The following is a 54,192-nucleotide window of genomic DNA, read 5'->3' as shown; positions in this document are numbered from 1 at the left end:
AGCACCACATGCCACCCCGGGGGAGAGACCACCGACGCCGGCAGCTGCGCCGCCTCCGCCCGCACCTCCTGGAGGCACACCACATCGGCCGCCGAAGCCGACAACCAGTCCACGAACCCCGGCTCCTTCTTCGCCGCGGCCCGCAACCCGTTCACGTTCACCGTCGAGATCACCATCGTCTGCTGCACACCCCCAGCCTAACCAGCGCCACCCCCCGCCTCACCGCGATCACCCCCGGCCACCAACCGCCGCACCACCCCGTACGTCCGGTTCGAGGACGCCGCATCCCGCGTCGCCCGCGCCGTCACCTCGATGTACGCCTGCGACGACGCCACCGACGCATGCCCCAGCAGGTGCATGATCTCGGTGACCGAAGCCCCGTCCTCGGCCAACCGCGTCGCGAACGTATGCCGCAGCGCGTGCACCAGAGACCCCCGCGCCACCCGGTCGTGCACCCCCGCATGCCGGTAGCACTGCCGCACCAGATACTGCAGCCCGCCCCGGCGCAACCCCTCGCCCCGGTTGTCCACCAGCAGCGGATCCGACCCCGCCACCGCCCCGAACCGAGCCCGCCGCGTCGCCAGGTACGCCTCCAGCAACACCTCCAACGGCCGCTCGATCGGCAGCACCCGCTCACCACCCCCCTTGCCGACCACCCGCACCCGCATCTCACCCGACCGGCCCGACACCGAATCCACCCGCAACGCCAGCATCTCCGCCGACCGCATCCCCGTCAGCAGCGCCAGCGCCAGCACCGCCAGGTCCCGCTCCGGCCACGGGTCCCGCGCCCTGCGCGCCCCCCGCGCCAACGCCTCCAGCAGCCGCTCCGGGGTGTCCTCGCCCCGCAGCGGCTTGGGCCCCGAGGGCCGCACCCGCGGCCGCGGCACCGCCGACATCGGATTCCCCGGCACCACCCGCTCGGACACCCAGAACCCGAAGAACCCGTTCCACGTCGACCACGCCCGCAGCACGCTCGACGCCGCCCGCGACGCCGCGAACTCAGCGAAGGCCCCCCGCAGCGTCGGCACGTCCAGATCCGCCCACCGCAGCTCCGAGGCCTCCACCCCCCGCTCCCGGGCCGCACACCCCAGCACACCCAGCAGATCCCGCCGATAGGCCGCCACCGTGTGCTCCGACGGCTTGGCCGCCCGCCGCGCCACCAGATACTCCTCCACCGCATCCACCAGACGCTCGCTCATGCCCACAGCATCCCCGATCCCGGCCCCCGCCGCCCACACAGCACGGCCCACGGGCGGAACACGTGTTCCCCGGACGCGGAGAAGGGCCCCCGCGGCACCGCCGCGAAAGCCCTCCGCCCGCCCCCGCGGGCGGGCCCTCACCCCCCGTCACTCCGTCTCCAGGCCGGCCAGGCGACGGCGCGCCGGCGCCTGGCCTCATAACGCTCCCTGCGGGCGGCGGCCCGCACCATCGCCTGCCGCTCCGCCCTGCACACCCGGTCGTTGCACCCCGAGCAGCAGGTACGGACCAGCAGCATCACACCCGGGTCCTCCCACCGGCACCGCGTCCCCGGGTCCTCCGGAGAAGGCCGCTCAGGCAGGTCGCACGGGCCGAACCGGTGATCGTGGACCGCCCCGGGCCGGTGCTCGGCACGGCGCACCCACAGGGGCTTGGTGCCGTCCGTACGGGACATCTCGTTCCTTCCGGAACCCGCCGCCCGCAGCCCGGACCCTCCGGCCGGGCGGCCGGATCCTGCACCTCACACCCACCACCTCCCGCGTACACGCATGGATCCCGGACGGTACCCCCGCCTCCCGCCGCGGACAAGGCCGGATCCGGCACAGGGAGCCCGCACACCACGGCGGGCCCGGAGCCCCCGCAGTCGAATGCGACAAAAAACCCATGACTCACACACCGGGCACTGCCAGACTCCTGCCATGGCAAAGATCCACGACTCCATCGACGACCGCATGGCCCGCTTCCTCCTCGGCCAGCCCGTCTTCTTCGTCGGCACCGCACCCCTGGCCCACGACGGCCACGTCAACGTCTCACCCAAAGGCATGGACGGCACCCTCGCCGTCCTGGACCCCCACCGCGTCGCCTACCTCGACTACACCGGCTCCGGCATCGAGACCATCTCCCACCTGCGCGAGAACGGCCGCATCGTCCTGATGTTCTGCGCCTTCACCGGACCGCCCAACATCGTCCGCCTCCACGGCACCGGACACGCCGTCACCCCCGCCGACCCCGACTTCCCCACCCTGCGCGCCCACTTCCCCAAAGAACGCACCCTCGGCCAACGCGCCGTCATCGTCGTCGACGTCCACCGCATCTCCGACTCCTGCGGCTTCTCCGTCCCCCTCATGGACCTGCGCGCCGACCGCGACATCCTCGACCGCGACCACCTGCGCCGCGACCCCGACTACTTCACCGACTACCACCGCGACCGCAACGCCACCGGCATCGACGGCCTCCCCGGCCTGACCACCTGACCCCCGCACACCACAACGGGCGCGAACCCCCCGGTCCGCGCCCGCCACACCGGGGGAGGGGGTCTACACCCCCACCACCCCCCGCGCACCCCGCGCGATCTGCACATCCTCACGCGTGGGCACCACCAGCGTCCGCACCGACGCCCCAGCACCCGAGACCTCCGCCTCCCCGGACACCCCCTCATTGGCAGCCCGGTCCACCACCACCCCCAGAAAACCCAGCCCCTCCGCCACCGCCCACCGCACCGGCGCCGACCGCTCACCCACACCCGCCGTGAACACCAGCACGTCCAACCCGCCCAACGCCGCCGCCATCGCCGCCACCGACGCCCGCAACCGGTGCACGTACACCCCGAACGCCAACACCGACGACGCCTCGCCCCGACCGACCCCCGCCACCACCTCCCGCATGTCCGCGGTCCCCGCCAGACCCCTCAGACCCCCGCCCCGCTCCAGCCCCTCCGCCACCTCATCCGCACCCAGACCGCACTCACGCTGCAACCACAGCACCAACCCCGGATCCACATCGCCCGAACGCGTCGCCATCACCAGCCCCTCCAGCGGCGTGAACCCCATCGTCGTGTCCACACACCGCCCGTCCAGCACCGCCGCCAGCGACGCACCCGCACCCAGATGCGCCGTCACGACCCGACGCCCGCCCGTCCGCTCGGCCGCCACCCCCGACACGTACTCGTGCGACAGCCCGTGGAACCCGTACCGCCGCACCCCGAACCGCTCCCGCCACTCCGACGGCACCGCGTACGTGAACGCCTCCGGACCCAGCGACGCATGGAACGACGTGTCGAAACACGCCACCTGCTCCACCTCCGGCAGAACCTCCGAGATCGCCTCGATCCCCGCCAGCGCCTTGGGCTGGTGCAGCGGCGCCAGCGGTGTCAGCGCCCCCAGACGATCCACCACCCCCGCGTCCAACCGCACCGGCGCCGCGAACTCCCGCCCCCCGTGCACCACCCGGTGCCCCACGACACCGGGGGAGGGGAGCCCCTCCAGGAAACGCCGCACCGCCACCGGATCCCACCCGCCGGCCACCAGCTCGATCGTCTCCGACCCCAGCACCGAATCATCGGAGTCCAGCAGGCTCAGCTTCAGCGTCGAGGACCCCGCGTTGACCACCAGCACACGCATCAGTACGGCCACACCCAATCCCTGATGTCCGCCGGGTCCTCGCCGTGCTCACGCGTGTAGAGCCGGTGCCGCAACCGCTCGTCCACCATCCGCTGCCGGATGTGCGCCGCCCGCTCGCCCAGCCCCGGAACCCGGTCGATCACATCGATCACCAGGTGGAACCGGTCCAGGTCGTTGAGCATCACCATGTCGAACGGCGTCGTCGTCGTACCCTCCTCCTTGTACCCCCGCACGTGCAGGTTCGGATGGTTGCGACGCCGGTACGCCAACCGGTGCACCAGCCACGGATACCCGTGGAACGCGAAGATCACCGGCTTGTCCGACGTGAACAGCGCCTCGTACTCCGCGTCCGGCATCCCGTGCGGATGCTCACTCGCCGGCTGCAACCGCATCAGATCCACCACGTTCACCACCCGCACCCGCAGCTCCGGGAACAGCCGCCTCAGCAGATCCGCCGCCGCCAGCGTCTCCAGCGTCGGCACATCACCCGCGCACGCCAGCACCACGTCCGGATCACCGCCCCCGTCCGTGCTCGCCCACTCCCAGATCCCGATCCCGCGCGTGCAGTGCAGGACGGCCTCCTCCACCGACAGGTAGTTCAGCGCGGCCTGCTTGCCCGCCACCACCACGTTCACGTAGTCCCTGGAGCGCAGGCAGTGGTCGGCCACCGACAGCAGCGTGTTCGCGTCCGGCGGCAGGTACACCCGCACCACCGACGACGGCTTGTTCAGCACCACGTCCAGGAACCCCGGATCCTGGTGCGTGAACCCGTTGTGGTCCTGACGCCACACGTGCGACGTCAACAGGTAGTTCAACGACGAGATCGGCCGCCGCCACGCCAGCTCCTGCGTCACCTTCAGCCACTTCGCGTGCTGGTTGAACATCGCGTCCACGATGTGCACGAACGCCTCATAACAGCTGAACAGCCCGTGCCGCCCCGTCAGCAGGTAACCCTCCAGCCACCCCTGGCACAGGTGCTCGCTCAGCACCTCCATCACCCGCCCCTGCCGGGCCAGGTGCTCGTCCACGGGGAGGAGCTGAGCCCCCCACACCTTGTCGGTGGTCTCGTACACCGCCGACAACCGGTTCGACGCCGTCTCATCGGGGCCCACCAACCGGAAGTTGTCCGGATTGCGGCGGATCACGTCGCGCAGGAAGTGCCCCAGCACCCGGGTCGCCTCACCGATATGGGTGCCGTGCCCCTCGAACACCACCCCGTACTCCCGGAAGTCCGGCAACCGCAGATCCTTCAGCAGCAGACCCCCGTTGGCGTGCGGATTGGCGCTCATCCGCCGCGCCCCCTCCGGCGGCAGCTCCAGCAGCTCCGCCACCGGGGCGCCGTCCTCGTCGAACAGCTCCCCGGGCCGGTACGACAGCATCCACTCCTGGAGCATCCGCCGGTGCTCTGCGTTGGAGCGCACCTGCGCCAGCGGCACCTGGTGGGACCGCCAGGTGTTCTCCACCGGAAGCCCGTCCACCTCCCTGGGCCCCGTCCACCCCTTGGGGGAGCGCAGGATGATCATCGGCCACACCGGGCTCCGCTCCAGCCCCGACGTCCGCGCCACCCGCTGGATGTCGGCGATCATGTCCAGCGCCTCGTCCAGGGCCTCGGCCATCCGCCCGTGCATGTACTCCGGGTCGTCGCCGCTCACCATGATCGGGCGGTAGCCGTGCCCCTCGAACCGCTTGACCAGCTCGTCCTCGGGGATGCGCGCCATCACCGTCGGGCTCGCGATCTTGTAGCCGTTCAGGTGCAGGATCGGCAGCACGGCGCCGTCGTGCACGGGGTCCAGGAACTTGTTGGAGTCCCAGCTGCCCGCCAGCGGCCCGGTCTCCGCCTCGCCGTCGCCGACGATGCACGAGACCACCAGGTCCGGGTTGTCGAACGCCGCTCCGAAGGCGTGCGCGAGCGCGTAGCCCAGCTCGCCGCCCTCGTGGATCGACCCGGGGGTCTCCGGGGCCACGTGGCTGGGGACGCCGCCGGGGAAGGAGAACCGGCGGAACAGCCGCTTCATGCCCGGCCCGTCCCGGCTGACGTCCCGGTAGACCTCGCTGTAGCCGCCCTCCAGCCAGGCGTTGGCGACGGCGGCGGGGCCGCCGTGGCCGGGGCCCATGATGTAGATCATGTCGAGGTCGCGGGCCTTGATGACCCGGTTCAGGTGTGCGTAGCAGAAGTTGAGGCCGGGGGTGGTGCCCCAGTGCCCCAGGAGGCGGGGCTTGATGTGCTCGGGGCGCAGCTCCTCGCGGAGGAGGGGGTTGTCGAGGAGGTAGATCTGGCCCACAGAGAGGTAGTTGGCGGCGCGCCAGTAGGCGTCGATGCGTTGGATTTCGTCCTGGCCGAGTCCCATGCGTCTTCTCCCTGGATGGTGTGGTCGGGGGAGTGCGGGATCGGCGGCCTCCGCGGTCGGGGGGAGGGGCACGTCGATCAGGGCCACGGTAACCGCCGGGGATCGCCGAACTCCAGACGCCGAGCCGGGCCGGTGTCCTTCGGGGGAGGGCGGGAGAGGAGGACCTGAAACGGTCAGACTTCTCATTAACGGCTATACGGCGACCTGGCCCCCAAAGACACGCAAATGATGCATAAAGCATGTTATGCATCAAAACTTCAGGGATCCGGGAGGTGGTCCGCCCGGGGCGGGGAGGGGGCTCGGTCCGGGCACCGGGTGCCCGGACCGCGGGCGCGGCGTCCTCGTCGGAATGGGCGGGGGTGGGCGGCGGTGGACGGGATGCCGCGGCGGCCGGGCGGGCGGGACGCCGTTCCGGTGTCCGTTTCTGTGCACGTGACCCCGCGGAGCCGGTGGTCACCCGCGGTCACCGCCTGGATTTCGGCGGACGTCCGGGCGGCGGCGGGCCGCCGGACGCTCTGCCGCGGCCCGTCGGCGCTCTGCCGCCCGCGGGCCTCCGGGACGACTGAAGTCCCAGGAAGCCCGGGTCCCAGGAGGTCCGGACGCGCGCGGGAACGCCTGGGGCACGGGCGTTCCCGCCCCTCTCGGGCTGTTGCCACGCACCGCCGATAATGCACATTATGTCAAGTAAACCGTGGGAGCCCCTTCCCTGAGGGCGATTTCGTTCCCGGGGCAAGTGGAGGACGGTTTCCGACCTCCACTCTTCCTAGAGTGAGGGCCACGGACACGGCACCACCTCCGAGGAGCACCATGGGCACCCCCACCACCTGGCAGGACATGGCCGCGCGACGCCTGTGGCGGCACGGCCTCGCCGCCCCCGACGACAGCGCGGCCGACGTCGTCTCGGCCATGTGCGGCGCGCACGCCCAGGTGATGTCGGCGGCGGAGCTCTCCGTGGGCCTGCGCCTGAAGGACGCGGACCGCACGCACGTGCGGTCCGCCCTGTGGGAGACGCACGAGCTCGTCAAGACCTTCGGGCCGCGCGGGACCGTGCACCTGCTGCCCGCCCGCGAACTCCCCCTGTGGACCGCCGCGCTGACCGCCGCGGAGGGTGCGGGGAACCCCCGGGGCGGGAACCGGTTCCTGCTCACACCGGAACAGACCGAGGAGCTGGTGCGCGCCGTCACCGAGGTCCTCGCCGACCGGGAGCTGACCGTCGACGAGCTCACCGAGGCGCTGGCCGCCCACGCGGGGCCCTGGGCGGCCGACCGGGTGATGGACGCCTTCCAGGACAGGTGGCCGCGCTGGCGGGCCGCGACGCAGACCCTGGCCAACCGGGGCGCCCTGTGCTTCGGGCCCGTGCGCGGGCGCAGGGTGACCTACACGAGTCCGCGCCGCCTGCTGCCGGGCTTCGCCCCCGCCGACACCGACGCGGCCCTGGAGCACGTGGTGCTCTCCTACCTGCGTGCCTACGGTCCGGCGACCCCGCAGCACTTCGCGCAGTGGATGGCGGCTCCCAGGCGGTGGGCGACGGCGTTGTTCGCGTCGCTGGAGGGGCGGATCGAGCGGGTGGAGGTGGAGGGGGTGAGCGCCCACCAGGTGGCCGGGGACGCCGGGGAGGCGCCCGGGCCGGTGCCGGAGGTGCTGCTCCTCCCCTATTTCGACGCCTACACGGTGGGATCGCACCCGCGTGAGGCGGTCTTTCCCGGTGAGGCCCGCCGGCGGGCGCTGGCGGCCGGGCAGGCGGGCAACCACCCGGTGCTGTACGTGGACGGGCTGGCCGCGGGTGTGTGGCACCAGCGGCGTTCGGGGCGCCGGCTGGAGGTGACGGTGGAGGCGCTGGTGCCGCTCTCGGCGGCCCGGCGCGAGGCCGTGGCGGAGCAGGTGGAGCGGATCGGGGGGATCCTGGAGGCGGTGCCGCGCCTGACGTTCGGGCCGGTCACGGTGGGCCCGCACGCCTGAGCGGCGGGCCGCCTCTCCCCCGGTGCCCTCCGCGGGGTCCGCGGTCCCCGTGTCCGGGGCGGGTGCCGCCGTGCTTCAGGGGAACCGTTTCGCGATCGCCGCCGTGATGGCGTCCGGCGCGTGTTCCTGGACGAAGTGCCGCGCGCCGGGCAGCTCGACCACGTCGAGGTCGGTGAAGGCGGCGCGTATCCGCGGGATGGAGGTGCGCGGACGGAACACCATGTCCTTCATTCCCCACACCGCCAGGGCCGGCTTGTCCCCGAGCAGGGCGGGCACGTCCCGGGAGAGCCGCTCCAGCAGCGGGCGCGCGGCCCGGATCTCCCGGGGCGTCCTGGCGAGTCCGCGCCGGGCCTCCGCGGTGGGCTGCACCGCGCGGTAGTGGTCGGCCTCGGCCTCGGTGAGCCTGTCCCCCAGTTCCGGGAGCAGGACGCGCTCGATGAGGAGATTCCGCTCGAGGATCAGCCGCTGCACGGGTCGGCTGTCCATGACCACGCTGAAGGCCCGGTTCGCCATCGCTTCGACCGGCCAGAAGACGGTGTTGCCCAGCACGACCCCCCTCACCCGGTCAGGACGAAGCCGTCGAGGCGCAGGTGGTCGATCAGCTCGCCGAGAACCGCGGTGTGCTCGGCGATGGTGTAGCCGAAACCCTCGGGGCGTTCGGACGGTCCGAAGCCCAGCTGGTCGACGGCGACGCACCGGTACCGGTCGCGCAGGTCCTTCACGATGTGGCGGTAGAGGAAGCTCCACGCCGGAGCGCCGTGGCAGAACAGGATCGCCGGCCCGGTCCCCTCGTCGATGTAGTGGACCCTGCCGGCGGACGAGTCGAACCAGCGCGACTCGAAGGGGTACAGGTGCTCGTCGGGAACGAAGTCGATCAGCATCGGGGGCCTCCTCGGGATGCCGGGCCGTACGGTGTCCCGGTCTCGGGGCGCGGCGACGACCGGGGGCGTGTCCGTTCCCGGTCCGGTCGGTTCCGCCACCCGAGCGGTCTCAGGGCCGGGTACCGCGTCGCGGTACGCGCGTCCCGCCCGCACCGCGGATTCCCTCCGTCGGATCGCGCGACCACCCTACAGAGCGGCCGCGCGGCGGACCGTTGCGCATCCGCGGTAGAGGGCCGCCCCCTCCCCCGGCGCACGGCCGACGGCCCGGGGCGCCGCTCCCCTGCTCCGCTGTCCGGTGTTGTACACGCGTTCGGTGATGTGGATCACTCTGGAGGCGGCGTTTGCCCGGGGGCGTTCGGGTAGTGGGGTGATGCACTCGCAGCCCCGTCCCGCTGGGTTTCCACTAGTCCCGGGACGCAGAGAGCGCGAGTGCGGGCCGCGCGCCGATCGGGGGGTGAAGCGCGTGGCCGCGCCGAAGCCTCGGCCGGGGGACCGGGGTGGCGCAACCGCGAGAGCCCCCGCGCGACCGAGCGTCGCGCGGGGGCCTCGTCAGGTTCGGTGGCCGTCCGCCATTCTTCGACGTGCGGCGAAGTGTCCGCTGCCTAGGGTCACGTGTCATGACTTCCGACGAGCACACGTATCCATCGGCGAACCCCGGCGAGCATCTTCGGATCGAACCGCGCATCCTGTACTTCGGCACGCCGGTGGCCCTGATCTCGACCCTCAACGGCGACGGGACGCCGAACCTGGCCCCCGTCTCCTCGGTGTGGGCCCTGGGCATGACGGTCGTGCTGGGCCTGGGCGCCACCGGCCAGACGGCCCGCAACCTGGGGGAACGTCCCGAGCTGGTGGTGCACCTGCCCTCGTGCGACCTGTGGGAGCGGGTCGAGCGGCTGGCGCCGCTGACCGGCAGGGACCCGGTGCCGGAGGGGAAGCCGCCGGGCTGCCGGTTCGAGGCGGACGAGTTCGGTGCGGCGGGCCTGACCGCCCGGGGGGCCGACCTGGTGGGTCCGCCGCGCGTTGCCGAGTGTCCCCTGCAGCTGGAGGCGGTGGTCCGCGATGTGCGACCGGACGCCTCCGGCGCCCATGTGGTGGTCGAGACCGGGGTGGTGCGCGTCCACGCGCAGGAGGGTGTGGTGGTGCCCGGGACCGACCACGTCGATCCCGGGCGCTGGCGGCCGCTGGTCTACAGTTTCCGGCACTATTTCGGCCTCGGGCCGGAGCTGGGGCACTCCCACCGTTCGGAGACGGGGCGCTCGCCGGTGTCCCGGTGACCTGTGGCATCCCGTGCGGGTCTTGGTCTCCGGGGCCGGGTATCCGGCCGGCGAGCGCGGCGCGGGAGCCGAGGGCGGCGCGGCCGGCCCTCCCCCGCCGGCGCGTTCCCGGCCCGGCGGTCGACGGTTCCGGGGGCGGCCGTCGAGGCGTGCAGGTGCGGTCCGTGCCGATGGGTGCCGGGGCGGTGCGGCCCGGGCCGTTCCCCGTGGTGCGGAGTGAGTCGGTGTCGGGACCGGAAAGCGGTGCGGGGGTCCCGCCGGACGGTTCGGAGGCGCGGGGTGCGGGACGGTGCTGAGCGCGTCGGTGGAGCGGGTGGCGCTGCCCGACCACGCGCACCGGAAGTGGGGTAACGGTGTGCTGACGCCGGTGTCGATGGCACCGGGCACCTGTGGGGTGGACCCGTGGCGGCCCCGGGGTGAGGCGGGTGAGGCGGAGGCGGCGGCGCCGGGAGATACGCGCGGGTCGGCGCTGGTCCCGGAGCGGTGCGCGGGGTACCGCTGCGGTTCGGACGGGTCCGGGGGTGCGGACCGTGTACGACCGGGTGCGGGCCCGCTGGGACGTGTTCGGGGCCCGGGGCCGTTCCGCGCCGGCGGGGTCGACGGGATCGGTCGGTTTCGAAGAAGCGCCGGCGGGGCGGGGGTCTCTACCGTGGTGGTGTCGGGCGGCGGCCGCGGGCCGGCGCGGGTCGGGTGAAGGGCACAGGCGATGGGTGCGGTGGCGGACGGGCACGATCTGATCCGGGTCCACGGGGCGCGGGAGAACAACCTGCGGGGTGTGGACGTGGAGTTGCCCAAGCGGCGGCTGACGGTGTTCACGGGTGTGTCGGGGTCGGGGAAGAGTTCTCTGGTGTTCGGGACGGTCGCGGCGGAGTCGCAGCGGCTGATCAATGAGACCTACAGCGCGTTCGTGCAGGGGTTCATGCCGTCGTTGTCGCGTCCCGAGGTGGATGTGCTGGAGGGGTTGACGACGGCGATCATCGTGGACCAGCAGCGGTTGGGGGCGGATCCGCGGTCGACGGTGGGCACGGTGACGGATGCGAACGCGATGCTGCGGATCCTGTTCAGCCGGTCGGGTGTGCCCCGCATCGGGGGCCCGGGGGCGTTCGCGTTCAACGTGCCCTCGGTGCGGGCCAGCGGTGCGATCACGGTGGAGCGGGGCGCCGGGAAGGCGGTGAAGGCGACGTTCGACCGGTTGGGCGGGATGTGTCCGCGGTGTGAGGGGCGCGGTTCGGTGTCGGACATCGACCTGTCGCAGCTGTACGACGACACGAAGTCGATCTCGGAGGGTGCGTTCACGATTCCGGGGTGGAAGTCGGACAGCTGGTGGACGGTGCGGTTGTACGCGGAGTCGGGGTTCCTGGACCCGGACAAGCCGATCCGTGAGTTCTCGAAGCGGGAGATGCAGGATTTCCTGCACAAGGAGCCGACGAAGGTCAGGGTGGAGGGCGTCAACCTCACCTATGAGGGGTTGATCCCCAAGATCCGGAAGTCGTTCCTGGCCAAGGACCGGGAGGCGATGCAGCCGCACATCCGGGCTTTCGTGGACCGGGCGGTGACGTTCACGACCTGCCCGGAGTGCGGGGGCAGCCGGTTGGGCGAGCGGGCGCGGTCGTCGAAGATCGCGGGGCTGAGCATCGCGGACGTGTGCGCGATGCAGATCACCGACCTGGCGGAGTGGGTGCGCGGGTTGGACGAGCCGTCGGTGGGGCCGCTCCTGGAGTCGCTGTCGCGGACGCTGGACTCGTTCGTGGAGATCGGGCTGGGCTACCTGTCGCTGGACCGCCCCTCCGGGACGCTGTCGGGCGGTGAGGCCCAGCGGGTGAAGATGATCCGGCACCTGGGGTCGTCGCTGACCGACGTGACGTATGTGTTCGACGAGCCCACGGCGGGGCTGCACCCGCACGATGTGCGGCGGATGAACGACCTGCTGCTGCGGTTGCGGGACAAGGGCAACACGGTGCTGGTGGTGGAGCACAAGCCGGAGGTGATCGAGATCGCCGACCATGTGGTGGACCTGGGCCCGGGGGCGGGGCCGGCGGGCGGCACGGTGTGCTTCGAGGGCACGGTGGCGGGGCTGCGCGCCGGCGGGACGGTGACCGGGCGCCACCTGGACGACCGGGCGGCGTTGAAGGACGGGGTGCGCACGCCTTCGGGGGTGCTGGAGGTGCGGGGCGCCTCGACGCACAACCTGAAGGACGTGGACGTGGACATCCCGCTGGGGGTGCTCACGGTGGTGACCGGGGTGGCGGGCTCGGGCAAGAGTTCGCTCGTCCACGGGTCGGTGGCGGGCCGCGAGGGTGTGGTGGTGGTCGACCAGGCGCCGATCAAGGGGTCCCGGCGGTCCAACCCTGCGACGTACACGGGGCTGCTGGAGCCGGTCCGCAAGGCGTTCGCGAAGGCCAACGGGGTCAGGCCGGCGCTGTTCAGCGCCAACTCCGAGGGGGCGTGCCCGGAGTGCAGGGGTGCCGGGGTGGTGTACCTGGACCTGGGGATGATGGCCGGGGTGTCCTCGGTGTGCGAGGAGTGCGAGGGCCGCCGGTTCCAGGCGCCGGTGCTGGAGTACAGGCTGGGCGGGCGCGACATCGGCGAGGTGCTGGCGATGTCGGTGTCGGAGGCGGAGGGGTTCTTCTCCGCGGGTGAGGCGCGCATCCCCGCGGCTCACCGGATCCTGACTCGGCTGCGGGAGGTGGGTCTGGGCTACCTGACGCTGGGGCAGCCGCTGACGACGCTGTCGGGGGGTGAGCGCCAGCGGTTGAAGCTGGCGGTGCACATGGGGTCCGAGGGCGGGGTGTTCGTGCTGGACGAGCCGACCAGCGGTCTGCACCTGGCCGATGTGGAGCGGTTGCTGGGGCTGCTGGACCGGTTGGTGGACTCGGGGACGTCGGTGGTCGTGATCGAGCACCACCAGGCGGTGATGGCGCACGCCGACCACATCATCGACCTGGGTCCGGGCGCGGGGCACGAGGGCGGCCGGGTGGTGTTCGAGGGCACGCCGAGGGAGTTGGTGGCGGCGCGGTCGACGCTGACGGGTGAGCACCTGGCCGAGTACGTCGGGGGGTGAGGGGCGCCAGTGGCCGGGGCCGTCCCGGGCCCTGTGACCGGTCGGCCCCGGACGAGGGGCTCCGCCCCTGCGCCGCTCCGGCCGGGTGCCCCGGGCCGGGGCCGGGCGGCGGGGTGCGCCGCCCGGCCCCGCTCCGCTCAGCCGCGGAAGGCCGCGGGGCGCTCGGGGGAGGCGGCGGCCAGGGCGGCCTCGACCTGCTCCACTCCCCCGCGCAGGCCGTAGACGGGCGTGTCGGGCTGCTGTCGCCAGGAGTCGTCGATGCCCCCGGCGTCGACGGTGTCGAAGCCCAGGGCGTCGACGAGGTCGCGCACGGTCTTCTTGGCCGCCTCGTCGTCGGCGGCGACCGGCACGGCCATGCGCTCGGGGTCCCCGGCCGGACGCGGACGCTCCAGCAGGTCCGAGGCGTAGGTGCCGTTGAAGACCTTGACGACCGGGTGCCCCAGCTGCTCCTGGACCCAGCGGCTCTCGGTGATCCCGCCGTCCTCGATGGCGCTGATGCGGCCGTCGCGCTCGCGCGGGTAGTAGTTGTTGGTGTCGATGACGACGAGGCCCTCGGCCGCCTGTGCCAGCAGCCCGTCGGGCAGGTCGGGGATGTTCTTGAGCGGGATGGTGACCACGACGACCTCGGCCCCGCGGGCCGCCTCGTCGGCGGTGACCGGGGTGGCGCCGGTCTCGGCGGCCAGGTCGGCCAGGGTTTCGGGGCCGCGTGAGTTGGCGACCCGGACCTCGTGGCCCAGGGCGGTGAGTCCGCGGGTGAGGTTGCCGCCGATGTTGCCCGCTCCGATGATGCCGATCCGCATGGGACCGTCCCCTTTTCTCCTCGAGTGGTGTTGCGCCTTCGACGCTAGGGCCGCGGCGGCCCGGTGACCAATGAGGATTTTCCGTGTCCGGTATCAACGATCCGATGGTTCCGGCGGGAATAGCCGGGCCTCAGGACATGGCCCGCACGGCTCCGCGGAAGGTGCGCCGGTAGGCGGCCGGGGAGACGCCCAGGGTGGCGCGCAGGTGCTGGCGCAGTGAGGCGCCGGTCGCGAACCCGACCCTGGAGGCCACCTCGTCCACGGCCAGGTCGGTGGACTCCAGCAGGTGGCGGGCGCGTTCGACGCGCTGGGCGGTGAGCCAGCGGCCCGGGCTGGTGCCGACCTCCTCGGTGAAGCGGCGCACGAAGGTGCGCCGGCTCGTTCCGGCGTGTGCGGCCAGGTCCGCCAGGGTCAGGGGTTCGGCCAGGCGCTCCAGGGCCCACTGGCGGGTGGCGGCGGTGCCGGCGCGGTCGGGGTCGGGTACCGGGTGCTCGATGTACTGGGCCTGCCCGCCGTCGCGCCAGGGCGGGACGACGCACATCCGGGCGACGTGGTTGGCGACCTCGCTGCCGTGGTCGCGGCGTACCAGGTGCAGGCACACGTCCACCCCCGAGGCGGCGCCGGCCGAGGTCAGGAGGTCGCCGTCGTCGACGAACAGCACGTCCGGGTCCAGGTCCACGCGGGGGTACCAGGCGCGGAAGGCGTCGGTGAGGGCCCAGTGGGTGGTGGCCCGGCGCCCGTCGAGCAGGCCTGCGGCGGCCAGGACGAACGCGGCGGTGCAGATGGACACCAGGCGGGTGCCCGGGCGCAGGCCGGTCAGGGCGTCCAGCAGCGCGGGTGAGGGGTCGCGGGCGATGCGGACGGTGTCGAAGGGCGGGATGACGATGGTGTCGGCCCAGGCCAGGATCTCGGGTCCGTGGTCGACGGTGACGGAGAAGTCGGCGTTGGTGCGCACCGCGGGGCCGTCCAGGGCACAGGTGCGCACCAGGTAGCGGCCGTCGGCGGAGCCGAACACCCGGGAGGGGATGCCCAGCTCGAAGGGGTAGACGCCGTCCAGTGCCAGGACGGCGACGCGGTGCGGATCCGTGCTCATGGCACGATCCTATCGAAAGATGGCGATCATGCCATTGTGCGGCGGTCCGGTCCCGGGCAGGCTGGTCCCCATGAGTCACACGAGCGATGGACCGACGATGCGGGCGATCTCCCAGGAGGAGTACGGCGGCCCGGAGGTGTTGAAGGAGGTGCGCCTGCCCCGGCCGGCGCCCGGACCGAGCCAGATCCTGGTGCGGGTGCGCGCGGCCGGGGTCAACCCCACCGACTGGAAGCACCGGTCGTTCTCGGGGTTCGTGAACCGCCTGCCGGTGGTGCTGGGCTGGGACGTGGCCGGTGTCGTGGAGGCGGTCGGATACGGGGTCACCCTGTTCGAGCCGGGCGACGAGGTCTTCGGGATGCTGCCCTACCCGTACGGGGTCGGCTCGCACGCCGAGTACGCGGTGGGGCCGACCCGGGCGTTCGTCCGCATCCCGGACGGTGTGGACCACATCCAGGCCGGGGCGCTGCCGCTGGTGTCCCTGACCGCCTGGCAGGCCCTGGTGGACACCGCCGACGTGCGGCCCGGGCAGCGGGTGCTGGTGCACGCCGCCGCGGGCGGGGTGGGGCACGTGGCGGTGCAGATCGCCAAGGCCCGCGGGGCGCACGTGGTCGGTACCGCCAGCTCCGCCAAGCACGGCCTGCTCAAGGAGCTGGGGGCCGACGAGGTGGTGGACTACCGGGAGGTGGACTTCGCCGAGGTGGTCCGGGACGTGGACGTGGTGCTGGACCCGTTCGCCGGCGAGGTGCTGAGCCGGTCGCTGGAGGTGCTGCGCCCGGGCGGGATCGCGGTGTCGATCCTGGCGGTGACCCCCGAGCACCGGGCCCGGGCCGAGGAGCTGGGGGTGCGGGTGGCGGGTGTGCTGGTGGAGGCGGACCAGGCCGGTATGGCGGCGGTCGCCGACCTGGTGGAACGCGGTCTGCTGCGGGCGCACGTGCAGGAGGTGTTCCCGCTCGCGGAGGCGGCCCGGGCGCACGCGCTGGGCGAGACCGGCCACGTGACCGGCAAGCTGGTGCTGGAGGTCTGACCGCACGGCGGGGCCGCCCCCGGGGGGCGGCCCCTTTCGGCGTCCGTCAGGCCGTGAGGGGCCGGGGGAAGGGGATCTCGGCGGGGCGGCGGTGCGCCCAGGGCCGGGCCTGCTCCAGTTGGGCGGCCAGGCGCAGCAGCAGGCCCTCCCCCGCGGCGGGGGCGATGAACTGCACGCCCAGCGGCAGCCCGGCGTCGGTCCAGTGCAGGGGCACGGACGCGGCGGGGGTGCCGGTGAGGTTGGCCAGCAGGGTGAAGGGGGTCGCGGTCAGGTTGTTCATGATCTCCGTGGTGACCAGGTCGGTGCGGGTCACCAGCCATTCGGTACGGGTGCGCACCAGCAGGCGTTCGGCGGTGCGCAGCCAGGCGGGCGGGTCCAGGCGCCCGACGGTCACCGGCGGCCCGGCGATGGTGGGGGTCAGCAGCAGGTCGTACCGGGAGTGGAAGTCGGCCAGCGCCAGGACGTGGGCGTTCCAGCGGTCGTGGCCGCGCACGTAGTCGGCGCAGGTGCGGGCGCGTCCCATGGCGGCCAGGATGAGGGTGTCGGGTTCGAAGTCGTCGTCGGTGCAGCCGGTGTCGGCCTTGACGCCGTCGACCAGGGCGGCCATGGATCCGTACCAGAGGGTGAGGAAGTCCTCGGTGAGGGCGCGGCCGTCGATGGCGGGCTCGGCCTCCTCCAGGTCGTGGCCCAGGGTCTCCAGCAGTGCGGCGGCGTCGCGGACGGCGCGTACCGCCTCGGGGTGGACGCGGGTGCCCAGGGGCGAGCGGTCGGTGAAGCCGATGCGCAGCCGCCCCGGGTCGCGGCCCGCCTCCTCGGCGTAGGGGCGTTCGGGCGGGGCGATGGGGTAGGGCGAGGTGGGCTCGGGTCCGGCCATGACGTCCAGGAGCAGGGCGCTGTCGCGGACGGTGCGGGTCAGGACGCCGTTGACGGAGGCGCCGTGCATGGGTTCGCCCCGGGCGGGGCCGAAGGGGACCCGGCCGCGGCCGGGCTTGAGGCCGAACAGGCCGCAGCAGGCGGCGGGGATGCGGATCGAGCCGCCGCCGTCGTTGCCGCCGGCGGCCGGCACGACCCCGGCGGCGACGGCCGCGGCCGAGCCCCCCGAGGAGCCGCCGGGGGTGTGGGCGGTGTTCCAGGGGTTGCGGGCGGGGCCGAACTCGCGGGACTCGGTGATGCCCTTGGCCCCGAACTCGGGCACGTTGGTCTTGGCGAAGGGCACCAGTCCGGCGTTCAGCCAGCGCTCGACGATCTCGGCGTGCCGCGGGACGGGCACGTGGCGCAGGGCGCGGTTCCCGGCAGAGGTGGGGTATCCGGCGTAGTCCTGGGAGAGGTCCTTGAGCAGGAAGGGGACCCCGCCCAGGGGGCCCCGCGGGGGGATGGCGGCCCGGCGCCGGGCCTCGTCGTACATCTTCAGGACGAGGGCGTTGAGGCGGGGTTGGACCTGCTCGGCGCGGGTGATGGCGGCCTCCAGCACCTCGGGGGCGCTCGCCTCTCCGGCGGCGATGAGGCCGGCCAGGCCCACGGCATCGTGTTGCAGGTATTCGTCGACTCGCATGCACGGAAACTAACACCGTCATGGAACGCGTTCTAGTTCCGTGGGGGTCACACCTGGAGCGCCTCGCCCTCCCGGGCGTGGGCGACCGGGCGGCCCAGGACGGCCGCGGCCCGCCGGGCGGCCGAGTCGGGGGTCAGGGACGGGCCGGTGTGGGTCAGGACGAGGCGGGCGGCTCCGGCCTCGGCGGCCGCGGCGGCGGCCTCCTCCGGGGTCAGGTGCGCCCGCTCCTGACCCGGTGGGGGCGTGTCGTGGTCGGCCTCGCACAGCAGCAGGTCGGCGCCGCGGGCGGTCGCCACCAGCCCCGGGCAGGGGGCGCTGTCGCCGCTGTAGGCCAGGGTTCGGCCCCGGTGGGAGGCGCGCAGCGCGTAGGCCTCCACGTCGTGCACCACCGACCGCGACTCCAGCACCAGGTCGTCCAGGCGCACCCGGTGGCCGTCGTGCAGGTCGTGGAAGGTGAAGGTGTCCTGGAGGAACACGGTGTCGGGGCGGCCGAAGAACCCGGCCAGCCGCGCGGCCAGGCCCGCGGGTGCGTACACCGGGATCGGCCCGGCCGGGGCCGGGCCGCCGTAGCGCAGGGCGTAGAACGCCGCGACCAGGTCGGCGCAGTGGTCGGCGTGCAGGTGGGAGATCCACACCGCGTCCAGGGTGGCGGGGTCGGCGTGGACGCGCAGCGCCGCCAGGGTCCCGAAGCCGGCGTCCACCCACACCGACCGCTCCCCCGCCCGCAGCAGGTACCCCGAGCAGGGGCGGCCGGGCAGCGGGGCGGGTGAGGCCGTGCCCAGCACGGTCACCGTCATCGTCATGCCGCGCCTCCGCTCGCCGGGCGCAGCCGGTCCAGCAGTCCGGGCACCTCGGGGTAGGGGCGCTCCGGGGGCAGGAGCGCGGCGGCCTCCTCCGTCTCTCCCCGGAGCACCAGCTCGTGGACGCGGTGGGCGGTGGGGGTGACGTCGTCGATGGAGACGATCCACTCGTCGGCGTAGCGGGCCGAGGCCTCCCCTGCCAGCCCCAGCTGGAGGGAGCGGTGGTCCAGGGGGTTCAGGTGCAGGTCGCGCTCGGGGTCCCACTGCACCCGGGCGGGCGCCTGCTCCAGTTCCCGCTTCCAGGCGTCGCGGTCGGCGTGCACGTCGGCCCTGTAGTGGGACAGGCAGGCGCGGCGCAGCGCCCACTCGAAGCCCCCGCGGGTGATCTCCACCGCCAGCACCGTCTCCTGGTCCTCCTTGCGCGCCCACCCGCAGCGGTACATCATCCACAGGAACGAGGGCTTGACCCAGGTCATGCGCCCGCGCTTCCAGTCGGCGGGAAAGCGCCCGTCGCGGGCGGCGGGCAGGCCCAGCCGGGGGGCGTAGGCCTGGTACACGGTCACCGTGGTGTCGGTGTACCGGGCGCGGATCTGGTGGCGGGGGACGTCGTTGCTCACGGCGTTCACCCTGGCCGCACCGGTGCCGTCCCCGCAACCGGATTTCCGTGCCGGTCAGCGCCCGCGCAGGGGGACGGAGGCCTTGAGGAGCATCTCCTGGTACTCGCCCTCGGGGTCCGAGTCCAGGACGACGGCGCCGCCCGCACCGACGGTCAGCTCACGTCCCCGGCGCACGGCGGTGCGGATGACGATGCTCAGGTCGGCGGCGCCGGTGTGGGACAGGTAGCCCAGGGCGCCGGAGTAGACGCCGCGGGCCGAACCCTCCAGGGCGTCGATGATCTCCATGGTGCGCCGTTTGGGGGCGCCGGTCATCGACCCGCCGGGGAAGCAGGCGCGGACCGCGCCCACCGCCGACACCTGCGGGCGCAGCCGCCCGCGGACGGTGGACACCAGCTGGTGGACGGTGGCGTAGGACTCGGTGTACATGAACGCGGGCACCCCGACGGTGCCGATCTCGCACACCCGGCCCAGGTCGTTGCGGAGCAGGTCGACGATCATGAGGTTCTCGGCGCGGGTCTTGGCCCCGGTGCGCAGTTCCTCGGCGGCGCGGGCGTCCTGGGCGGGGTCGGGGTGGCGGGGGGCGGTGCCCTTGATGGGGCGGCTCTCGGCGCCGCCGTCCCCGTCCACCCGCAGGAAGCGCTCGGGGGAGGCGCTGAGCACGCTGGTGCCCCCCAGGCGCAGCAGGGCGGCGTAGGGGGCCGGGGAGGCGGCCCGCAGGCGACGGTAGAAGTCCAGGTCGGTGCCGGTGAAGGTGGTGTGCAGGCGGTCGGTGAGGCAGATCTCGTAGCTCTCCCCCGCCGCCAGCAGGCCCAGGCACTCCTTGACGTCGTCGATGTAGCCCTCGCGGGGGCGCTCCAGCAGGCCGGCCGGGTCCTGGGGGGCGGCGGCCGGGGCGGGGGCGGGCAGCGGTTCGAGGGCGGACAGCGCGGCCGCGGTGTCCGCCAGCCAGGTGTCGCCGCCGGGGTCGTCGTCGGCGCAGACCAGGTGGGTGCGGCCGGTGTGGTGGTCCACGGCGACGAACCGGTCGCAGCGCAGCCACACCGCGTCGGGGGTGGCCGCGGTGTGGGCCCTGTCCCCGCCGCAGTCGGCCTTGAGCTCGTAGCCGAAGTAGCCCACGTACCCGCCGGTGAAGTCGAAGGGCAGCGGGCTGGGGGTGCGCGGGCCCTGGCGGCGCTCCAGGGCGTCGAACACGGTGCCGGGCTCGGTGGCGGTGGTGCCGTCGGGGCGCCGTACGCGGACGGGTCCGCCCACCCGGTAGGTGAGGACCTCGCCGGTGGCCGCGCCCAGGAACGAGAACCGGGCCGGGCCCTGGGGGCGTGAGCTGTCCAGCCAGAACGCGTACTCGGCGTCGCCGTACAGGCGGGCGAAGGCGGCCTCGGTGTCGACGGCGGTGTCCAGGACGCGGGTGCGCGGGGCCGGGGACGCGGGAACGGGGGCGGGCGCGGTGCGGGCCGGCGGGGCCTGGCGGACACGGCGGGGGCGGACCAGGTCCAGGAAGTTGCCCAGGAGGGCGGCGCCGTGCTCCCCCGCGATCGACTCGGGGTGGAACTGCACCCCCCAGCGGGGCAGGTCGCGGTGTTCCAGGGCCATGACCACGCCGTCCTCGGCCCAGGCGGTGGCGGTCAGGGCGGCGGGCAGGGGTTCGGGGACGGCCAGCGAGTGGTAGCGCACGGCGGTGAAGTCCTGGGGCAGGCCCGCGAACAGGCCGGTACCGGTGTGGCGGACCCGGGTGAGGTGGCCGTGGCGGGGCTGGGGGGCCGAGACCACGTCGGCTCCGGCCAGGTGGGCGATGGCCTGGTGGCCCAGGCACACGCCCAGCACCGGCAGGCGGGCGGCGGCCAGCAGCTCGGGGACGCGGCCCAGGTCGCGGGCGTGCTGGGGGCGGCCCGGACCGGGTGAGACGACGACGGCGTCCGCCCCCGAGGGGTCGAACCGGTCCCAGGCGGGGTCGTCGTTGGTGAGCACGGCGGGCTCGGTCCCGGCGACCTCGGCGATCAGCTGGAACAGGTTGTAGGTGTAGGAGTCGTGGTTGTCCACGAGCAGAACGCGCATCCCGCCCCTTTTCCTGTGGATGGCGACATTTCAGGATACGAGTGCCGGATGCGGGCACGGTCGTCCACAGGTCGGGCGGCGGCCCTGGTGCGGGCGGGGCGGTCCGGGTAGACAGGAAGGGTGGGGGCCTCCCCCTCGCGGAAGGGAGTTCGCGGTGACCGCTTTCTTCTTCACGGTCGTGATCCTGGTCATGGTGGCGCTGGGCGTCTACCTCGTGGTCACGGTCTCGGCCGTGGTGGACGCCAGGAGGATCGCCCCCGAGCGGGACCGTCCGCAGGTCGACCGGGCCCAGGAGGAGCTGCGCCTGAGATACGCGCGCGGGGAGATCGGCCGGGAGGAGTACCTCCAGCGCAGGATCGACCTGGAGTGACCCCCGCGCCGGACGCGCCGGGCCGGGAGCGCGGATCGATGGTTGGCAGGACGTGGCCGGGCGTGTACAGTGTCGCCCGTCCTGTTGTCTACGAATGAGGTGGACGTTGCGCATCTGAGGTTCGCGATCATCACGCGGCACGGCCCCCGTCGGCCGCCCGCCCCGGCCCCGGGCCGTCGGTGGAACCGCGTGGATGGAACCTCGGTGCACGAGCCGTCCCCCAACGGGACCCTCTCACCTCTCCTGTCGGCCCCGGCCGCGTGGTGCTCGCATACGAAGCCCCTGTCACTTCGCTTCCGTATTGCGAGAGAACCATGTCTCAACCCACTGTCGCCGGCGCCTCCGTGACGGTTTCCGCCCTGGACTTCTCCTGGGCCGACGGCACACCCGTCTTCGAGGACCTGTCCCTGACCGTGGGCCGGGGCCGTACCGGCCTGGTCGGCACCAACGGCGCGGGCAAGTCCACTCTGCTGCGGCTGCTGGCCGGGTCGCTGCGGCCCGCCTCGGGCTCGGTCGCCGTCCAGGGGCACCTGGCCTACCTGCCGCAGAACATCACCCTGGACACCGGCCTGCGCGTCGACCAGGCCCTGGGCATCGCCGACACCCGCGCCGCCCTGGCGGCGATCGAGGCGGGCGAGGTGTCCGAGGAGCACTTCGAGACGGTCGGCGACGACTGGGACGTCGAGGAGCGCGCCCTGGCCACCCTGGGTGTGCTCGGCCTGGACGGCATCGACCTGGACCGCACCGTCGGGGAGATCTCCGGCGGCGAGGCGGTGCTGCTGCGCCTGGCCGCCCTGCTGCTGGAGCGGCCCGACGTCCTGCTGCTGGACGAGCCCACCAACAACCTCGACCTGTTCGCCCGCAAACGGCTCTACGACGCCGTGGACTCCTGGCGCACCGGCACCCTGATCGTGGTCAGCCACGACCTGGACCTGCTGGAGCGCGTGGACCGTATCGCCGAGCTGCGCTCGGGGTCGGTCACCTGGTACGGGGGCGGCTGGTCGGACTACCAGGAGGCGCTGGCGGTGCAGCAGGAGGCCGCCGAGCGCGCCCTGCGCGCCGCCGACGCCGACATGAGGCGCCAGAAGCGCGAACTGGAGGAGACACAGGTCAAACTGGCCCGCCGTCTGAAGCAGAACCGCAGGGTGCAGGCCCAGGGCGGCATCCCCAAGATCGCCGCGGGCAACCTCAAGCGGTGGTCCCAGGAGTCCTCGGCCAAGCTCAAGGGGGTCCACGAGGACCGGATGCAGGAGGCGCGCGAGCGCCGCGAGGAGGCCGCCGAGGCCGTCCGCAGCGACGCCGAGATCAGGGTGGAGCTGCCCGAGACGGCGGTGCCCTCGGGGCGCGAGGTGCTCAGGGCCGAGGGGCTGACCCCGGTGCACGGGGCGCTGTCGGGTGCGGACCTGGTGGTGCGCGGCCCCGAGCGGATCGCCCTGGTGGGCCGCAACGGGGCGGGCAAGACCACCCTGCTGCGCACCCTGCTCGGGGAGCTGGAGCCGAGGGAGGGGTCGGCGCGGGTGTTCGTCCCGGCCCGGTTCCTCCCCCAGCGGCTGGACGTGCTGGACGAGGCCCTGACGGTGGCCGAGAACGTGGAGCGCCTGGCTCCGGGGGTGGAGGACCAGCGCATCCGCGCCCAGCTGGCCCGGTTCCTGTTCCGGGGCGCGCGCTCGGCCCAGGTCGCCGGGACCCTGTCGGGCGGTGAGCGGTTCCGGGCGGCGCTGGCCGCCCTGATGCTGGCCTCCCCGGCGCCGCAGCTGCTGATGCTGGACGAGCCGACCAACAACCTGGACGTGTCCAGCGTCCGGCAGCTGACGGGGGCGCTGGAGGCCTACGAGGGTGCGCTGGTCGTGGCCAGCCACGACCTGGCGTTCCTGGACTCGATCGGGATCACCCGGTGGCTGTTCGTGGGCGAGGAGCTGGTGGAGACCACCGCCGAGGGGGTGCGCGCCCTGCTGGCGGGTGAGAACGCGGAGTGACGCCGTGCGCCCCGCCGCACCCGCGGCGGGGCGCGCCCGGTCATGCGCCGGGGTAGTCGCCGAAGGACCACAGGTTGCCCTCGGGGTCGCGGACGGTGAACTCGCGGGCCCCGTAGTCGGTGGTCTCCAGCGGCCGGACGATGTCGGCGCCGTGGCCGGCGGCCCGCCGGTACAGGGCGTCGGGGTCGGCGGTGACGACGTAGGTGCCCGCGGTGCCGGGCTCGCGCGACCACGCCCGGCCCGGGGTGTGGTCGCCGAGCATGATCCCGCCGGCCCCCTCGGGCCACAGGAGTTCGGCGTGGGCCACCCGCCCGTCGGCGTCCTCGTGGCGGGCGGTGGTGGTGAATCCGAAGGCCCCGGTGTAGAAGTCGATGAGCGCCGCGGCGTCACGCGCCTGCAGGGTCGCCCATACGCGCGGCCGCAGGGCCGCGGTGGCCGGGGTGGTGGTGTCGTGTGTGCTCATGGCCCCAGGCTCCCCCGGGGTCGGGGGCGGCGTCTTGTACGTTCCGGAACTCCCGGGCGGCCCAGGCGGCCGGGGGCAGCCCGGCGAAGCGGCCGAACTCCCGGCTCAGGTGGGCCTGGTCGGTGTACCCGGCCGCGGCGGCGGCGCCGGCCAGGTCGGCGTGCCCGTTGCGGCGGATCCCTGCGGCGATGCGGCGGCGGGCGTGGTCGAAGCGCATGAGGCGGGCCACGGTCTTGGGCGGGCGGCCGACCTCGCGGTGGAACAGGGTGCCCAGGTGGCGGGGGGTCAGGCCCACCTGCCGGGCGATGTCCTCCACGCGGGCCCGGCCGCCGGATTCCTCCAGCAGCCGCCAGGCGCGGACGAGTTCGGGGCGGGGACGCCGGTCGCGGTAGCGGTCGCGCAGGTGGTCCGCGATGAGCGCGAACCCGTCCTGCCAGGTGGAGGTGGCGGTGAGGCGCTCGTGCAGTTCCCGGCCGCGCGGGCCGGTCAGGGCGAGCCCGTCGTAGTCCTCCACGCCCAGTTCGGTGCAGGGGACCCCGAACAGGGAGCGCACGGCCAGGGGGTGCAGGGCCAGCTGCACCCCGGCCTGGCCGGGCTGCTGGCGCACGTGGGAGGCGCTCAGGTGGAGTCCGCCCAGGAGGACGGGGGCGGGTCGGGCCGTGGCCAGGGAGCGGGCGTCGGGTGCGGCGCGCACGCCCTCGTCGAGGCAGACGATGAAGGTGACGGTCGCCGAGGGCAGGCCCAGGTGGATCGCCTCGGGGACCGCCAGGGCCCGGTAGCCGACCATCGACACGACCCCGGGGGCGGCTCCGGCGGGGGCGGTGGCGAACTCCCAGGCCCGCTCCGGCTCGTCCATGCCTTCGACGCTAACAGAGCGGGCCCGCGCGGGTCGGCGGTCCGGCGGGTCAGCCGGTCATCTCCTCCAGGGTCTTGCCCTTGGTCTCCTTGACGAACCTCCACACGAACAGCAGCGAGAGCACCGCGAACCCGGCGTAGATCAGGTAGGAGCCGCCCAGGCTCCAGTCGCGCATGCTGGGGAAGGTGACGGTGACGGCCCAGTTGGCGATCCACTGGGTGGCGGTGGCCACGCCCATGGCGGCGGCGCGGATCCGCAAGGGGAACATCTCGCCCAGCAGCACCCACACCACGGCGCCCCAGGACAGGGCGAAGAACAGTACGAAAGCGCTGGCGGCGGTCAGGGCCACCACGCCCCAGCCGAAGCTCAGGGTCACCTCCTCGCCGACGGCGGTGGCGTGGCCGAACGCGTAGGCGGCCACCGCCAGCGCCAGCGCCATGCCGGTCGAGCCCACCATCAGCAGGGGGCGGCGGCCCACCCGGTCGACCAGGGTGATGGCCGCCAGGGTGCCGACGATGTTGATGACGGAGGTGAACAGGCTCAGCAGCAGCGAGTCGCCCTCGGGCACGCCCACCGACTGCCACAGCGAGGACGAGTAGTAGAAGATGACGTTGATGCCGACCAGCTGCTGGAAGGCCGACAGGGCCATGCCGATCCACACGATGGGCAGTAGCCCGAACCGGCCGCGCAGGTCGCCCAGCCGGGGCCGGGTCTCCGAGCCCAGCGCCGCCCGGATCTCGGCGATGCGGCGTTCCAGGCGGGCGGGGCCGCCGCCCTCGACCGCGGCCAGGATCCTCGCGGCCTCCTCGGTCCGGCCCACCCGCACCAGGTAGCGGGGCGATTCGGGGATGAGGAGGGTGAGCAGCAGGTAGACGAGGGCGGGGACCACCTCGGCGCCCAGCATCCACTGCCAGGCCTGGAGCGGGCCGAGCATGTTCTGGGCACTGCCGCCGGCGGCCAGGGCGATGAGGTAGTCGGCGAGCTGGGAGACGGCGATGCCCAGCACGATGGCGAGCTGCTGGAGGGATCCCAGGCGGCCGCGGTAGGCGGCCGGGGCGATCTCGGCGATGTAGGTGGGGGCGATGACCGAGGCCATGCCGATGGCGATGCCGCTGAGCACCCGCCACAGGATGAGGTCCCAGATCGCGAACGGCAGCGCCATGCCCACGGCGCTGACCGCGAACAGCACACCGGCGATGCGCATGGTGCGGATGCGCCCGTAGCGGTCGGCGAGGGAGCCGGTGAGGGCGGCGCCCACGGCGGAGCCGATCAGGGCGGAGGCGACGGTGAACCCCAGGGTCGCCGAGTCCACCCGGAATCTGGCCTGGATGGCGTCGACGGCGCCGTTGATGACGGCGCTGTCGTAGCCGAACAGGAACCCGCCCATCGCCGCCGCCGCGGCGATCATGGTCACCTTCGCGAGGTCGCCGCCGCCTTCGGCCGGGTTCACGGTCGCCCCAGCGCTGCCTTTCCCGGTCACTCCCGCCCCCTTCTGCGGCGAACATGCGTCGCCGGTCCCCGCCAGGGTCGGTGCCGGCTCCCCGGTGCCCGGACGCACGACACCCCGGGTCGGTCGAACCCGGGGTGAATCATGTCCGGGCTTTGGCCCGGAGCGCCGCGGGGCGGGGTCAGCCGGTCATCTCCTCCAGGGTCTTGCCCTTGGTCTCCTTGACGAACCTCCACACGAACAGCAGGGACAGCAGGGCGAACCCGGCGTAGATCAGGTAGGCGCCGCTCAGGTTCCAGTCGCGCAGGCTCGGGAAGCTGACGGTGATGAGCCAGTTGGTGAGCCACTGGGTGGCGGTGGCCACGCCCATGGCGGCGGCGCGGATCCGCAGGGGGAACATCTCGCCCAGCAGCACCCACACGACCACACCCCAGGACAGGGCGAAGAACAGCACGAAAGCGCTGGCCGCCGTCAGGGCCACGGCCGCCCACAGGAACGGCAGGCTCACCTCGTCGCCGTCGACCACGGCGTGGCCGAACGCGTAGGAGGCGGTGGCCAGGGCGATGGTCATGCCCACCGAGCCCACCAGCAGCAGGGGTTTGCGGCCGATCCGGTCCACCAACATGATCGCGATGACGGTGCCGAGGATGTTGACGATGGAGGTGAACAGGCTCAGCAGCAGCGAGTCGGACTCGGCGATGCCCACGGACTGCCACAGCGACGAGGAGTAGTAGAAGATGACGTTGATGCCGACCAGCTGCTGGAAGGCCGACAGGGCCATGCCGATCCACACGATGGGCAGCAGCAGGTAGGGGCCGCGCAGGTCGCTCAGCCGGGGGCGCACCTCCGAGCCCAGCGCCGCCCGGATCTCGGCGATGCGGCGCTCGACCCGCTCGGGGCCGCCGCCCTCCACCTCGGCCAGGATGGTGCGGGCCTTGTCGGGGCGTCCCACCCGGACCAGGTAGCGGGGGGACTCGGGGATGAGCAGGCTCAGCAGCAGGTAGAGCAGGGCGGGCAGGACCTCCACGCCCAGCATCCACTGCCAGGCCTGGAGGGGGCCGATCATGTTCTGGGCGCTGCCGTCCGCGGTCTGGGCGATGGCGTAGTTGACCAGCTGCGAGCACGCGATGCCCAGCACGATGGCGAGCTGCTGGAGGGATCCCAGGCGGCCGCGGTAGGCGGCGGGTGAGACTTCGGCGATGTAGGTGGGGGCGATGACCGAGGCCATGCCGATGGCGACGCCGCCCAGGACGCGCCAGGCGGTCAGGTCCCACACGCCGAAGGGCAGCGCCGACCCGATCGCGCTGATCCCGAAGAGCACGCCCGCGAGCTGCATGACGCGGATGCGCCCGAGCCGGTCGGCCAGGGCCCCGGCGGTGGCCGCGCCCAGCACGCAGCCCAGCAGGGCGGCGGCGATGGTGAACCCCAGCACCGCCGAGTTGACCTCGAACCTGGCCTGGATGGCGTCGACGGCGCCGTTGATGACGGCGCTGTCGTAGCCGAACAGGAACCCGCCCATCGCCGCCGCCGCGGCGATCATGGTGACGTGGACGATGTTGGCGTCCTCGCCCGCTCCCCCGCTGACACTGCTCACGCGTTCTCCCTCTGACGGTCGTTCCTCCCAGGGTTAACCCGTAGGCAACGGTGAGTCACGTACAAGACACGACGAGTCGGAACAAGGCCGGAGAAAATTTCTCCGAAAGACATGACAGGAACCCGAACAGGGACGAAAGCAACTTTCTGTAATCACAGCATCACCGGCGGAGATGAAGGCGTGTGGTCAGAGCGGCCGGGGGCCGCCCGCGGAAGGGGGGACCCGTGCGCACCCTCCGAGGCCCGCCCGCGCCGTTCCGGACGCCGGGCCGGGCGCACCGCGGACCGGCGGGGTCACGCTCGGTACCGTATGGGAGCGCGCCCGGGCAGGGCCGGTCCCCGACAAGACTCCCCCGGTGTTCTTTGGCGGGTCCGGGGGGTGCGTCGCCCGGGCGGGGGCCCCAGGATCGTGTCCGTGACGACCTTTCAGAACCTTGCCGACAGGGCCCTGCGCCGTGAGCTCCCCTCCCGCGACGAGCTGCGGGCCGTCCTGGGCTCCTCCGACGACGACCTGATGGACCTGGTGGCCGCCGCCTTCCGGGTGCGCCTGCGCCACTTCGGCCGCCGCGTCAAGCTCAACTACCTCGTCAACATGAAGAGCGGCCTGTGCCCGGAGGACTGCTCCTACTGCTCCCAGCGGCTCGGCTCGCAGGCCGAGATCGTCAAGTACACCTGGCTCAGGCCCGAGCAGACCCGCGAGGTCGTCGAACAGGGCGTGCGGGCCGGTGCCACCCGGGTGTGCCTGGTGGCCTCGGGCCGCGGCCCCACCGACCGCGACGTGGACCGGCTGGCCCCCACCATCGAGGGCATCAAGCAGGAGCACCCGGGGGTGGAGGTGTGCGCCTGCCTGGGGCTGCTGTCGGAGGGGCAGGCCGAGCGGCTGCGCGAGGCGGGCGTGGACGCCTACAACCACAACCTCAACACCTCCCGGGAGCGGTACGCCGACATCTGCACCACCCACGGGTTCGCCGACCGGGTCGAGACGGTGGAGAAGGCCAGGCACGCCGGGCTCTCCCCCTGCTCGGGGCTGATCGCGGGGATGCGCGAGAGCGACGAGGACCTCGTCGACACCCTGTACGCGCTGCACGGGCTGGAACCGGACTCGGTGCCCGTCAACTTCCTCATGCCCTTCGAGGGCACCCCGCTGGAGGGTACCTGGGAGCTGACCCCGCAGCGGTGCCTGCGCATCCTGGCGGCGGCCCGGTTCGTGTTCCCCGACGTGGAGGTGCGGGTGGCGGGCGGCCGGGAGCTGCACCTGCGCACCCTGCAGCCGCTGGCCCTGCACATCGCCGACTCCCTCTTCCTGGGCGACTACCTCACCAGCGAGGGACAGGCGGGCCGGGCCGACCTGGAGATGATCGCCGACGCCGGGTTCGAGGTGCTGGGCGGGGTCCGGGGCGCCGGCGGAGAGGAGCGCCCCGAGCTGCTGCGGCCGCGGCGCCGGGGCGCCGGCACCGTCCTGCCGCCCAACACCTGACCCGCGGCGCGTTCGTCGGGGCGGACCCGACGAACGCGCTTCAGCGCTGCTGGGGGACCTGCTCGGCGCCGTTCCACTGCTGGTACTGCTGGGCGGCCTCGGCGGCGGCCTGGTCCTCCTGGCGGTCGCGCACGCACTTGGCGAGCGTGAAGGTCGAGGTGATCGCGTACAGCAGGCCCATGCCGAGGAAGGCGCGGATCCACAGGTCGACGGGGAGGAAGACGATCCCCGTGCCCAGGCCGACGGAGGCGGCGGCGAAGGAGATCATGGACTGGAGGTAGAACTGGGGGGTGGACCTGGGGGCGGGGGCGAAGGGGTTCATGGCCCCATGGTCCCCGGGGCCGGCCCGGGGCGCCTGAGTACGCCTACTCAACCACCGGCCGGCGCCCCCGCCGGTTCAGGCCCAGAGCGCGGGCCGGTCCGGGCGCAGCGCCGTCAGGTCCTGCTCCGGTTCGCCGCCCATCGCCAGGCGGGCCGCGACCGCCCCCTGGTAGGCGCCCAGGGACAGGCCGTCCCCGCCCAGGCCGGTGGCCACGACCACCCCGGGCAGCCGCTCCAGGGTCCCCAGCAGCGGGAGCCCGTCGCGGGTACCCGGACGGAAGCCCACCAGCGTCCGGACCACTGTGGCCTCGGCCAGGCCGGGCATCAGCTCCAGCGCGGTCGAGAGGTTCTCGGCCAGGCTCCTGGCGGTGACGCGGCCGTCGAACCCGGCCTCGGGCTCGCGGGTGCCGCCGGTGACGACCCGGTCGGGGCCGAAGGCCAGGGCGTGGCTCCCGCGCTCGCCGAAGCGCACCACCGGCCAGGGGCGGGTGTCGGTGCCGGGCAGGGCGAAGTGGGTGATCTGGCCGCGGACGGGGAACACCGGCAGTTCCACCCCGGCCACCGACAGCAGGCTCCCGGACCAGGCCCCGGCCGCCACGATGACCGTCGCGGCCGACAGGTCCTCGCCGCCCACCCGCACCCCGGTGACCCGGTGGCCGTTCCACAGCAGGTGCGCGTCGCCCTTGCGGTAGCGCAGGCCGCGCTCCTCGGCGGCGTTGAACAGGGCGTCGCGCAGCACGCGGCCGTGCACGCGGGCCATGCCCTGGACGTACACGCCCCGGTAGGCGGCGGGCAGCAGGGGGAAGTGCTCGCGGGGCTCCCCCGGGGCCAGGCGCTCCACCCGGCCCATGCCCTCGTAGCCGGGCATGGCGGCCAGGGTGGAGACCAGGTCGTACCCGGCGTCGTCGCCCTCCAGGTCCACCGACATGCCCCCGACGCGCTCGTAGCCGGTGGCCTGGCCGTCCTCGGCGAGTTCGGCGACGAGGGCGGGCAGGTGGGCGGCGGCGCCCAGTTTGAAGGCCTGCAGCCCCGGGTCCTCCCAGGGGAAGGGCCAGGGGAAGACGATGCCCTGTCCGGCGGCGGTGGCCTGACCGGTGTGGGAGGCGTCCACCAGCACGGTGGACACGCCCCTGCCCGCCAGGTGGAACGCCGCACTGGCGCCGACGACGCCGCCGCCGACCACGATCACGTCCATCGCATCCTCCAGGGGGTCCGCCGGGGTGGAGGCGGGTCGGGGGCGCCCGCGCGGTCGACCACCCTATGCCGCCGGGGAGGGGCCCTCCAAGCACCCGGACACGTGTCGGGGCGGGCGGTCCCGCCGCGCCACGGGCCTGTGAACAGGCCGAAAGACCCGCGTGCCGCCTCCGGGGCCGGGGCAGGGAGCAGCGATAGGTTGTGCGGTCAACGAAGAGCACCCTTTCCCCGGAGGTAATGGCACGTGAGCACGTACTCCCCCGGCGTCGCACTGATGCGGCGTCCCGGGCCGGACCTGGCGCAGGGCATCGTCACCCACATCGACCGGGTGGAGGTCGACCCGGTGCTGGCGGCCCGCCAGTACACCATCTACCAGGAGGTGCTGGCCTCGGCGGGGTGGCGGGTGTACGAGGTGGACCCGGCGCCGGGGCACCCCGACTCGGTGTTCGTGGAGGACCCGGTGGTGGTCTGCGGCGACCTGGCGGTGCTCACCCGCTCGGGGGCGCCGGAGCGGCGCGGGGAGGTCGAGGGGGTGGAGGCCGCGGTGCGGCGGCTGGGTCTGCGGGTGGCGCGGATCGAGGCCCCGGGGACGATGGACGGCGGCGACGTCCTGCAGGTGGGCGCCACCGTGTACGTGGGGGTGGGCGGGCGCACCGACGAGGCGGGCGCCGACCAGCTGGAGCGGTTGCTCAAACCGATGGGCAGGGAGGTGCGGCGGGTGGCTCTGGGCCGGGCGCTGCACCTGAAGTCGGCGGTGACGGCGCTGGAGGACGGGACCGTCATCGGCCTGGAGGAGCTGGTGGACGCCTCGGTGCTGCCGCCGATCCGCCGCCCGGCCGAGGAGCCCGGGGCGCACGTGCTGCCCTTGGGCGGCAGGGACGTGCTCATCAGCGCGGCGGCGCGCGGCACCGTGCACGAGCTGGCCGGGCAGGGGTGGCGGGTGCTGCCGGTGGACATCTCCGAGTTCGAGAAGCTGGAGGCGTGCGTGACCTGCCTGAGCGTGCTGGTCCCCGACCTGTGACCGGCCCCACCGCCTCGTGTTTTGCCGTTGCGGCAAAGATTTTTGTGGTTTTTGCGGGGTGGGGCGCATGCTGGTCGCGGAGGTGATCGAGGTGACGGAACAGAACGGCGCCCACGACTACGACGTGGTGGTGATCGGCGGCGGAGCGGCCGGGCTGAGCGGGGCGGTGTCCCTGGCCCGGTCGCGCCGCTCGGTGGCGGTGGTGGACTCGGGCGAGCCCCGCAACTCCCCCGCCGAGGGTGTGCACGTCCTGCTCGGCCGGGAGGGCGTCGACCCGCTCGACCTGCTGGCCAAGGGCCGCGAGGAACTGCTCGGCTACGGCGGCGAGGTGATCCCCGGCCTGGTCGTGGGGGCGGCCCGCCAGGAGGGCGGATTCTCCGTGACCCTGTCCGGGGGCTGGGTGCTGCGCTCGCGGCGCCTGCTGGTGACCACCGGGCTGACCGATGAGCTGCCCGATGTGGCGGGACTGCGGGAGCGGTGGGGGCGCGATGTGATCCACTGCCCCTACTGCCACGGCTGGGAGGTGCGCGGACAGCGCATCGGCGTGCTCTCCAGCGGGCCGATGTCGGTGCACCAGGCGCTGCTGATGCGCCAGCTGAGCGAGGACGTGGTGTTCTTCGCCCACACCGCGCAGCCCCTGGGCGGGGAGGACCGCGAACGGCTGGCCGCGCGCGGCATCGCGGTGGTCGAGGGCGGGGTCGCCGCGGTGGAGACCGACGGCGACCGCCTGAGCGGGCTGCGGCTGGCCGACGGGCGGGTGGTGGAACGCGATGCCGTCGCGGTCGCCACCCGCATGGTGGCGCGGGCCTCCTTCCTGGCCGACCTGGGCCTGGCCGTGGAGGAGCACCCCATGGGGGTGGGCGAGCACGTGCCGGTGGAGGCCGGCGGCCGCACGCGGGTGCCGGGGGTGTGGGCCGCGGGCAACGTCACCGACCTGGCCGCCCAGGTCGGCGCGGCCGCCGCCGCGGGCACCCTGGCGGGCGCCCAGATCAACGGCGACCTGGTCACGGAGGAGACGGACCGCGCGGTCGAGCGGATGCGAACCGGGGAGCCGTTCTCGGCCGCCTCGGAGGTGCGGGTGCACGAGGCGGTGGCCGGACCGGGCCGCCACGGGCTGTGACGGACGAGGGGGGACCCATGGGGCGGGAGTTCGACCGGGACTACTGGGAGGAGCGCTACCGGGGCCACGGCCACGGTCACGACGCGCCGCCCAACCCGCAGCTGGTGGCGGAGGTCTCCGGACTGGCCCCGGGCCGGGCGCTGGACGCCGGGGCGGGCACCGGCGCCGAGGCCCGGTGGCTGGCCGGACAGGGGTGGGAGGTGACGGCGGCCGACATCTCCCAGGCCGCCCTGGACGCCGCCCGCGAACGCGCCGGAGCCCTGGACCCGCAGGTGGCCGGGCGCATCGCGTGGGTGCGGGCGGACCTGACCGAGCAGATCCCCGGCGGGGGCGCCTTCGACCTGGTGTGCAGCCACTACGCGCACCCCACCGGCGGCTACCGGGCGTTCTTCGACCGGCTGGCGGCGGCGGTGGCCCCGGGCGGCACGCTGCTCGTCGTCGGCCACGACCACGCGGACGACCACCACGGGGCCCACGGCCACGGGTCGCTGGAGCACTCCAGGGTGGGCGCCGAGGAGGTCGCGGCCGGGCTCGACCCGAAGGAGTGGGAGGTGCTGGTGAGCGAGTCGCGCGACCGCGAGGTCGACCGGGGCGGGCACCGGGCCGTCCTGCACGATTCGGTGCTGCGGGCCCGCCGCCGCACCTGAGCCGGGGCCTGGGCGGGGAAGTCGGAGTTCCCCGCCCCGGCCGGTCAGAGCCAGTCGTGCTGGTGGGCGTAGCGGGCGGCCTCGTGCCGGGTGCGCGTCTGGGTCTTCTGCATCGCGTTGGACAGGTAGTTGCGCACGGTGCCCTCGGCCAGGTGCAGGCGCCCGGCGATCTCGGCGACCGAGTACCCCTCGCGGGTCTCGCGCAGTACGTCGACCTCCCGGTCGGTGAGCGGGGAGTCGTCGATGACGGCCAGCGCGGACACGTCCGGGTCGATCCACCGCTTGCCCCCGTGCAGGGCCGCGATGACCTCGGCGATGTGCGCGGGGTCGGCCGCCTTGCTCACGAAGCCCTGGACGCCGAGTTTGAGCGCCCGGCGCAGCACCCCGGGGCGGGCGTGCCGGGTCAGCATGAGGATCACCTGGTCGGGCCGCTCCCGGCGCAGCCGGGTGACGGCCTCCAGCCCGTCGGTGCCGGGCATCTCCAGGTCGATGACGAGCACGTCGGGCCCGTGCAGCAGGACCGCCTCCACGGCCGCCGATCCCTCGGCGGCCTCGGCGAGCACGGAGATGTCCCCTTCCAGGGGCAGCAGCGCCGCCAGCGCCGACCGCAGCAGGGCCTCGTCGTCGGCGAGCACCACGGTGGTCGTCATCGGGTCTCTCTTTCGTGGATCGTCAGCGGTCGGTGACGGCGGCGGGGAAGGACACGGCGGTCAGGAACCGCCCGTCCTCCCGCCGCGCCGTCAGGGTGCCCCCGGCACCGGCCACCCGCTCCCCCAGGGCGGCCAGTCCGCGCAGGGCGGGGGCCGGGCCCTGCCCCGCGCCGTCGTTGGTGATGATGATGCCCGTCTCCACCAGGGTGATCCGCACCCGTCCGGCCTGGGCGTGGCGCAGGATGTTGGTGGTGGTCTCCCGCAGCACCTGGCCGACCAGTTCCGCCGCCCGCTCGTGCACCTCGCCCTCGCGCTCCACCTCCACGCCGATGCCCGCGGCCTCGAACAGGTTCTTGGCGTTCTCCAGCTCCGCCGACAGGTTGAGCCTGCGCTGGGCGTAGACCAGGTCCCGGGTCCGGGCGATGGTGTCCCCGACCAGCTCGTAGACCTCGCCCAGCTCCCGTTCGGCCCGGTCGGTGTCGGCGCCCAGGAGCTTGCGGGCGAGTGCGACCTTCAGCTTGACCACGTGCAGGGTGTGGCCCTGGATGTCGTGCAGGTCGCCGGCGAAGCGCACGCGCTCGCGCATGACCGCCATCTCCGCCTCGCGCTCGCGGGCCCGCTCCAGCTCTCCGAGGATGTCGCGGACCGCGAAGACGAGCGAGACGAGGACGGCCCCGGTCGCGGCGACGGCCGCGGTGGCCACGCCGTACCGGAGCGCGGTTTCCAGAGGGCCTTCGGGTGCCAGCGCCGTTTTGACCGCCACCAGGGCGGCGCCGGAGGCGATGAACGCAGCGGCGGCCGCCCGCCGGTGGCGCGCCAGCGTGGAGACGGTGATGGTGGCCACGACGGCGACGCTGTAGACCGCGGTGGCGGCGTCGGCCGCCAGGACCACGGTGATCCACACGGCGGTGACGAAGGCCAGTGCGGTGAACAGGAGCGCGGGGTGGGGGCCGCGGCCCGCGGCCCACCGGTTGACGACCGCCATGGCCGCGGCCAGGGCCGAGCCCATGGCGATGCCCTCGGGGAAGGTCTGGGCGTCGGTCGCGATCAGCAGTGCCCCGACGGCGGCGATCGCCGCGGACACGATGTCCATGTTGAGTCTGCGCAGCCGTCCCTGCGTCTCCTCGGTCTGCTCCGACGCCATGCGCATCCCCCGTTCCCGGCCCCGCCCGCGGACCCCAGTGCGGCGCGCCCCCAGTCTGTCGGGGCCGGGGCGCGCCGACCAGTGACACGGCGTCACGGTCGGACCCGTGTGAATGTCATGGTCCGTCGGTGACGTGGGCGCACTGCCGGGAGAGGGGGCCTTCGGGCGATGGTGGGGTCCTGATCGATCCGCCGACGACGAAGGGCTTCTCCGATGATCGAGTTCCTCCAGGACTTCACCTCCCAGCTCCCCGTGGCCCTGCAATGGGTCGTGGTGATCGCGCTGGGGATGATCCCGTTCGTGGAGTCCTACAGCGGGTCCGCGCTGGGGGTGGTGGCCGGCCTCCCGGTCTGGGTCGCGGTCCCGGCGGCGGTCGCCGGGAACCTGGCGTCCATGCTGTTCTCGGTGGCCATGTCCGTGCGGGTGCGCGACAAGGTGCTCGCGGGCCGCGGGGACCGGCCCGAGAAGGAGGCCTCCCCTCGCCGCGCCAAGCTGCGCAGGCAGTTCGACCGGTACGGCGTGGCCGGTGTGGCCCTGCTGGGCCCGCTGGCGCTACCCAGCCAGATCACCGCGGCGGCGACCGTCTCCTTCGGCGCACCCCGCGGCGCGGTGGTGTTCTGGCAGGCGGTGGCCATCGTCCTGTGGGGTGTCGGGTTCGGCGCGCTGGCCGCGCTGGGCGTGGCGGTCCTGGCCTGACACGGCGGTGCCCCGGCCCCGGGGGCGGGGCACCGCCGGTCGGTCCCGCGGGTCAGCGCAGGTCGGCGAAGAAGGCGCGCACGTCGTCCAGGAGCAGTTCGGGCTCCTCCAGGGCGGCGAAGTGCCCGCCGCGGTCCTGGACGTCGGTCCAGCGGACGATGGTGTTCTCGGCCTCGGAGTAGCGGCGGATGCCGACGTCGTGGGCGAACACGATGACGCCGGTGGGCACCCCGGAGTCCTCGTCGACCTCGCCCCAGCCCATCTCGTTGGCGTAGCCGACGTAGGCGGCGGAGGTCGCGGTGCCGGTCAGCCAGTAGAGCATGACGTTGGTGAGCAGCCGGTCGCGGTCGATGACCTCCTCGGGCAGGGCGGTGCGGGGGTGGGTCCACTCGCGGAACTTCTCCATGATCCAGGCGAGTTGGCCGACGGGCGAGTCGTTGAGACCGTAGCCCAGGGTCTGGGGCCGGGTGCCCTGGATGGAGATGTAGCCGAACTGCTCGGTCATGAACTCGCCGATGCGGGCGATGCGGTCTCGTTCCAGGTCGGTGAGGGAGGCCAGTTCCTCTTCGGACATCTCCTCGGGGGGCATGCCCAGGCCGCCGTTGACGTGCACGCCCACCACCCGTTCGGGGACGCATCGGGCGACGTCGGGCGAGACGGCCGCGCCCAGGTCGCCGCCCTGGACGCCGAAGCGCTCGTAGCCCAGGCGGTCCATCAGCTCGGCCCAGGCGCGGGCGATGCGCTTGGAGTTCCAGCCGGTGTCGGAGACCGGGCCGGAGAAGCCGAACCCGGGAAGCGAGGGGATGACCGCGTGGAAGGCGTGGGCGGGGTCGCCGCCGTGGGAGCGGGGGTCGGTGAGGGGGCCGATGAGATCGAGGAACTCCACCACCGAGCCGGGCCAGCCGTGGGTGAGCAGCAGGGGCAGCGCGTCGGGCTCGGGCGAGCGGACGTGCAGGAAGTGGATGTTCTGGCCGTCGATCTCGGTGGTGAACTGCGGAAAGGCGTTGAGCTCCGCCTCGGCCTCGCGCCAGTCGTAGCCGTGGCGCCAGTGGTCGGCGAGCTCGCGCAGCCAGGCGGTGGGGGCACCGGTGCTCCACTCCCGGCCGGGGAGCTGCGCGGGCCAGCGGGTGGCGTCGAGCCGGGCGTGCAGGTCCTCGATCAGGTCCCGGGGGATGTCGATGCGGAAGGGGCGGATGGCCGCGCTGTTCTTCATGTGTCCCACAGTAGAAAGAGTGGAGGACGGTTTCTGTCCTCCACTCTGGCCGGAGCGGGTTCTTCTCAGGCCGCCTCGTCGAGGAGCTCGCGGGTGCGGCGCAGGACCGTGTCGTGGGTGAGGCCGTGCTCGGCCAGCACCGAGGCCGCGGGCTCGGGCGGACCCTGGCGGAGCAGGGCCAGCAGGAGGTGGGCGGAGTCGATGGCGGGGTGACCGGCGGCGATGGTCTCGCGCAGGGACAGCTCCAGCACCTTCCTGGCCCTGGCGTCGAAGGGGCTGCCCAGGCGTCCGCGCCGCCGGGGCGGGGCGGGCTCGGCGGGCGGGGTCAGGGCCTGGGGACCGAAGGCCTCCTCCAGGCGGCGGAACAGGGCGTCGGTGTCGATGCCGACGGCGCGCAGTGCGTCGAGTTCGCGGGTGTTGAGCCCGGCGGGGCCGGTGGGCGGGTCGGCGAGCATGTCCGGGGTGATCCCGGCCTCGGCGAGGATGCGGGCGCCGGTGCCCTCGGAGCGGGCCAGGGTGAGCAGCAGGTGGGCGGGGCCGACCTTGGCGTCTCCGTGCTCGGCGGCGGTGGCGACGGCGTCGGTGACGATGGCGCGGGCGGTGCGGCTGAAGCGTTCGAACACGGTGTCACTCCTGGTGGGCGTGCTTTTGGTGGACGGCCTGGCGGGTCACGCCCAGGTGGTCGGCGATCTCCTGCCAGGACAGGCCCTGCTCGCGGGCGGCGCGCACGTGCAGGGCCTCCAGGTGGTCGGCGAGTTTGCGCAGGGCGGCGACGGCGGTCAGGCCGGTGGCGGCGTCGAGCGGCGTTCCCTCTTCCATGATGTCAAGTTACCTTGACATGATCTGAGCGTCAAGAAATGTTGACGGCTCTGCTGGCGGCAGAAGCCCGAACCGCACCCGCCCCGGCGGCATCGGACCCCGGAGGAGAACCCGCCGACAGATCAGGAGAACCATGACCGCCGTCCGCCTCGTCCGCAGCGCCACCCTCACCGACACCGTCGACTACGCCTACGCCGCCACGGCCGCCGGGCCCCTGCGGGCCGTGTGGACGGCCGGAGCCTGCCCCCTGGACGAGCAGGGGGCCACCGTCGCGGTGGGCGACGTCGTGGGGCAGGCCGAACAGGTGATGCGCAACCTGCGCACCGCCCTGGCCGATGCCGGGGCCTCGCTCGCCGACGTCGTCAAGACCACCGTCTACGTCGCCTCCTCCCGCCAGGAGGACCTCGTCGCCGCCTGGGAGGTGGTGCGCGCCCACATGGGCGAGCACGACGCGCCCTCCACCCTGCTCGGCGTGGCCGCCCTGGGCTACGACGACCAGCTCGTGGAGGTGGAGGCCGTCGCCGTGGCCGCCGCGCGCTGAGCGGCCGGGCCGCAGCCCGCTCCGGGGGCGGCCCACGGTCCGGGACAGGAGATCCGATAATCCGATGACAGGTCGAAAGGGGGGCGGTAGACCTGTTCCCATGCAGATCGACCGCCTTCCCGCCCACCCCGGCGCCGCCGCCCGGGTGGCGGCCTCCCTGACCGACCCCGCCCCCCTGCGCGGCCCCGGCGGCGAACCCGCGCCCGGGGGCGTGTGGCTGAACGCCCCCGGCGCCTCCCGCGAGCGCGGCGCGGTGCTGTACGTGTACGGCGGCGGGTTCGTGCACCGCGACCCGGGGCTGATCGCGGCGGCCGCCCGCCGCCTGTCGGCGGCCACCGGGCGCCCCGCCCTGGCGGTGCACCACCGGCTGGCACCCGACCACCCCTTCCCCGCGCCCCTGGACGACGTGGTCGCCGCCTACCGGCACCTGCTCGCCGAGGGGTTCGCGCCCGAGCACATCGCGGTGGTCGGCGAATCCTCCGGCGGGGCGCTGACCCTGTCGGCGCTGCTCGTGCTCAGGGAGGCGGGCGATCCGCTGCCCGCCGCCGTCGTGACACAGTCCGCCGTCACCGACATGACCCTGTCCGGCCCCTCCCTGGTCTCCGGCTCCCCGGGGGACCCGGGGGTGGACCGCGCGCTCATCGCCGACCTCACCGGCCGCTACCTGGGCGGGGCCGCGCGCGACGCGGCCCCGCAGTCGCCGCTGCACGGCGACCTGTCGGGGCTGCCACCGCTGCTCATGGTGGTCGGCGGGGCCGAGGCGCTGCTGGACGACACCCTGCGCTGTGCCGCGGCCGCGCACGCGGCGGGCACCCCGGTGCGGGTGGACGTGCTGGAGGGGCTGCCGCACGGGTTCTCCCTGCTCGCCCTCCTCGACGGCGACCCCACCGGAGAACTCCTCATGGAGCGCGTCGCCGCCTGGGTCGACCGGAGCGGCTGAACTCAGGCGCGGGCGCGGTGCGCCCGCACCCGCGAGCGGGTGGCGCACCGCCTGGAGCAGAACCGGCGGGGGCTGCCGCTTCCGGTGTCGATGAACACCCGCCCGCAGCCGCCGTCGCCGCACACCCCGCCCGGCGGGCGCTGGCGGTCGGTGAGCAGCAGCGCCAGCACCAGCCCCGCCGAGGCGGCGAACCACTCGTCCAGCGGTGCGTCGTCTCGGGAGTCGGTGTGGACGTGCCAGTGCGTGGTGCCGCCGTGGTCGGTGAGCCGGGGCCGGTGCGCGGCGGCCAGCAGGGCGTTGGCCTCGGCGGCGGCCGCGGACGTGGTCCTCGCCTCCAGGACCCGGCGGATGCGGTCGGCGGCCCCGCGCAGTGCCGCGACGTCGGCCCCGGTGACGGCCTCGTCCTCCCCGTGGGCGCGCAGCACCGCCTCCACCCGCGCCGGGTCGGCGCCCGGTTCGGCCAGGGCGTTGACGAGGTCCGCGGTGCGGGCGGCGACCGCCCGTACCGATCGGCCGGTCAGGACGGTGGGCGTCGGCATGCCGCCACTGTAACGCCTCTTCTGGTTTGTGGCGTTACCCCGTAGCGTCCGGCCCGTGCGTAACGTGGTGAGGTACCTGGGCGGGGCGGCCGCCGCCCGGACGGGCGATGAGATGTCGGGTCCCGCGCTGCTCCTGCTGGGGGTGGCGCTGACCGGCGAGGTGGTGGCGGGCTCGGCCCTGCTGGCGGGGCTGACCGGGGCGGCGGCGGTGGGCGGCCCGCTGGTGGGGGCCCTGCTGGACCGCTCCCGGCGGCCCGGGGCGCTGCTGGCGTGGGCGCTGGGCGCCTACGCGGCCGGGTTCGGGCTCCTGGCCCTGGCGCTGGACCGGGTCCCGCTGCCCTGGGCGGTCGGGGCGGCGGTGGCGGTGGGGCTGCTGGGCCCGGTGCTCTCGGGCGGGTGGACCGCGCAGCTGCCCCGAGTGGCGGCCGGGCCCCGGTCGGCGCGGGTGCAGGTCTGGGACGCGATGACCTTCGGCGCCGCCTCCCTGCTGGGCCCGGCGCTGGCGGGGGCGGTGGCAGCCCTGGCCGGGGCCGGTGCGGCGGCCGCCGTCGCGGCCGTGCTCATCGCCCTGGCGGTCCCGGCCGCGCTCGCCCTGCCCGCGGCCCCGCCGGGGAGCCCGGCCGGGCCCGTCCTGCGCGAGTTGTGGGAGGGGGTGCGGGCGGTCCTGGCGCCGGGGGCGCTGCGGTGGGCCACCGCGGCCACCTCGCTGTCCATCGCCGGGACCGGGATGCTCGTGGTGTGCGCCCCGCTGCTGGGCATGCGCCTGCTGGGCGGCGCCGAGCAGGGGGCGCTGCTGCTGTCGGGAATGGCGGTGTGCTCGCTGGCCGCCAACCTGGTACTGGCCCGCCGCCCCGGAGCGGTCTCCCCCGACGTCCTGCTGCGCGTGTGCGTGTGCGTCCAGGCGGCGGGCACGGCCGTGGCCGCATGGACGGGCGGTGTGCTCCCGCTGCTGGTGTCCCTGGCCGCGGTGGGCGCGGCCGAGGGGCCCCAGCTGAGCGCCCTGTTCGCGATCCGCCACCGGGAGGCGCCCGAGCGGCTGAGGGCGCGGGTGTTCACCACCGGGGCGAGCCTGAAGATCTCGGCGTTCGCGGCGGGCGCCGCCCTGGCCGGGCCGCTGGCGCAGGCCTCCCTCCCGGTGTGCCTGGGTGCGGCTGCGGCCCTGCACCTGGCCGCCGCTCTACTCCCCCGCCGGTAGCGGACACGATCTGTCCTGCACTCCTGGCAGACTTCGGGTATGTCGACCACCACGTCCTCACGCCTGCTACGCCTGCTGTCCCTGCTCCAGACCCGCAAGGACTGGCCCGGGAGCGAACTCGCCGACCGGTTGGAGGTGAGTGCGCGCACCGTGCGCCGCGACGTGGACCGCCTACGCGAACTGGGCTACCCGATCCAGGCCTCCATGGGCACCGGCGGCGGCTACCAGCTCGGCGCGGGCGCCTCCCTGCCGCCGCTGCTGCTGGACGACGACGAGGCCGTCGCGGTCGCGGTGGGGCTGCGCACCGCCGCCCAGGGCGGGGTGAGCGGCATCGAGGAGACCTCGGTGCGCGCCCTGGCCAAGCTGCTCATGGTGCTGCCCTCCCGGCTGCGCCGCCGGGTGGACGCCCTGGGCACCTTCACCGTCCCCATGCCGGGCGGGGGACCCACCGTGGACGCCGACGTGCTGGCGCTGGTGGCGGGCGTGTGCCGCGACGGTGAGCGGCTGCGCTTCGACTACGAGAGCCACGACGGCACCCTCACGCGCCGCGTCACCGAGCCCCACCGCCTGGTCTCGCGCGGGCGGCTCTGGTACCTGGTGGCCTGGGACAACGAGCGCGACGACTGGCGCACCTTCCGGGTGGACCGGATGCGCCCGCTCACCCCCACCGGACCGCGGGTACCCCCGCGCGACCCGCCCGAGCAGGGGGTGGCCGCCTACCTCGCCGAACGGATGAACTTCCACATGTGGCCCCACAAGGCCCGTCTGCGGCTGCTCATCGGCGCCGAGGAGGCCGCCGGGCGCGGCATCGGCGAGTACGGGCGGCTGGAGCCCGTCGACGACACCTCCTGCCGCCTGGAGGTCGCGGGCGACTCGCTGAAGGTGATGGCCTGTTACCTGGCCATGCTGGACGTGGAGATGCGGGTGGAGGAACCCGCGGAGCTGCGCACCGAGATGGCCGATCTCGCCGACCGCCTGCGCCGCGCCGCCGACTGACCGCCCCGGGGGAAACCCGCACGCGGACATCCCAGAGCAACTACTGTGGGGAGTCATTCAATTTCCCAGAGTGATGAAAGTGGGATTCGCGTGCTCGCCCGTGTTCTCAGGCCGTCACCCGGCCTCGACCCTCTGCCGACCGTCCGCGACCTGTGCCCCGGCTACCGGATCGCCCGCTGGGACTCCCCCGCCGCCCTGTCGGCCGACCGCCGCGACCGGCTCCACGCGGTCCTGCGCGGTCTGGCCGCCCGCGCCTTCGGCGCCGACCACTCCGCTTACTGGCACGCCCGCGTCGAGAGCGGGTTCTTCGACCGCGTCACCTCCCTGGCCCTGATCCTGGACGGCGGCGGAGTCCCGGTCGGCTGGGGCGGCTACCACCGGCTGCGTCTGGCCGGTCGCCCCGCCCTGTACCTGGACGCCGCCGGCGTGGTGCCCGCCCACCGTCGCACCGGGGCCGTCTCGTCGCTGATGACGCACTTCCTGACCCGGGAGATCCGCACCCGGCCGCTGCGCGGCATGGACGTGGTCATGCGCACCCGCCATCCCGCCGTCTACGCGGGGTGGCTGCACAACCTGGGCCCCAACCGGGTCTTCCCCAACACGCGCCGGCCCCTCCCCGCTCGGGTCCGGCGCGTGGCGGCCGAGGCCGCCGACTGGCTCGGCGACGGCCCCGGCCTGGAACCCGACACCCTGGTGGTGCGCGACGCCTACCGGGTGTTCGAGGGCGACATCTACGGCGTGCGCCCGCGCAGCGGGCACAGCGGCATCGACGACCTCTTCGCCCGCACCGTCGGCCCCAAGGACGCCCTCATGGTCGTGGCGCACCTGGACGCCGCCGCGCTGGCCCGGTGCGCCCTGGCCCGCGCCGCCCGCTCCCGGGTGCGCCGCATGCCCGCCCTGGGCGGACGGCCCCGGCGCGGCGGTGCGCCCGCCGCGCCGTTCCACCCCGACACCGTCGGGCTGCTCACAGCGGTACGGCCTTGACCGTGGGCGCGCTGTACACCAGCCCGCCCATGTCGCGCACCCTGTCCATCAGCGAGGCCAGTCGCAGGCTCTCGTCCCAGGTCATGTCCGGACTCTGGGAAAGCCCGGCGGCCACGCACCGGGCGACCTCCTCGGCCTCGTACTCGTAGCCGTTGGCGCGGAAGGGGCGGTGGAACGCCTCCGGTTCGCGGCCGTCGCGGTGCAGCACCGCCTCGGTGGCCGCCCAGAACAGGGGGATCTCCACCCGTCCCAGCGTCCCGGCCAGCACCGCCGTCCCGGGCAGGGATGTGCGCGACGCGCAGGCCAGGGCCGCCGTGGCGCCCTGCTCCCCGCGCACCAGCATCGCGGTGTGCACATCCACCATGTTGTCCGGTGACAGGCGCCGGGTGGCGCCCACCAGGGTCAGCTCGCCCAGGTACCACGAGGCCAGCGCCAGCGGGTAGATGCCCAGGTCCAGCAGGGCGCCGCCGCCCAGGTCGGCGTTGAACAGCCGGTGGTCGGGGTCGTAGGGGGCGTTGACCCCGAAGTCGGCGGTCACGTGGGTGAGCTCTCCGACCGCGCCGTCGGCGACCAGGTCGCGCACCAGGCGGTGGACGGGCTGGAAGCGCGTCCACATCGCCTCCATGAGGAACACCCCGTTGTCACGGGCGGCCTGCGCCATCTCCGCGGCCTGGAAGGCGTTCATCGCCATCGGCTTCTCCACCAGCACGTGCTTGCCGGCGTTCAGGCACAGCAGGCTCTGCGGGTGGTGCCAGGGGTGGGGGGTGGCCACGTACACCGCGTCCACGTCGGGGTCGGCGGCCAGGTCGGCGTAGGAGCCGTGGGCCCGGGGGACGTCCCAGGCCGCCGCGAACTCGTGGGCGCGCTCCCACGTACGCGAGCCGACCGCGGTGACGTGCGCCGTGGGGGTGGCCCGCAGGCCCTCCATGAAGGAGTGGGCGATCCCGCCCGTGCCGAGCACGCCCCAGCGCATCACGCCGTTCTCATCTGTCATGGGGACATCCTAAAAACCCGGTCATGTCCGGGTCGAGCGGGGGAAGGCCCACGGGCCCCGTCCCGGCCGTTCGGCGGAGCGGGATCCGGCCCCGACCGCCCCGCGGGCCCGGGCACGGCGGGGCCCCGGCGCGCGGACCGCCTCGCGCGCCGGGGCCGGGGAACCTCAGGAGCGGTGCTGCTCCCGGGGGTGGTCCTCCCGGGACCTCCCCTGGCGCGGGACGCCCCCCTCGTGCCCGTGGTCCCGCCGACGGCGCCCGCGCCCGTCCGCGGGATCGTCGCGCATCTCGACGTAGGGCTCCGCGTCCTCGGGGAGCCCCCCGGAGATGGCCCGTCCGCGCTCGATCTCGGCGTTGAACTCCTCGCCGAGCAGGATCGCGATGTTGCTGATCCACAGCCACACCAGGAAGATCACCACCGTCGCCAGGCTGCCGTAGGTCCTGCCGTAGGAGGCGAAGTTGGCCACGTAGAAGGCGAAGGCCGCCGAGGCCAGGATCCACAGCACGATCGCCAGCACGCTCCCGGGGCTGACCCACCGGAACCCGCGCCTGGCGTTGGGCGAGGCCCAGTACAGGAGCGCGATCATGAACACCACCATGAGCAGCAGCACGGGCCACTTGGCGATGTCCCAGACCGTCACCACGGTCGGCCCGAGCCCCAGCAGGTTCCCGAGCCACTCCGCCGCGCCCCCCGTGAGGGTGACGCCGACCACGGTCAGGGTCAGCAGCACGACCATCAGCAGGGTGACGCCGACACGGATCGGCAGCGTCTTCCAGATCGGCCGTCCCTCGGGGACGTCGTAGACGACGTTGGAGGCGCGCATGAAGGCCGCGATGTAGCCGGAGGCCGACCACAGGGCCACGGCCAGGCTGACCAGACCGAAGATCCCGGCCGCCGCCTGGTTGGCCTGCAGGTTCTCGATCGCCGTGGTCAGGAGCCGGCCGGCGTCGGCCGGCACGGTCCCCGTGATGTTCTCGGTCAGGGTCCGCGTGGCCTCGGGTCCGGCCAGGCCCACCAGGGACACCAGCACGAACAGCGCCGGGAAGACGGCCAGGATCGCGTAGTAGGTGAGACCGGCGGCGAGGTCGGTCAGGGCGTCGGCGCGGAACTCGGTCACGGTCCGGCGCAGGGAGGCCCACCACGAGGAGGCGGGCATGTCGGTCGGCGCGTCGGCCTCCTCACGGGCGGAGCCCCGCGCACGCGCTTCCTCGGGATCGTGTCCCACCATCGTCCGCTCCTTCCTCGTTCGTCCCCGGCCGCCGGGTCCTCGCACACCGACCGGGAGAGGCGGTGGAGGCCGGGCGGCCGCCCGGCCTCCACCGCCCCCTCCGGCCCCGTCGTGCCGCCCCGGGACCCGGGGCGGCACGACGGAACGTGCGCGGGCGGGTCAGGAACCGCGCATCTCCTCGGCGGCCGCCCCGGCCTCGTGCCGGGCGTGCTCGCCGGTGGTGCGCGCGGCCTCGGCGGCGCTGTCCCTGACGTGCTCGCCGGCGGTCCGCGCGGACTCCACGGCCTGCTCCTTCACGTGTTCGGCGGACTCTGCCACCGCACGGCGGACCGGTTCGACCGCCCCGCCGGCGTGCTCGCCCAGGCGCTGGGCGGCACGCTGCTCGGCACGGCTCTCGGAGAGGACCGAGGCGGCCAGCAAGCCGGCGCCGAAGGCGATCAGCCCGGCGGCGACGGGGCTGCCCTGGGTCTGCCGCACGGCCTGTTCGGGCACCGATCTGGCCAGGTCGGCGGCCTGGTCGGCGGTGTGCCGGACCCGCCCGGACACCTCGTCGCGGGAGGGGGCGGCGCCCATGACCCGGTCCTTGAGCCGCCGGCCCCTGTCCCGGATCCGCCGGGTGCCGCGGTCGGCGATGCTGCCGGGCCGGGCCCGGTCCACGAGCCGGTCGGTGTCGTGGACCAGTTCGCTGCGGGTCCGGTCGATGTCCTGCCTTATCTCGTCGGGTGTTTCGCCCATTGGACATCCTCCTTCAGGGTCTCGATGGTCCGTTCGGGCTTGGGTGAGACCTCGCGCATGCGCTTGCGGCCCGTGACGAACAGGATCAGGGCGACGATCGCCCACACCAGGGCCACGGCCAGCGCGGCCCAGCCCGGTCCGATCAACACCGCCAGCCCGAACACCGCGGCGAGGCTGAGCAGCAGCAGTGCCATGTAGGCGGAGAACCCGGCGCCGCTGAGCAGGCCCGCGGCCTTGCCGGCCTTGACCGCCTCCTCGCGGACCTCGGCCTTGGCCAGGGCGACCTCCTGTCGGAACAGGGTCTGCAGGTCGCCCGTCACCTCGCCGAGCAGTTCGGAGAAGGAGGGGTCGTGCCCGTCGTCCTCCCCGCGCGGGGACGGCTGCGGAACTGTCGCCATGTCGGCCTCCCTCAGTAGGGCCGCCCCGGCGTACCGGGGGCGGCGGGCGGCGGAGCGACCTCGTCCGGCTGCGGGGCGCCGTATCCGGGCGGCTCGTGGCCGGCCGCCCCGGGACGCGCCTCCTCGCGGCGGTTGAGCCACTCGGCCGGGGTGTCGGGCCCGGTGTCCTCCCGGCGCGGCCTCGGCGTCCGCTCACCGGCGCCGGCCGCCTCGGGCTGTTCGTCACCGCCCCGGTCCGTGAAGTCGGACGACGCCTTGAGGACGCGCCCGGCCACGAACCCGGCGAGCGCCGCACCGGCCAGGAAGGCCACCGGCCTGCGGCGGGCGAAGTCCTTGGTCTCCTCGATCAGGCCGTCGATCCCCCGGCGCTCCAGGAAGTCCGCGGCGCCCTGTCCGCCCTGCGCCACCTGGCGCACGACGTCGCGCACCGGGGACCCGGGGACCCCCTGGTCGGCCATGGAGGACAGCTCGTCGGACCACTGGCGCAGGTTCTGCGAGGTCCGCCGGGTCTGCTCCCGGGCCTCCTCGCGCAGTCGCGACCGGACGTCCTCCGCGACGTGCACGGCCTCCGAACGGGCCTCCGCGCTCAGGGAGCGCGCCTGCTCCCCCGCTGTCGACGCGACCTCCCCGGCCGCCTCCCGGGCGGTCCCGGCCAGCTCTCCGGCCTTTCCGGACCCGCCCGTTCCCTCGTTCGAGTGCATCACCAAGCCTCCTCGAAGCCGGTTGTCTCCTCGGTTGGGGCCGCGCCTACCCGTGCCGCCCCCGGCTACACATCGCACGACGGCGCCCTGCGGGAAACGCGGGTCCGAGAGGGGGCGGATACGCCCCGGACCGGGCGGCGGGAGCCGGGGGCGCATCCGCCCCGGCCGTCCCCGGGGGACCGAGATCGCCCTTCCCGTGGCGGATTCGCGCCCCACCGGCCCCGGGCCGGGGACCCCGGCCCGGGGCACCCTAAAAAAGCGGTCATGTCCGGGTCGAGCGGGGGCAGGTGCTCGGTTTCCCGGCGCCCTGCCCGTACGGTGGCCCCTAGGACGGGAAGGGGCCCGTCCACCGGAATCGGAGGGGGACATGTCGGAGACGCTCGCCCACAGGCTCGGGGTCCGCCCCGGCGACCGGCTGCTCGTGCTCAACGCCCCCGAGCGGTACCTGGGGCTGCTGGAGCCGCCGCCCGACGTGCAGATCGACCTGGGCCCCATCGAGGGCGCCGAGTACGACTCGGTGCACCTGTTCGCCCTGGACCGGGGGACGGTGGCCCGCGAGGTCCACCCGATCCTCAAGACCCTGTCCCCGTCCGCGGCCGCCTGGGTGTGCTACCCCCAGCGCGGCGGCACCATCATCACCGACCTGGGCCCCGACCGGGGCTGGGGCGTCCTGGTCGACGACGGGTGGCGCCCCGCCGCCCAGGTGCCGATCGACTCGGACTGGGCGGCGCTGCGCTTCACCCGCGCCTGACCCTCACGACTCCCCGATCCGGACCCCGCCGCTGACGGTGTCCACCTGGATGCGGGGGCCGGAGGAGGAGGCCTGCACCCCGATGTCGCGCCCGCCCGAGACGGACTCGCCGGTCACGTCGTAGGCGCCCGCCGGGACGTCGATGTCCACTCTGCCGCTGGTCGTCTCCACCGCGAGCGTCCGGAAGGCGTCCTCGGTGGCGACCTCCACACTCCCGGAGACCGAGGAGACCTCCGCGGTGTCGAAGCCGCCGCCCACCGACACCCGCCCGCTGGTGGACTCGGCCTCCACCGACCCGGCGGTGAACCCGGTCAGGTCCACGTCGCCGGAGGTGCTGGAGGCGTGCAGCCGCTCGCCCTCACCGGCGGCGGTGATGGAGCCGCTGGTGCTCTCCAGGTCCACCGATCCGGTGATCCCGGCGACCTCGATCCGCCCGGAGGTGGTCTCGACCCGCACGTCGCCGGTGACGTCGGTGACCTCCACCAGCCCGTTCACGCTGGACGCCTCCACCCCGCCCTCCAGGCCCGTGACGGTGACCTCGCCGCTGACGGTCTCCACCTGCACCTCCACCCCGGCGGGCACCGCGATGTCGTAGTCCACCGAGCAGCCCTCCAGGAACCACACGCCCGAGCAGTCGGCGTCGATGCGCAGCTCCCCGTCGTCGGTCTCGATGTCCTCGTCGGGATCGGTCAGGGGGGTGCCGCGCAGTTCCCGGTCCACCTGGACCCGGTCGCCGTCGGCGAAGGTGAAGGAGACCCGGCCGCCGGTCTCGTTCTCCACGACCACGCGTTCGGGTGCGGCGAAGGAGTCGGCCCTGTCGCCCCGGTCCACTCCCACGTTCCCCAGCACCGAGAACGCGATCACCACGACCAGGCCCGCCACCAGGACGCCGCCCAGCACCAGCCACGGTCCGATGCGGAACCCGCTGCGGGGCTCCTTGCTCGACGAGGCGTACAGCCCCCGCGCCTTGAATGTCACTGTCTTCCTCTCCGTTCGGGCTCTCGCCCCCTCGTACTCCGGTGCCGGTCAGTTCCGGTCGTGGTCGCGCAGGTAGTGCAGGACCGCCTGCACCCTGCGGTGGTCGTGGTCGTCCTGGCCCAGGTCGAGCTTGGTGAAGATCGACCTGATGTGCTTTTCCACCGCGCGCTCGGTGACGGTCAGCCGGGACGCGATCCCCGCGTTGTTGAGCCCCTGGGCCATCACCTCCAGCACCTCGGTCTCCCGGGGCGTGAGCCGGTCCAGGGCGCTGCCCCGGTGTCCGCTGAGCAACTGCGACACCACCTCGGGGTCGATCGCCGCGCCTCCCCCGGCCACCCGGCGCAGCACGGTCAGGAACTCGTCGATGTCGGCCACCCGGTCCTTGAGCAGGTAGCCGACCCTGGACATGTCGCGTCCGCCGAACAGTTCGGCGGCGTAGCGGCCCACCACGTGCTGGGACAGCAGCAGCACCGCCACCTCGGGGTGCTCCTCGCGAATGCGGATCCCCGCCTTGATGCCCTCCTCGGAGTAGGTGGGCGGCATGCGGATGTCCACCAGGCACAGGTCCACGTCCGGGTGGTCGCCGATCGCGCCCATCAGCGCGTCGGCGTCGCCGACCTCGGCGAGCACCTCCACCCCGGCGTCCTCCAGCAGCCGGGCCATGCCGCTGCGCAGCAGCACCGAGTCCTCGGCGATGATGACCCGCGGCTCCCCGTCCGGGGCGCCGCCCTCCTGTGCGGCCCCGTAGGGGACCGGTCGCGCGTCGTGGCCGTGGTACACGGTTCTCATGCCTCCCAGGGGATGTCGGCGGTCAGGACGGTGCCCTCTCCGGCCGGGCTGTGCACGGTCAGGACGCCGTCGACGGCGTCCACCCGGTCCCACAGGCCGTACAGGCCGCTGCCGGACTCGGGGTCGGCGCCGCCCCTGCCGTCGTCGGTGACGGCCACCCGCAGCAGGTCGCCGCCGCGGCGGGCGCTCACACGCCGGGCGGAGACGGTGACACGGGTGGCGCCGGAGTGCTTGGCCACGTTGGTGAGCGCCTCGCACACCACGTAGTAGGCGACGCCCTCGGCCCGCGCCGAGGGGCGCTCGGCCAGGTCCACCTCGACCCTGACCGGGACGGGCGAGCGCCCGGCGGCCACCGGAAGGGCGGCGGGCAGCCCGCGGTCGGTGAGCACCCGCGGGTGCAGGCCGCGGGCGACCTCGCGCAGGTCCTCCATGACCTCGCGGGACTCGCGCTGGGCCTCGGTGATCAGTTCCAGGGCCGCGTCGGGGTCGGTGCCCACGCGGGCACGGGCCCGGGTGAGCGTCAGGGTCAGGGCGAGCAGCCTCTGCTGGGCGCCGTCGTGCAGGTCGCGTTCGATACGGCGCCTCTCGGCCTCCGCGGCGTCCACCATGCGCAGCCGGCTGTCCTGGACGTGTGAGAGGCGTCGGCGCATGCGCACCTCGGGTGCGTCGAACAGCAGGGCCCGGTGCAGTGTCACCTCGGTGGCCACCGTGTACGGCGCCAGGCGCAGCCCCACCAGCGCGGCCAGCGGGCCCAGGACCACCTGGACCAGCGGGCCGACCAGGTCCGAGGGCTGGCCCTGCACCAGGATGAACACGATGCCGACCAGGGCGCCGATGCCGACCGCCGCACCGCACACCACCAGGACCACCACGACCCCGCCCAGCAGCAGCCCGTGCAGCCCGGCGGCGGTGGTGTAGACGACCATGGACCAGGTCTCGCGCCCGAACACGAACCGCCACAGCCGCGGCCAGCGGCCGTCGGGGGCCAGCGGGTCGGGCGGGGCGGTCTCCACGATCCCGAACACCGTGCCCAGGCGGTGGCGCTGCACCCGGCAGGCCAGCCGGGCCAGCAGGGCCGCGACGGCGGGCAGCAGGACCAGCATGCCCAGCGCCTCGGTGACGAAGCCCCACAGGCCCCCCTGCCAGGGGTCGTCCGCCCCCGGAGTGATGGCGAACCCCAGCCAGGAGGCGGCCACGACCAGCATGAGCGCGGGGACCAGGTAGAACAGCGACAGGGCGAGGGAGGTCATCAGGTGGGCGACCTCGACCGCCCGGGTACGCCAGGACGCCCCGTAGGCTGCCGCGTCGGTGCGCGCGAGCCCCGGAGGGGCCGCGGGCGGGCCGCCGGGCCGTGCGATGGATGGACTGTGACCGGTCACGTACCCCAATCTAGGTTCGGGGCCGGTGCGGACACGATGCCATCAGCACGTGGACACGCGGTGGTGGTGGCACTACCCGGAACGCGGCAGCGGGACCGGAGAGGGGCGGGCATGGGCGGCGGGCGGATCGAGGTGGCCCCGGTGCTGGTCGACATCGGCCGGGTCAACATGCTGTTCGCCCTGGACCCGCGTCCTCCCGGGCCCGGCTGGCGGGCCCTGGGCGCCCCGGCCCCGGCCGAGGTGGCGGCGGAGGTGGAGCGGGTGCGCGAGCGCCTGGCGGGGTTCGCCGGGGTCGCGCCGGAGGCGGTGGAGTGGCGGGTGGGCGCCTCGCTGTTCCAGCAGGGGCTGGCCACCCGGCTGCTGTCGCCGGTGCTGGCCGCGGCGCTGTGCCACGGGGCGGCTCTCCGGGCGGACGCCTTCCACCGGGACCCGGACGCCGCCGGGCCGGTGGAGCTGCGCACCTCCCAGCGGTGGGCGGACCCGGTCGCGCGCGAGCCCGCGGCGGTGGCCGGGCACATCGCCGCCGCCGTCCTGGAAGGGGTCCTGGATCCGGTGGCGGAGGCCCTGGGCGCTGCGCCCGCCGGTACGGGCCGGGTGGCCCCGGGGCTGCTGCGCGGCAACACCGCCTCGGCGCTGGCGGGGGCCGCGCGCTCGCTGGGCGCGGAGCGGCCCGGGGTGCGGGTGCGGGCCGAGGAGGTCGTGCGGCTGCTGACCGAGCACCCGCCGCTGGCCGGGACCGGCTCCCACACCGGCCGTGACGCCGGCGGGGCGGCGGTGTTCCGGCGCACCACCTGCTGCCTGTACTACCGGGTGCCCGGCTCCGGGTACTGCGGCGACTGCGCGCTGGCCGGCCCGGGGCGCGGGCTGCGCGGCTGACCGGCCGCGGTGCCGCGGGGTGCCGTGTGCGGGCGATCCGCCGCGGGGCCCGGGACGGCGGAGGCGTCCGCGCCGTGATCCCCCGTGTCGGGCCGGTGCCGGGAAAACCGGGTGACACCGGGCGCGGTGGGTGGGAGCCTGCCCGGATGGTCACTCCTGCTGTTCCTCCCCTGCACCGGGACTGCGATTTCAACGGTCCGCTCTCGGACGCGCACGCCGCCCGGCTCATCGGCACCCTCGGCCCCCTCGGGGGCGAGCACATCGTGGACGTGGGGTGCGGGTGGGCCGAACTGCTGCTGCGCACCCTGGAGGCGGCGCCGACCGCCACCGGGTTCGGCATCGACATCGGCGAGGACTCCATCGCCCACGGCCGCGCCAACGCCCGGGCGCGCGGTCTGGCGGACCGGGTGGAGCTGGTGGTCGGTGACGCCGGCGAGTGGTCCGGGGGGAGGGACACCGCCCAGGGCCGGCCCGGGGCCGACGTGGTGTTCAACGTCGGCTCCACCCACGTCTGGGGCGGGGACCCGGTGGAGCACACGACCAACGCCCTGGAGGCGCTCTCGGCCCTGCTGCGTCCGGGCGGGCGGCTGCTGTTCGGGGAGTGCTTCTGGACGCGCGAGCCCACCGACGCCGAACTCGCCGCCATGTACGACACACCGCGCGGGCAGTACCGGACGATGCGCGGCCTGGTGGATCTGGCCCTGTCGTACGGATTCCGGCTGGGGGCGCTGTCGCAGGCCTCCCTGGAGGAGTGGGACGACTTCGAGAACCGGCACGCCAGGGGATGGGAGGAGTGGTTGCTGGAGAACCCCGGCTCCCCCGACGCCGAGGAGGTCCGCGCCCGCTCCGACCGGCACCGGGTGGCCCGCGTGGAGGGCTGGCGGGAGACCATGGGCATGGCCTACCTGACCCTGGTCCGGGTCTGAGGGGCGCCCGTGCGCCGGGCGGGGCCCGGCGCACGGGCCGGGACGGTCAGCCCGCGTCGGCGGCGCGGCGCACCTCGTCGATGTCGATGCGCTGCATGGAGAGCATGGCCTTGACGGCCCGCTCGGCGCGGGCGGGGTCGGGATCGGTGGTCAGCTCGTCGAGTTCGCGCGGGAAGACCTGCCAGGAGAACCCGTAGCGGTCCTTGAGCCATCCGCACTGGCTCTCCTGCCCGCCGCCCTCGATGAGGGCGTACCAGTAGCGGTCGGACTCGGCCTGGTCCTCGCACAGGACCTGGAGGGAGAACGCCTCGGTGAAGGTGAACTCCGGTCCGCCGTTGAGGGCGGTGATCCGCTGGCCCTGGATCTCGAAGTCGACGGTCAGGACCGAGCCCTCGGGGCGGGGCATGCCGGGGCCGTAGTGGGTGACCTTGAGGATGCGGGCGTCGTCGAACACGTCCACGTAGAAGTTCGCGGCCTCCTCGGCCTGGGTGTCGAACCACAGGCAGGGGATGATCTTGTTGTTCACGGCCATCGTCGTGGTCCCTTCGGGGTGTGCTGCTCCGTCACCCGTACCGACCCGGCCGGGGCCGGGAACTCATCGCGTTCCCCGAGGGTTTCTCCGGCCCTTCTCCGGCTCCCCGGGTTCCCTCATCCTCCGCTGTGGCGCCCTAGGATCAGGGGATATCCGGTGTCGAAGGGGCGTTTCGTGGAGCAGCGGTACTACTCGGTGGACCAGGTGGCGGAGCTGTTGGGGCTGCACGTGAAGACCGTGCGCGGCTACATCCGCGAGGGGCGGCTGGCGGCGACGCGCATCGGCAAGCAGTACCGGATCCGCCGTGAGGACCTGGAGGCGTTCGGCGGCGGGCCGGTGGCGGGGCGGGAGCCGTCCGGGCCGGTCGCCGTGGAGGTGTCGTCGGTGGTGCGCCTGGAGGGGGTGGACCGGCAGCGGGCCGACCGGGTGACCACGCTGGTCACCGCCGCGGCCGCGAACCCGGGGCGGGGCGGGGCGCCGGTGCACGTCCAGGCGGTGCACGATCCGGGGGCGGGCAGTCTGCGTCTGGTGATCCTGGGGGACGCGGCCGGCACCGCGGCCCTGTTGGAGCTGGTGGAGATGTCCACCAGGGACTGACGTCTCATATATTGATATTCAAATCTCATCTTTAGAGACGCGGGGTGTAG

The 54,192-nt window shown here is 74.0% G+C and carries 55 protein-coding genes (1 of these 55 only partly in view); 21 read left to right on the top strand and 34 right to left on the bottom strand.

Annotated features, from left to right (window positions below):
- The 3 genes from ACSUPR_RS02205 to ACSUPR_RS02195 all read right to left on the bottom strand — a co-directional run.
- A protein-coding gene (locus tag ACSUPR_RS02205; protein WP_436892208.1) for an exodeoxyribonuclease III crosses the window boundary here: on the bottom strand, positions 1-176 show its 5' end (the start). It extends 625 nt beyond the left edge of the window; only the first 176 of its 801 coding nucleotides appear in the window; it begins with the start codon at positions 174-176; its stop codon lies off the left edge, out of view.
- A gap of 21 nt (positions 177-197) precedes the next feature.
- A complete protein-coding gene (locus ACSUPR_RS02200) occupies positions 198-1,199 on the bottom strand; it encodes a tyrosine-type recombinase/integrase (protein WP_436889076.1) in 1,002 nt (333 codons plus the stop codon).
- A gap of 137 nt (positions 1,200-1,336) precedes the next feature.
- Positions 1,337-1,651, bottom strand: a complete 315-nt coding sequence (locus ACSUPR_RS02195; protein WP_436889074.1) for a hypothetical protein — start codon at positions 1,649-1,651, stop codon at positions 1,337-1,339.
- A 244-nt stretch (positions 1,652-1,895) separates the two neighbouring features.
- On the opposite strand from ACSUPR_RS02195, the gene ACSUPR_RS02190 reads away from it, so the two are divergent.
- A complete protein-coding gene (locus ACSUPR_RS02190) occupies positions 1,896-2,450 on the top strand; it encodes a pyridoxamine 5'-phosphate oxidase family protein (protein WP_436889072.1) in 555 nt (184 codons plus the stop codon).
- Positions 2,451-2,513: 63 nt separating this feature from the next.
- On the opposite strand, the gene ACSUPR_RS02185 is transcribed toward ACSUPR_RS02190, so the two are convergent.
- Positions 2,514-3,596 (bottom strand): acetate/propionate family kinase, encoded by a 1,083-nt coding sequence (locus ACSUPR_RS02185; protein ID WP_436892207.1) that lies wholly within the window; start codon positions 3,594-3,596, stop codon positions 2,514-2,516.
- Positions 3,596-5,944, bottom strand: coding sequence for a phosphoketolase family protein (locus tag ACSUPR_RS02180; RefSeq protein ID WP_436889070.1), 2,349 nt, complete (start codon positions 5,942-5,944; stop codon positions 3,596-3,598). The genes ACSUPR_RS02185 and ACSUPR_RS02180 overlap by 1 nt, the downstream gene beginning before the upstream one ends.
- A gap of 807 nt (positions 5,945-6,751) precedes the next feature.
- Here ACSUPR_RS02180 and ACSUPR_RS02175 point away from each other — a divergent pair.
- Positions 6,752-7,903: a winged helix DNA-binding domain-containing protein gene (locus tag ACSUPR_RS02175; protein ID WP_436889068.1), complete on the top strand. Its 1,152-nt coding sequence runs from the start codon at positions 6,752-6,754 to the stop codon at positions 7,901-7,903.
- A 75-nt stretch (positions 7,904-7,978) separates the two neighbouring features.
- Here the strand turns inward: ACSUPR_RS02175 and ACSUPR_RS02170 are convergent, their stop codons facing one another.
- Together ACSUPR_RS02170 and ACSUPR_RS02165 are read right to left on the bottom strand one after the other, a co-directional pair.
- Positions 7,979-8,452, bottom strand: coding sequence for a hypothetical protein (locus ACSUPR_RS02170; RefSeq protein ID WP_436889066.1), 474 nt, complete (start codon positions 8,450-8,452; stop codon positions 7,979-7,981).
- 8 nt (positions 8,453-8,460) lie between these two features.
- A complete protein-coding gene (locus tag ACSUPR_RS02165; RefSeq protein WP_436889065.1) occupies positions 8,461-8,784 on the bottom strand; it encodes an alpha/beta fold hydrolase in 324 nt (107 codons plus the stop codon).
- A gap of 617 nt (positions 8,785-9,401) precedes the next feature.
- Between ACSUPR_RS02165 and ACSUPR_RS02160 the strand changes: the two genes are divergently transcribed.
- Positions 9,402-10,058, top strand: coding sequence for a flavin reductase family protein (locus tag ACSUPR_RS02160; RefSeq protein ID WP_436889063.1), 657 nt, complete (start codon positions 9,402-9,404; stop codon positions 10,056-10,058).
- Positions 10,059-10,764: 706 nt separating this feature from the next.
- Entirely contained in the window at positions 10,765-13,119 is a 2,355-nt protein-coding gene (locus tag ACSUPR_RS02155) for an ATP-binding cassette domain-containing protein (protein ID WP_436889061.1), read from the top strand.
- Positions 13,120-13,256: 137 nt separating this feature from the next.
- Here ACSUPR_RS02155 and ACSUPR_RS02150 read toward each other — a convergent pair whose 3' ends face one another.
- Together ACSUPR_RS02150 and ACSUPR_RS02145 are read right to left on the bottom strand one after the other, a co-directional pair.
- Positions 13,257-13,919, bottom strand: a complete 663-nt coding sequence (locus tag ACSUPR_RS02150; protein ID WP_436889060.1) for an NADPH-dependent F420 reductase — start codon at positions 13,917-13,919, stop codon at positions 13,257-13,259.
- 130 nt (positions 13,920-14,049) lie between these two features.
- On the bottom strand, positions 14,050-15,012 hold the full coding sequence (locus ACSUPR_RS02145; protein ID WP_436889058.1) for a GlxA family transcriptional regulator: 963 nt from the start codon (positions 15,010-15,012) through the stop codon (positions 14,050-14,052).
- Positions 15,013-15,082: 70 nt separating this feature from the next.
- On the opposite strand from ACSUPR_RS02145, the gene ACSUPR_RS02140 reads away from it, so the two are divergent.
- Positions 15,083-16,036, top strand: coding sequence for an NADP-dependent oxidoreductase (locus tag ACSUPR_RS02140; protein WP_436889056.1), 954 nt, complete (start codon positions 15,083-15,085; stop codon positions 16,034-16,036).
- Between the two features lie 46 nt (positions 16,037-16,082).
- Here the strand turns inward: ACSUPR_RS02140 and ACSUPR_RS02135 are convergent, their stop codons facing one another.
- The 4 genes from ACSUPR_RS02135 to pabB are packed head-to-tail and all read right to left on the bottom strand — an operon-like array spanning position 16,083 to position 21,057.
- The gene (locus ACSUPR_RS02135; RefSeq protein WP_436889054.1) at positions 16,083-17,588 is read right to left on the bottom strand and encodes an amidase; all 1,506 of its coding nucleotides are present in this window, start codon (positions 17,586-17,588) and stop codon (positions 16,083-16,085) included.
- Positions 17,589-17,635: 47 nt separating this feature from the next.
- Positions 17,636-18,391: an MBL fold metallo-hydrolase gene (locus tag ACSUPR_RS02130; protein WP_436889052.1), complete on the bottom strand. Its 756-nt coding sequence runs from the start codon at positions 18,389-18,391 to the stop codon at positions 17,636-17,638.
- The gene (locus tag ACSUPR_RS02125; RefSeq protein ID WP_436889051.1) at positions 18,388-19,005 is read right to left on the bottom strand and encodes a DUF4291 domain-containing protein; all 618 of its coding nucleotides are present in this window, start codon (positions 19,003-19,005) and stop codon (positions 18,388-18,390) included. The genes ACSUPR_RS02130 and ACSUPR_RS02125 overlap by 4 nt, the downstream gene beginning before the upstream one ends.
- Positions 19,006-19,059: 54 nt before the next feature.
- Positions 19,060-21,057 (bottom strand): aminodeoxychorismate synthase component I, encoded by a 1,998-nt coding sequence (pabB, locus tag ACSUPR_RS02120; RefSeq protein WP_436889049.1) that lies wholly within the window; start codon positions 21,055-21,057, stop codon positions 19,060-19,062.
- A gap of 154 nt (positions 21,058-21,211) precedes the next feature.
- Here pabB and ACSUPR_RS02115 point away from each other — a divergent pair, with 154 nt between their 5' ends.
- Positions 21,212-21,427, top strand: a complete 216-nt coding sequence (locus ACSUPR_RS02115; protein ID WP_436889047.1) for an SHOCT domain-containing protein — start codon at positions 21,212-21,214, stop codon at positions 21,425-21,427.
- Positions 21,428-21,741: 314 nt separating this feature from the next.
- Positions 21,742-23,403: an ABC-F family ATP-binding cassette domain-containing protein gene (locus ACSUPR_RS02110; RefSeq protein ID WP_436889045.1), complete on the top strand. Its 1,662-nt coding sequence runs from the start codon at positions 21,742-21,744 to the stop codon at positions 23,401-23,403.
- A gap of 40 nt (positions 23,404-23,443) precedes the next feature.
- On the opposite strand, the gene ACSUPR_RS02105 is transcribed toward ACSUPR_RS02110, so the two are convergent.
- The 4 genes from ACSUPR_RS02105 to ACSUPR_RS02090 all read right to left on the bottom strand — a co-directional run bounded on the left by ACSUPR_RS02105 (position 23,444) and on the right by ACSUPR_RS02090 (position 27,709).
- Complete coding sequence (locus ACSUPR_RS02105) at positions 23,444-23,866, bottom strand: VOC family protein (protein ID WP_436889043.1); 423 nt, start codon at positions 23,864-23,866, stop codon at positions 23,444-23,446.
- A complete protein-coding gene (locus ACSUPR_RS02100; protein ID WP_436889042.1) occupies positions 23,790-24,722 on the bottom strand; it encodes a helix-turn-helix domain-containing protein in 933 nt (310 codons plus the stop codon). Before ACSUPR_RS02100 ends, ACSUPR_RS02105 begins: the two co-directional genes overlap by 77 nt.
- Positions 24,723-24,771: 49 nt before the next feature.
- The gene (locus ACSUPR_RS02095) at positions 24,772-26,130 is read right to left on the bottom strand and encodes a sugar porter family MFS transporter (protein ID WP_436892206.1); all 1,359 of its coding nucleotides are present in this window, start codon (positions 26,128-26,130) and stop codon (positions 24,772-24,774) included.
- Positions 26,131-26,350: 220 nt separating this feature from the next.
- Positions 26,351-27,709, bottom strand: a complete 1,359-nt coding sequence (locus tag ACSUPR_RS02090) for a sugar porter family MFS transporter (RefSeq protein ID WP_436892205.1) — start codon at positions 27,707-27,709, stop codon at positions 26,351-26,353.
- A 468-nt stretch (positions 27,710-28,177) separates the two neighbouring features.
- On the opposite strand from ACSUPR_RS02090, the gene bioB reads away from it, so the two are divergent.
- On the top strand, positions 28,178-29,239 hold the full coding sequence (gene bioB / locus ACSUPR_RS02085; RefSeq protein ID WP_436889040.1) for a biotin synthase BioB: 1,062 nt from the start codon (positions 28,178-28,180) through the stop codon (positions 29,237-29,239).
- Positions 29,240-29,279: 40 nt separating this feature from the next.
- Here the strand turns inward: bioB and ACSUPR_RS02080 are convergent, their stop codons facing one another.
- Together ACSUPR_RS02080 and ACSUPR_RS02075 are read right to left on the bottom strand one after the other, a co-directional pair.
- Positions 29,280-29,561, bottom strand: coding sequence for a YiaA/YiaB family inner membrane protein (locus tag ACSUPR_RS02080; protein WP_436889038.1), 282 nt, complete (start codon positions 29,559-29,561; stop codon positions 29,280-29,282).
- A gap of 75 nt (positions 29,562-29,636) precedes the next feature.
- The gene (locus ACSUPR_RS02075; RefSeq protein ID WP_436889036.1) at positions 29,637-30,755 is read right to left on the bottom strand and encodes an NAD(P)/FAD-dependent oxidoreductase; all 1,119 of its coding nucleotides are present in this window, start codon (positions 30,753-30,755) and stop codon (positions 29,637-29,639) included.
- 273 nt (positions 30,756-31,028) lie between these two features.
- Here ACSUPR_RS02075 and ddaH point away from each other — a divergent pair, with 273 nt between their 5' ends.
- The 3 genes from ddaH (at position 31,029) to ACSUPR_RS02060 (ending at position 33,542) form a co-directional block, all read left to right on the top strand.
- Complete coding sequence (gene ddaH / locus ACSUPR_RS02070; RefSeq protein WP_436892204.1) at positions 31,029-31,775, top strand: dimethylargininase; 747 nt, start codon at positions 31,029-31,031, stop codon at positions 31,773-31,775.
- A gap of 67 nt (positions 31,776-31,842) precedes the next feature.
- Positions 31,843-32,895, top strand: a complete 1,053-nt coding sequence (locus tag ACSUPR_RS02065; RefSeq protein WP_436889034.1) for an NAD(P)/FAD-dependent oxidoreductase — start codon at positions 31,843-31,845, stop codon at positions 32,893-32,895.
- A gap of 17 nt (positions 32,896-32,912) precedes the next feature.
- Entirely contained in the window at positions 32,913-33,542 is a 630-nt protein-coding gene (locus ACSUPR_RS02060) for a class I SAM-dependent methyltransferase (RefSeq protein WP_436889032.1), read from the top strand.
- Between the two features lie 44 nt (positions 33,543-33,586).
- On the opposite strand, the gene ACSUPR_RS02055 is transcribed toward ACSUPR_RS02060, so the two are convergent.
- Positions 33,587-34,192, bottom strand: a complete 606-nt coding sequence (locus ACSUPR_RS02055; protein ID WP_436889031.1) for a response regulator transcription factor — start codon at positions 34,190-34,192, stop codon at positions 33,587-33,589.
- 22 nt (positions 34,193-34,214) lie between these two features.
- Complete coding sequence (locus ACSUPR_RS02050) at positions 34,215-35,336, bottom strand: sensor histidine kinase (protein WP_436889029.1); 1,122 nt, start codon at positions 35,334-35,336, stop codon at positions 34,215-34,217.
- A 213-nt stretch (positions 35,337-35,549) separates the two neighbouring features.
- On the opposite strand from ACSUPR_RS02050, the gene ACSUPR_RS02045 reads away from it, so the two are divergent.
- Positions 35,550-36,032 carry a hypothetical protein gene (locus ACSUPR_RS02045; protein ID WP_436889027.1) on the top strand — a complete coding sequence of 161 codons (483 nt, stop codon included), beginning with the start codon at positions 35,550-35,552 and terminating at the stop codon, positions 36,030-36,032.
- Positions 36,033-36,084: 52 nt separating this feature from the next.
- On the opposite strand, the gene ACSUPR_RS02040 is transcribed toward ACSUPR_RS02045, so the two are convergent.
- The 3 genes from ACSUPR_RS02040 to ACSUPR_RS02030 form a co-directional block, all read right to left on the bottom strand.
- On the bottom strand, positions 36,085-37,245 hold the full coding sequence (locus tag ACSUPR_RS02040) for an epoxide hydrolase family protein (RefSeq protein WP_436889025.1): 1,161 nt from the start codon (positions 37,243-37,245) through the stop codon (positions 36,085-36,087).
- Between the two features lie 65 nt (positions 37,246-37,310).
- Positions 37,311-37,868: a Clp protease N-terminal domain-containing protein gene (locus tag ACSUPR_RS02035; protein ID WP_436889024.1), complete on the bottom strand. Its 558-nt coding sequence runs from the start codon at positions 37,866-37,868 to the stop codon at positions 37,311-37,313.
- A gap of 4 nt (positions 37,869-37,872) precedes the next feature.
- Positions 37,873-38,064: an RNA polymerase subunit sigma-70 gene (locus ACSUPR_RS02030; RefSeq protein WP_436889022.1), complete on the bottom strand. Its 192-nt coding sequence runs from the start codon at positions 38,062-38,064 to the stop codon at positions 37,873-37,875.
- Between the two features lie 133 nt (positions 38,065-38,197).
- Between ACSUPR_RS02030 and ACSUPR_RS02025 the strand changes: the two genes are divergently transcribed.
- On the top strand, positions 38,198-38,605 hold the full coding sequence (locus ACSUPR_RS02025) for a RidA family protein (RefSeq protein WP_436889020.1): 408 nt from the start codon (positions 38,198-38,200) through the stop codon (positions 38,603-38,605).
- A gap of 100 nt (positions 38,606-38,705) precedes the next feature.
- A complete protein-coding gene (locus ACSUPR_RS02020) occupies positions 38,706-39,545 on the top strand; it encodes an alpha/beta hydrolase (protein ID WP_436889018.1) in 840 nt (279 codons plus the stop codon).
- A 2-nt stretch (positions 39,546-39,547) separates the two neighbouring features.
- On the opposite strand, the gene ACSUPR_RS02015 is transcribed toward ACSUPR_RS02020, so the two are convergent.
- A complete protein-coding gene (locus ACSUPR_RS02015) occupies positions 39,548-40,084 on the bottom strand; it encodes a CGNR zinc finger domain-containing protein (RefSeq protein WP_436889017.1) in 537 nt (178 codons plus the stop codon).
- Between the two features lie 55 nt (positions 40,085-40,139).
- Here ACSUPR_RS02015 and ACSUPR_RS02010 point away from each other — a divergent pair, with 55 nt between their 5' ends.
- The 3 genes from ACSUPR_RS02010 to ACSUPR_RS02000 all read left to right on the top strand — a co-directional run bounded on the left by ACSUPR_RS02010 (position 40,140) and on the right by ACSUPR_RS02000 (position 43,259).
- Complete coding sequence (locus ACSUPR_RS02010; RefSeq protein WP_436889015.1) at positions 40,140-41,279, top strand: MFS transporter; 1,140 nt, start codon at positions 40,140-40,142, stop codon at positions 41,277-41,279.
- Between the two features lie 39 nt (positions 41,280-41,318).
- On the top strand, positions 41,319-42,275 hold the full coding sequence (locus tag ACSUPR_RS02005) for a helix-turn-helix transcriptional regulator (protein ID WP_436889013.1): 957 nt from the start codon (positions 41,319-41,321) through the stop codon (positions 42,273-42,275).
- 90 nt (positions 42,276-42,365) lie between these two features.
- A complete protein-coding gene (locus ACSUPR_RS02000; protein ID WP_436889011.1) occupies positions 42,366-43,259 on the top strand; it encodes a GNAT family N-acetyltransferase in 894 nt (297 codons plus the stop codon).
- Here the strand turns inward: ACSUPR_RS02000 and ACSUPR_RS01995 are convergent.
- From ACSUPR_RS01995 to ACSUPR_RS01975, 5 genes are all read right to left on the bottom strand, one after another.
- Positions 43,240-44,253 carry a Gfo/Idh/MocA family protein gene (locus ACSUPR_RS01995; protein ID WP_436889009.1) on the bottom strand — a complete coding sequence of 338 codons (1,014 nt, stop codon included), beginning with the start codon at positions 44,251-44,253 and terminating at the stop codon, positions 43,240-43,242. The two genes, ACSUPR_RS02000 and ACSUPR_RS01995, sit on opposite strands and share 20 nt — an antisense overlap.
- A gap of 165 nt (positions 44,254-44,418) precedes the next feature.
- Positions 44,419-45,480, bottom strand: a complete 1,062-nt coding sequence (locus ACSUPR_RS01990; protein ID WP_436889007.1) for a YihY/virulence factor BrkB family protein — start codon at positions 45,478-45,480, stop codon at positions 44,419-44,421.
- 159 nt (positions 45,481-45,639) lie between these two features.
- Positions 45,640-46,215, bottom strand: a complete 576-nt coding sequence (locus ACSUPR_RS01985; RefSeq protein WP_436889005.1) for a DUF3618 domain-containing protein — start codon at positions 46,213-46,215, stop codon at positions 45,640-45,642.
- Entirely contained in the window at positions 46,191-46,613 is a 423-nt protein-coding gene (locus ACSUPR_RS01980) for a phage holin family protein (protein WP_436889003.1), read from the bottom strand. Before ACSUPR_RS01980 ends, ACSUPR_RS01985 begins: the two co-directional genes overlap by 25 nt.
- 11 nt (positions 46,614-46,624) lie before the next feature.
- Positions 46,625-47,314, bottom strand: a complete 690-nt coding sequence (locus ACSUPR_RS01975; protein ID WP_436889002.1) for a hypothetical protein — start codon at positions 47,312-47,314, stop codon at positions 46,625-46,627.
- Positions 47,315-47,681: 367 nt separating this feature from the next.
- Between ACSUPR_RS01975 and ACSUPR_RS01970 the strand changes: the two genes are divergently transcribed.
- Positions 47,682-48,065, top strand: coding sequence for a hypothetical protein (locus ACSUPR_RS01970; RefSeq protein ID WP_436889000.1), 384 nt, complete (start codon positions 47,682-47,684; stop codon positions 48,063-48,065).
- 3 nt (positions 48,066-48,068) lie between these two features.
- On the opposite strand, the gene ACSUPR_RS01965 is transcribed toward ACSUPR_RS01970, so the two are convergent.
- The 3 genes from ACSUPR_RS01965 to ACSUPR_RS01955 all read right to left on the bottom strand — a co-directional run bounded on the left by ACSUPR_RS01965 (position 48,069) and on the right by ACSUPR_RS01955 (position 51,082).
- On the bottom strand, positions 48,069-49,043 hold the full coding sequence (locus tag ACSUPR_RS01965; protein ID WP_436888998.1) for a DUF4097 family beta strand repeat-containing protein: 975 nt from the start codon (positions 49,041-49,043) through the stop codon (positions 48,069-48,071).
- A 48-nt stretch (positions 49,044-49,091) separates the two neighbouring features.
- Positions 49,092-49,706, bottom strand: coding sequence for a LuxR C-terminal-related transcriptional regulator (locus ACSUPR_RS01960; protein WP_436892203.1), 615 nt, complete (start codon positions 49,704-49,706; stop codon positions 49,092-49,094).
- Between the two features lie 122 nt (positions 49,707-49,828).
- A complete protein-coding gene (locus ACSUPR_RS01955) occupies positions 49,829-51,082 on the bottom strand; it encodes a sensor histidine kinase (protein WP_436892202.1) in 1,254 nt (417 codons plus the stop codon).
- Between the two features lie 240 nt (positions 51,083-51,322).
- On the opposite strand from ACSUPR_RS01955, the gene ACSUPR_RS01950 reads away from it, so the two are divergent.
- Complete coding sequence (locus tag ACSUPR_RS01950; RefSeq protein WP_436888997.1) at positions 51,323-52,087, top strand: (2Fe-2S)-binding protein; 765 nt, start codon at positions 51,323-51,325, stop codon at positions 52,085-52,087.
- Between the two features lie 146 nt (positions 52,088-52,233).
- Positions 52,234-53,013, top strand: a complete 780-nt coding sequence (locus ACSUPR_RS01945; protein WP_436888995.1) for an SAM-dependent methyltransferase — start codon at positions 52,234-52,236, stop codon at positions 53,011-53,013.
- Between the two features lie 46 nt (positions 53,014-53,059).
- On the opposite strand, the gene ACSUPR_RS01940 is transcribed toward ACSUPR_RS01945, so the two are convergent.
- The gene (locus ACSUPR_RS01940; RefSeq protein WP_436888993.1) at positions 53,060-53,545 is read right to left on the bottom strand and encodes a VOC family protein; all 486 of its coding nucleotides are present in this window, start codon (positions 53,543-53,545) and stop codon (positions 53,060-53,062) included.
- 156 nt (positions 53,546-53,701) lie between these two features.
- Here ACSUPR_RS01940 and ACSUPR_RS01935 point away from each other — a divergent pair, with 156 nt between their 5' ends.
- Entirely contained in the window at positions 53,702-54,142 is a 441-nt protein-coding gene (locus tag ACSUPR_RS01935; protein ID WP_436888991.1) for a helix-turn-helix domain-containing protein, read from the top strand.
- Positions 54,143-54,192 lie beyond the last annotated feature (50 nt).

Origin of the sequence: Nocardiopsis dassonvillei (assembly GCF_964273065.1) — a bacterium.
Classification (GTDB): Bacteria; Actinomycetota; Actinomycetes; order Streptosporangiales; family Streptosporangiaceae; genus Nocardiopsis; species Nocardiopsis dassonvillei_B.
Note: the sequence above shows the minus strand (reverse complement) of the source record. Positions and strands in the feature narration are given on the sequence as shown.

Bases quoted from the DNA above. Each gene is read 5' to 3' on its own strand.
- ACSUPR_RS02200 (WP_436889076.1), bottom strand. From the start codon at position 1,199: ATGAGCGAGCGTCTGGTGGATGCGGTGGAGGAGTATCTGGTGGCGCGG.
- ACSUPR_RS02195 (WP_436889074.1), bottom strand. From the start codon at position 1,651: ATGTCCCGTACGGACGGCACCAAGCCCCTGTGGGTGCGCCGTGCCGAG.
- ACSUPR_RS02190 (WP_436889072.1), top strand. From the start codon at position 1,896: ATGGCAAAGATCCACGACTCCATCGACGACCGCATGGCCCGCTTCCTC.
- ACSUPR_RS02185 (WP_436892207.1), bottom strand. From the start codon at position 3,596: ATGCGTGTGCTGGTGGTCAACGCGGGGTCCTCGACGCTGAAGCTGAGC.
- ACSUPR_RS02180 (WP_436889070.1), bottom strand. From the start codon at position 5,944: ATGGGACTCGGCCAGGACGAAATCCAACGCATCGACGCCTACTGGCGC.
- ACSUPR_RS02175 (WP_436889068.1), top strand. From the start codon at position 6,752: ATGGGCACCCCCACCACCTGGCAGGACATGGCCGCGCGACGCCTGTGG.
- ACSUPR_RS02165 (WP_436889065.1), bottom strand. From the start codon at position 8,784: ATGCTGATCGACTTCGTTCCCGACGAGCACCTGTACCCCTTCGAGTCG.
- ACSUPR_RS02160 (WP_436889063.1), top strand. From the start codon at position 9,402: ATGACTTCCGACGAGCACACGTATCCATCGGCGAACCCCGGCGAGCAT.
- ACSUPR_RS02155 (WP_436889061.1), top strand. From the start codon at position 10,765: ATGGGTGCGGTGGCGGACGGGCACGATCTGATCCGGGTCCACGGGGCG.
- ACSUPR_RS02150 (WP_436889060.1), bottom strand. From the start codon at position 13,919: ATGCGGATCGGCATCATCGGAGCGGGCAACATCGGCGGCAACCTCACC.
- ACSUPR_RS02145 (WP_436889058.1), bottom strand. From the start codon at position 15,012: ATGAGCACGGATCCGCACCGCGTCGCCGTCCTGGCACTGGACGGCGTC.
- ACSUPR_RS02140 (WP_436889056.1), top strand. From the start codon at position 15,083: ATGAGTCACACGAGCGATGGACCGACGATGCGGGCGATCTCCCAGGAG.
- ACSUPR_RS02135 (WP_436889054.1), bottom strand. From the start codon at position 17,588: ATGCGAGTCGACGAATACCTGCAACACGATGCCGTGGGCCTGGCCGGC.
- ACSUPR_RS02130 (WP_436889052.1), bottom strand. From the start codon at position 18,391: ATGACGATGACGGTGACCGTGCTGGGCACGGCCTCACCCGCCCCGCTG.
- pabB (WP_436889049.1), bottom strand. From the start codon at position 21,057: ATGCGCGTTCTGCTCGTGGACAACCACGACTCCTACACCTACAACCTG.
- ACSUPR_RS02110 (WP_436889045.1), top strand. From the start codon at position 21,742: ATGTCTCAACCCACTGTCGCCGGCGCCTCCGTGACGGTTTCCGCCCTG.
- ACSUPR_RS02105 (WP_436889043.1), bottom strand. From the start codon at position 23,866: ATGAGCACACACGACACCACCACCCCGGCCACCGCGGCCCTGCGGCCG.
- ACSUPR_RS02100 (WP_436889042.1), bottom strand. From the start codon at position 24,722: ATGGACGAGCCGGAGCGGGCCTGGGAGTTCGCCACCGCCCCCGCCGGA.
- ACSUPR_RS02095 (WP_436892206.1), bottom strand. From the start codon at position 26,130: ATGATCGCCGCGGCGGCGGCGATGGGCGGGTTCCTGTTCGGCTACGAC.
- ACSUPR_RS02090 (WP_436892205.1), bottom strand. From the start codon at position 27,709: ATGATCGCCGCGGCGGCGGCGATGGGCGGGTTCCTGTTCGGCTACGAC.
- ACSUPR_RS02080 (WP_436889038.1), bottom strand. From the start codon at position 29,561: ATGAACCCCTTCGCCCCCGCCCCCAGGTCCACCCCCCAGTTCTACCTC.
- ACSUPR_RS02075 (WP_436889036.1), bottom strand. From the start codon at position 30,755: ATGGACGTGATCGTGGTCGGCGGCGGCGTCGTCGGCGCCAGTGCGGCG.
- ddaH (WP_436892204.1), top strand. From the start codon at position 31,029: ATGCGGCGTCCCGGGCCGGACCTGGCGCAGGGCATCGTCACCCACATC.
- ACSUPR_RS02065 (WP_436889034.1), top strand. From the start codon at position 31,843: ATGCTGGTCGCGGAGGTGATCGAGGTGACGGAACAGAACGGCGCCCAC.
- ACSUPR_RS02060 (WP_436889032.1), top strand. From the start codon at position 32,913: ATGGGGCGGGAGTTCGACCGGGACTACTGGGAGGAGCGCTACCGGGGC.
- ACSUPR_RS02055 (WP_436889031.1), bottom strand. From the start codon at position 34,192: ATGACGACCACCGTGGTGCTCGCCGACGACGAGGCCCTGCTGCGGTCG.
- ACSUPR_RS02050 (WP_436889029.1), bottom strand. From the start codon at position 35,336: ATGGCGTCGGAGCAGACCGAGGAGACGCAGGGACGGCTGCGCAGACTC.
- ACSUPR_RS02045 (WP_436889027.1), top strand. From the start codon at position 35,550: ATGATCGAGTTCCTCCAGGACTTCACCTCCCAGCTCCCCGTGGCCCTG.
- ACSUPR_RS02040 (WP_436889025.1), bottom strand. From the start codon at position 37,245: ATGAAGAACAGCGCGGCCATCCGCCCCTTCCGCATCGACATCCCCCGG.
- ACSUPR_RS02030 (WP_436889022.1), bottom strand. From the start codon at position 38,064: ATGGAAGAGGGAACGCCGCTCGACGCCGCCACCGGCCTGACCGCCGTC.
- ACSUPR_RS02025 (WP_436889020.1), top strand. From the start codon at position 38,198: ATGACCGCCGTCCGCCTCGTCCGCAGCGCCACCCTCACCGACACCGTC.
- ACSUPR_RS02020 (WP_436889018.1), top strand. From the start codon at position 38,706: ATGCAGATCGACCGCCTTCCCGCCCACCCCGGCGCCGCCGCCCGGGTG.
- ACSUPR_RS02015 (WP_436889017.1), bottom strand. From the start codon at position 40,084: ATGCCGACGCCCACCGTCCTGACCGGCCGATCGGTACGGGCGGTCGCC.
- ACSUPR_RS02005 (WP_436889013.1), top strand. From the start codon at position 41,319: ATGTCGACCACCACGTCCTCACGCCTGCTACGCCTGCTGTCCCTGCTC.
- ACSUPR_RS01995 (WP_436889009.1), bottom strand. From the start codon at position 44,253: ATGACAGATGAGAACGGCGTGATGCGCTGGGGCGTGCTCGGCACGGGC.
- ACSUPR_RS01990 (WP_436889007.1), bottom strand. From the start codon at position 45,480: ATGGTGGGACACGATCCCGAGGAAGCGCGTGCGCGGGGCTCCGCCCGT.
- ACSUPR_RS01985 (WP_436889005.1), bottom strand. From the start codon at position 46,215: ATGGGCGAAACACCCGACGAGATAAGGCAGGACATCGACCGGACCCGC.
- ACSUPR_RS01980 (WP_436889003.1), bottom strand. From the start codon at position 46,613: ATGGCGACAGTTCCGCAGCCGTCCCCGCGCGGGGAGGACGACGGGCAC.
- ACSUPR_RS01975 (WP_436889002.1), bottom strand. From the start codon at position 47,314: ATGCACTCGAACGAGGGAACGGGCGGGTCCGGAAAGGCCGGAGAGCTG.
- ACSUPR_RS01970 (WP_436889000.1), top strand. From the start codon at position 47,682: ATGTCGGAGACGCTCGCCCACAGGCTCGGGGTCCGCCCCGGCGACCGG.
- ACSUPR_RS01960 (WP_436892203.1), bottom strand. From the start codon at position 49,706: ATGGCCCGGCTGCTGGAGGACGCCGGGGTGGAGGTGCTCGCCGAGGTC.
- ACSUPR_RS01955 (WP_436892202.1), bottom strand. From the start codon at position 51,082: ATGACCTCCCTCGCCCTGTCGCTGTTCTACCTGGTCCCCGCGCTCATG.
- ACSUPR_RS01950 (WP_436888997.1), top strand. From the start codon at position 51,323: ATGGGCGGCGGGCGGATCGAGGTGGCCCCGGTGCTGGTCGACATCGGC.
- ACSUPR_RS01945 (WP_436888995.1), top strand. From the start codon at position 52,234: ATGGTCACTCCTGCTGTTCCTCCCCTGCACCGGGACTGCGATTTCAAC.
- ACSUPR_RS01940 (WP_436888993.1), bottom strand. From the start codon at position 53,545: ATGGCCGTGAACAACAAGATCATCCCCTGCCTGTGGTTCGACACCCAG.